This is a genomic window from Paenibacillus dendrobii (assembly GCF_009807035.1).
GTDB lineage: Bacteria > Bacillota > Bacilli > Paenibacillales > Paenibacillaceae > Paenibacillus_AQ > Paenibacillus_AQ dendrobii.
In genome coordinates this window covers 1,211,100-1,268,770 of record NZ_WUBI01000001.1, presented here as the reverse complement: position 1 = coordinate 1,268,770, position 57,671 = coordinate 1,211,100, and the positions used below count along the sequence as shown (strand labels likewise).

Below are 57,671 nucleotides of genomic sequence, written 5' to 3'. Positions count from 1 at the left end.
TCATCACGTGATTTTAGATTTGGCAATCCGGTGATGAGATTCGTCCCCGTTACCGGGTCCTTTCCGCTCAATTTCAGCGGAATCGTATCCAGGATGTTGATTCTTCCTTGTTCCAATTGGATTTTATAAATGGTAGGCGTGTAATTCGGAAGTGGGAAGGTGCGTCGTGTCACTCCATTGACATCAACCTCACCATTGGGCCCCCGGTCGGCAGTTGTGTAGAAAACATTGTCCGGATCTCCAGGAATATGGGTAAGCGAGGAGCCGATACCGAATTTGATGCCATCCGCTAGATCTTTTTGATTCAATGTATAGGTGCCGGAAAGTTTAGGTTTATCAGAGAATAATGCGGTTTTGCTTACATCATCCCAGTCGACATATTTGCCGAGCAAATTTGCAACATCGCGTATCGGTAAATAAAGCCGGCCTTGCTGTTCTACAGCCGGTGTGGCCGGGGTGAAGGCCTGTCCGTTTGACGAGTATTGAACATCAGCCGCATGAGCGGAAGGAAGAAGGGCGGATCCAACCGTTAAAGCTGCAATTGCGGAAATAAACCATTTTTTCGTCATGATATGTATGGCCCCTTTCGATTGATAATGCAGTTGATAGGCTTCATGAATAATAGTATGCAGCGAATGTTAACGTGGGATCATGCGGGGATCAGCGGAAGGTAAAATTACGATTTAGTTAATGTGCAGGAAAAGAGGATCTATTTCTGATACAATATAGCTAAATGAGAAAGATTCTTAATTAGGGAGAGGAAATAACGAATGAATATATCAGAAGCTATACGTACACGCAGAAGTATCGGGAAGGTTACGCAGGATGATATTCCTGTAAAGCAGCTTGAGCAAATATTGGAGGCAGGAACATGGGCTCCGAACCACCGGATGACAGAGCCTTGGCGCTTTTTCGTACTTAGGGGCGAAGGCCGCAAAGTGTTGGGGGAAGCTTTGGCTGATGTCGCTCTAGCATCTGCCGCCGATCCTGAATCGCCGGAAGCAGCGGCAGCAGCGGAATCGGCAAGAACGAAACCCATGCGTGCGCCAGTCATCATCACGGTAGCGGTAACACCGAAAGAACACGAAAAGGTGATTGAACTTGAGGAATATGGAGCTGTTTTCGCAGCCATTCAGAATATGCTGCTTGAAGCTCACGGCTTGGGACTAGGTGCCATCTGGAGAACTGGTGAGCCGACATATCACGCGAAAATGAACGAGCACTTTGGACTCGGAAATAATGACAAAGTGCTGGGATTTATTTATGTGGGCGTTCCGGTGGAGGGACAGCAGCCTGTCGGAAAAAGGAAGTCGTTTGAAGAGCTGACCGTATGGATCGACGAAGAAGGTCCGTTGGTGAAATAACGCATCCGTGCGAACCGTATAACTTAGATCAGAGAAATCCGCGCTTATGGCGCGGTTTTTTTATTTGGACCGCCAGCGCAAATCATGTTGCCTACTGAATTTGTGTAGTTTATGTGAAGCCGCTACGCACGCATTCTACATATCTGCGGGCTATACTACGTAGGAGCTGTGCAGAAGAAGGAGGAATGTTCAGGGTGGAAACGATGAAAAGGATCAAATCGACTTTTTTTGTCGGGGGATTCGTCATGTCTTTGTTGCTTGCTGGCTGTTCAAATAACGAGCAGGCGGAAAAGCATGGTTCACATACATCTGAGACGGCTGTTGCAGGTGCAGGAATAACACGGACATCTCTTGGAACGGACAAGACGGGTCTGCTCGATGGGGAAAACGCTATGCTCGTGGCAGAGGAAAGTGTCCTGGATGTCGGCGAGGGTAAAAAACTGCCGGTTTGGACGTTCAACAATTCCGTACCCGGGCCGCAGATCAGGGTAAAGCAGGGAGAAACGGTCCAGATTACAGTGAAAAACTCGCTGAAGGTACCCGTTTCACTGCATATGCATGGATATCCGGTTCCGTTCGGCATGGATGGCATACCAGGAGTCAGCCAAAACGCTATTGCACCAGGAAAAAGCTTCACATACACATTTAAGGCAACCGTACCCGGTACCTATTGGTATCATTCGCATCAAGACAGCGTGAATCATGTCGATCGGGGACTGTACGGATCATTTGTCGTGGAAAGCAATGAGGATGTCGTGGACAAGGATTATACATTGATGCTGGATGAGTGGATGAGCAGCGGGATGCCAATGGAAGGGTTGAATGACGGCGGAAGTTCTGGCGCAAAGCAGGGAACCCTTGATTCGGAGCAGCATAGTGAAGAAATGTCGGATATGGAAATGGGGGGCATGTCCATGAACGATGGGAGCATGTCAGGAATGGACATGGGAAGCAGCGGCGAAACGGCAGGAAGCATGGGACACGATATGAGCATGTATGATTTATACACAATCAATGGCTTGACTTATCCGGCATCCCAGCCGTTAATGGTGAAAGAGGGCGATATCGTCAGGCTTCGTCTGATTAATGCCGGTTATATCAGCCATTCCCTGCATCTCCAAGGGCATCGTTACCGCATTGTAGCGACCGATGGCAACCGGGTGTCCGATCCGGAGTGGATAGAAGACAAACTTCTTGCCGTTGCACCAGGTGAGCGGTACGACATTGAGTTTGAGGCAAATCGTTCAGGGACATGGTTGCTTGATGAGCACAGTAACCAGAAAGCCGCTAAGAATATGAGAATCGGCATTCAATATGAAAATGCGACTAAATCAGATCATCGGCAATTGGTAGATGACTCCAAGCAGGAGCTGGATACGGTAGACATGACTGCATATGGCAAAGCTTCAAAGGGGAAATTTTCGATTAGCGAGCGATATCAACTGGATTACACGATGGAGCTTGGGACGGGCCACCGGAATGGGCAGATGGTGTATACCATTAATGGAAAAGTTTATCCAGACACCGATCCGGTTAAGGTGAAGACAGGTGACAAAGTAAAGGTCCATTTCGTCAATACGTCACCGAATGAAGACCATCCGATGCACTTGCATGGACATACGTTTCAGGTTCTAAGCAAAAATGGCCAGCCTCTAACAGGATCACCTGAATTCAAGGATACGCTTAATGTAAAGCCTGGTGAAGAGTACGTGGTGGCTTTTGAAGCCAATAATCCCGGGGATTGGATGTTCCATTGTCATGATCTCCATCATGCGGCAGCAGGCATGGTTACGGAGTTGAAATATACGGATTTCAACAATACGTTCAAACCGGATCCCAACGTCGGTAATATTCCGGAATAAACAACCATATGAAAATAAGCAGCCTTCCCGAACAGGAAGACTGCTTATCGTGATTATATCCCCGCGTTTAGGCAATCATGGCACGGCAAGCTTTTGCGCAGGCCGAGCAAGCCGCGGCGCAGCGCTGACAGTGATCATGATGATGCTTTTCGCATTCCGTTGCGCACAGATCACAGGTTTCCGCACAAATTTGGCAGATCTCCTTCATGTATTGGCTGCCCGTGGACATCGCTTGGGCGGCGAAGCCGCAGATGTCGGCGCATTCACGGTCTAGGCGAATACATTCCCGCATCATGTTCAGATCCTCTTCCTTCAGGCAAGCCACATAACAGTTGTTACATGCTAGCATGCAGCTCATGCATTCCTCTATGCAGCTTTGGATTTGCTCGTTCGTCATCGTCATAGCCATGTTCAAAAACTCCTCTCGTTTGAAATGATTTTGGTTTTGACTCATACCAGGTCAACATTGTATTAAACCGGATTTGTGTGGAATTTGTGAAGTATGAGCATAAATGGTGAAGAATAAGGTTAAAAGTTCAAGTACGTCATACAATTTCTACACAATTACCCGCTATAATGAGAGCGCCAATAAAAAAAGGCTGTCCCCCAAGTCGCATAGACCTTCGGAACAGCTCTTCTTCATGTCACCCATGCTGGGTGTGCTGCAGCGTTTGAACGAATATTTGTTCAATATGTGTATCGTCAAGCGAATAAAAGACTGTTTTGCCTTCCTTGCGGCGTTTAACAATCCTTAAATTCCGCAAATACCGCAGCTGGTGGGATATCGCGGACTGTCCCATGCCAAGCAGAATGGTCAAATCATGAACGCATAGCTCTCTTTGCAGTAGGGCATCAATCAGTTTGACTCGCGTCGGGTCGCTGAAAGCCTTAAACCAGTCGGCTACCTGCGTGGCGGCTTGATCGCCGATCAGTCCTTCTTTTATTTTGCTTAGTTCAGTTTCTGAACCCATGCAGGTTACATCGCATTCTTCAATCGGATTGATGGACTGTTCCATGGATTAATCACCTTTCTATTGGTTCCGTGTTCAAGCTGATTATCCCAATTATAGCAAAAGAACCTCTTAAACGGAATGATTACAGTTAAGAAAATCGAGGAAACGCGTTAGATGCAGCATTAGGGGAAAGTGTATTCGTTTGGTATGGCCACAATTGATTTAAAATATACGGTCCCGTGGTATACTTTTTTTATTGAGGGATTCATTGAGAAGGAGAGATGATGTTGGGCAAAAAGACACGTATTACAGTACTTGGAGTTATCCTTTCAAGCATGCTGCTTGCCGGCTGCGGAGCCAAGGAGGACAACACTTCCGCTAGTCATCAGGATTCCCATCAGCAGGTGGCTGCGAATGGGGATGTGCAGGAAATGACGATGGGAATGGACAAGCTTCCGGTTTTTCTGGATTCGCTGGACCCGTCTTTGAAGACGGCCTATACGACGGCAGCAAGCGTGAAGGATATCTTGGGTTCCATTCCTTGTTATTGCGGATGCGGCGAAAGTGCGGGGCATAAGAGCAACCTCAACTGTTTTATTAAAGAAGAGAATGCCGACGGAAGCGTGGTATGGGATGATCATGGCACCCGCTGCGGCGTATGCGTAGAAACCGCAATGACCGTGTCAGAACTTAGCAAACAGGGGAAATCTGTTAAAGAAATCCGTACGATTATTGATAAAACGTACTCTACGGGTGAATATGCGAATCCGACACCAACCCCCGAAGTATTGTAGTTGAATCGTTATGAACTAAGGAACGAAAACATGCCCGCAGAGGAATCTGCGGGATTTTAAGCATTCTCTGAGGTGGTGATATACGCACCAAAATACTCAATAGCGCGTAATGAACTGATAAATAAAACGACTGCTCAAGTAAAAAAAATTAGCTTTAAACCGTAAAAATAATCAACTTTTTGTCCGATGTCATTCATAATGGTTTAAAATGTATATAGCAAATATATATAAAGTATGGTGAAACTTGATGAATATGAATACTCGGGTGCCCCTGTATCAGAAAATCCAGCAATACATACTCGAACAAATTCGCACTAGCGGTCTTCAGCCCGGAGACCGGATTCCTACGGAAAAAGAACTGATGGATCAGTTTAAAGTCAGTAAAATCACGGTGGTCAAAGCGCTCTCCGGTCTTGCCGACGAGCATATCATCGACAGGGTTCCGGGCAAAGGAAGCTTTGTCGGGAACAAGAAGAATCAGGTCATTCAAGGGGCGGAATCTGTGTCCGCGCAGAACACTGTTCTTACAGCAAAGCAGTCAGCGAACCTGGTTGGACTTGTCATTCCTTCCATTTTGGATTATTTCGCCATTCGGCTCATTAATGGGGTACAAAGGACTCTGGGTAGTCATGGATATCGCGTGATTATTCTGATGTCGGAAGGGGATGTCGAGAAGGAGAAGGAAGCGCTGAAGACCCTCAAAGCAATCGGTGCAGAGGGGATATTGATTTTTCCGGTTGATGAAGAGCATTACAATGAAGAGATCCTAAGTATGAAGTTTTCCGGGTATCCTTTTGTGCTGATGGACCGTTTTTTGCCTGGAGTAGAGACCGATTATATTGCTGCAGACGGCAAATTGGGCGCTCAGTTAGCCGTGGATTATTTATGGGAGCTAGGGCACCGTCAAATTGCGATTTGCTCGGATTCCCCGATCCAAACCGTCACGGTTCAAGAACGGATCGAAGGATATATCCAGGCGCTGAAATACAAGGGAGCGATGATTAATCCGGCTCACATCATTACGGATTTCCAGATCGATAGCTTGGACGATACCGAGAATCATCCCTTATTCAGGTATATGAAGAACAAGTTGGCGACAGCTTATATTACCTTGAATGGGAGACTCGGAGTACAAATGTATCAACTCGCCATTAAGGCTGGACTCCGCATACCGGGTGATTTATCTATCATCAGCTTTGATGAACCGACTTCTGTAGTGGATGGCTTCAGTATTTTTACGCACATCAAGCAGTTTGAATATGAGATAGGATGCAAGGCGGCAACTACGATGCTGGAGATCATCCAGACCGGAACAGATGAAGGTGAAAGAAGCTACAGCAAAATCCTGTTAAAGCCCGAACTGGTGCAGGGGCAAACAACAGGCAAGCCTTCGTCAGCTGTTTGAACGTTGAGTTGGATTTCCCAAAAATCCTTTCCCTCGGGAAAGGATTTTTTTGTTTTCAGATGAGGAAGAAAATGTCCTTCAACAGTCGTTTTTTATCCGCCCGAATCCACGCCAAAATAACTATTTTCCACAGGATCGGTAAATTTTTCTTAATAACATATTGAATATATTCAATATATAATATATTATAATTCCAAAGTCTGTAAGAAAAACCACAGATGATTAGCATCTGTTGCTTTCCTTGCGGATCGTGAAATTCGGCTTCCCGGCCGAGAACTTCTGCATTTTATAGAAAATAGCGTTAAGGGGGAATGACACAACTAAGAATCAAACAAATAAACAAATTGCAAACGCTTACAATAATGGCTGGTTCATCAACCATCAAGAAGAGAGGTGAGGTTCATGAAATCATCCTTACTCTGGAGAAGAGTATGGCGCCACAAGCTGTTCTATCTGTTTTTGCTGCCGGGGATCGCTTGGTTTTTCATCTTTTCCTATGTTCCTCTATACGGACTACAGGTTGCATTCCGTGATTTTACGTTTGTTGGCGGCTTTACCGGCAGTCCGTGGGCGGGACTTAAGTATTTTCACCAGTTTTTTGATTACTACCAATCTTCAGCGATTATCAGAAACACCATTCTCATCAGTTTGATGAAACTTCTTATCGGTTTTCCCATGCCGATCATCCTGGCTATTCTCCTCAACGAAATCCGCAATGTGAAATTCAAAAAAACGATCCAAACCTTATCCTATCTTCCTTACTTCGTGTCATGGATCGTGGTCGTAACGCTGATGCAGCGCCTTCTGTCCATGTATGGGGGACCACTGAATGACTTGCTGTCCTCATTTGGCGCAGAGCCTGTCCAATTCATGTACAACACGACCTGGTTTTATCCCCTGGTTCTGGGCTCCGACATTTGGAAGAACATCGGATGGAACTCCATTATCTATATGGCAGCGATTGCCGGCATTGATCAGCAGCTGTATGAAGCCGCCAAAATCGACGGGGCAAGCCGCTTTAGGCAGATCTGGCATGTGACGCTTCCCGGTATCCGCAATATTGCGGTTATCCTATTCATTCTCGCGACGGGGAGTCTTATGAGCGCGGGCTTCGAGCAGCTGCTCCTGCTGAATGGACCGGCTACCGCCAATATCGGCAGTGTGCTGGACGTTCATGTCATTACCTCCGGAATTCAGCAAGGAAGGCTCAGTTACGCAGCAGCGGTAGGGCTGTTCCAGAGCGTGATCGCATTAATATTGATCGTCACCGTCAACTGGATCGCCCGGAAAGTCAGCGATGTATCACTGTTCTAAGGGAGGAATGGTATGAAAACCCATACGTTTTCCGTATTCAATCTTTTGAATTACATTCTGTTAACCCTGTTTGGCTTCTTAATGATTTATCCGTTCATCTACATTCTGGTTTACTCCCTCAATGATGGGAAGGATTCCATGCTGGGCGCATTGTACTTCTTTCCGCGCAAGCTGACATTGGAAAATTACGTGCAAGTCTTCGACAACAAGCAAATTTGGCAGGCATACAAAATTACCATCTTGAGAACGGTCATCGGTACTACGCTGCATGTACTGCTGTGCACGCTGATGGCTTACGCGCTCTCGAAGAAAACGCTGCCGGGCCGCACGTTTTTTACCTTTTATATTTTTTTGCCGACTATATTCAGCGCTGGATTCATCCCATACTTCATCACGCTGCAAAAGCTTCACCTGATCAACTCCTTCTGGGTGTACGTGATCCCGATGCTGTTCAACTTCATGCATATCGTCATCATCCGTACGTTTTTGCAAGGAATACCGGAGGAGATCGAGGAATCGGCCCGCATTGACGGCCTCAATGATTTTCAAATTTTCCTGCGGATTATTCTGCCTCTATCCGGTCCGGTCATTGCGACCATTTCGCTCTTCATCGGAGTCGCGCATTGGAATGACTGGTTCACAGGCACTTATTACGTCTCGAACAAAAACCTCATTCCGGTTCAAACGCTTCTGCAGCAGATGTTGACCGAAGCCGAGGCGCTGTCTTCCTCGATGCAGAGAGCGGCACAGCAGGGTGGCCAAACCGTGAATGTGAACATGGCGGGAGCAACGCCGGAATCACTTCGGATGGCTCTGCTGGTGATCACCGTTTTCCCGATTCTATGCGTATATCCGTTCCTGCAAAAATATTTCGTCAAAGGCGTCATGATTGGATCGGTCAAAGGCTAATGGATACAGGTTCCGCAAGGAACTGGATCATATCATTCAATTTTGGGGAGGGTTCATATGGCTAAGTTACGTTTGAAGGCGGCCTGCACGCTGATGGGGGTCATGATGTTGACCGGGCTGTTGTACGGCTGTGGTGGTGGAGGCGGTGGCGACGATGCTTCTGGCGGAAAGGGAAGCACGTTGACCATTCTGAACAACTGGAACGGCTCATCCGGCCCGGATAGCGACACAACACCAGTCACGCAGGCGATCGAAGAGAAGACGGGGATTAAAATCAAGATCGACTATACGAAAGGCAGCGAGGTTGAGAAGGTCAATACGATATTCGCGACACAGGATCTGCCTGACATCTACACCGGACCTGCATGGGGCGGAGAGCTGGACGGCATCATCAAGGCAGCCAAGGAAGGGCAGCTGGTGGACCTGACCGACAAAATCGATAAGTATCCGAATCTCGCCAAGGCAATTGCCAAAGAAAATGTTCCTCCTGCACTCTATGAGAAAGCCATCGGAGGTATAGACGGCAAAAAATATATGATGTATCAAAACCAGCCGGCAACTGGGGATGACGTCAATGACTGGCTCTATGGCTTCTATGTACGGAAGGATGTTGCTGAGAAAGTCGGCGTTGATCCGCAGTCGGTAAAAACCAAAGAGGATTTATATCAGTTCCTCAAAAAAATCAAAGATGCGAATCTGTCCGAAAATGGGATGCCTGTGATGCCGCTGGGCGGCTTCCATGATGGATGGGCTGTCGGTATCGGGAACACGCTTTTCTATGGTACCAGCTATGTAGATAAGGGAGACGGAAGTCTTGAGAACGTGTTCTTCACCAAAGCCTATGAGGATTATACCTTGTACTACCGGAAGCTGATTGCTGAAGGTCTGCTTGATCCGGAAGTATTCACTCAGACCGACCCGATTGCAAATGAGAAAATCAAACAGGGACGCATCGCGGTTTTGGCGGCACATTACCCTGCCATTCTCGACGCATCCAAGGATTACGTGAAAGCGCATCCGGGCTCGGATTATGTTCCGGTCGGACCGCTGGAAAGAGCAGGGGCTGAAGCGAACCGGCCAGTAGATTTGTCTATCCAGGGCAATAACGTCACGGTGATTACGAAAAAATGCAAGGATGTTGACGCTGCGCTCAAGCTGCTCGATTTCCTGGCATCGGATGAAGGATTCATGCTCGTACATTACGGAGTGGAAGGCGTACATTGGGAAAAAGTCGACGGAAAACCGGTAGCCAAAAAGGAATGGTTCGATAAATTCTACGAAGACAGCACCGGAAAGGTGAAAAGAGATCAAGGTATTGCCATCGGCCTTGAAAATATGACCGGCCAGGACCGCATTAATTCGGTTGGCGGCGGGGATATCTGGGCAGATCAGGGACGGCTCGCGGCTATGGACAATGCGCGTAAAATTTTGCGTCCGAATGGAATTAGCGTCATTTCAGCCTTCAATCCGAGCGACGTGATCACCAAAGCACCGGATTGGGAGAACCTCAAACCATCCATGGACCAAATGACGGATGTGTGGAAGCAGGCGATTTTCGCCAAATCGGATGATGCTGCATTGAAAGTGCTAAACGATTTGCGCGATCAAATCAAGAAGACGGGGTATGATGCAGCGATGAAGTACGTCAATGAGGAACTGAAGGGAAAAGAAGTCGTAAAACTCTCCATGCCGAACTAAGGGGGACTTGCATATGAAGCGTCAACCGAAAGCTGCTCCGGAGTGGACGGGATTCCAGGAAGCCAGGCCCTATGGAGCGAAATATGATCTCCGAACGGACTTTGTGATGGTCTATGGAATATCCGATGATTTGGCTGAGCGGATCGCCGGATGGAAAAAGGCGGGATACACGATCCATTTGATGACAGGGGTATCCTGGGGAGAATATCAGGACTATCTTTACGGCCGGTATGACGGCCGGAATCATTGGGATGAAGCGCAAATGGATCGAAGCGGCAGGCATTTGCTTCACGGAAAGGACGTCCCTTACATGGTCCCTTCCATTTCTTTCGCAGGATATCTCGCTACGCATATCAAAAAAGCCATTGATGCCGGCGTTGAAGCCATTCATATGGAGGAGCCCGAATTTTGGGCGGTGTCCGGCTATTCGGAAGCCTTTAAGCGGGAGTGGCTGAATTATTACGGAGAAGAGTGGAGCCCGCCGCATGCTTCCTGCGATGCGCAGTATAGGGCTTCCAAGCTGAAGGCGGCCATGTATTATCGGGCAATGGACCGGATATGCAGTGAAATGAAGGAATACGCCCTGACCACTTATGGCAGGACGATTCGTTTCTATATTCCCACGCATAGCTTGATTAACTACACCCAGTGGAGAATTATCAGTCCGGAAGCCCTGTTTGTATCCATGCCTTCCTGCGACGGGTTTATCGCCCAGATCTGGACCGGAACAAGCCGGACGCCAAATGTGTATCAGGGAGTCCGCAGGGAAAGAACGTTTGAAACCGCCTACCTGGAGTATGGAATGATGCAGGAGCTCACGAGGGGAACCGGACGCGAAATGTGGTTTCTCCATGATCCGATCGAGGATAACCCGCGGTACACCTGGACGGATTACGAACAGAACTATTTGGCTACCGTCACGGCATCGCTGCTCCATCCGGGAGTGAGCCAATACGAGGTCTGTCCTTGGCCTCATCGGGTGTTCGAGGGGACCTATCCGAAGGAAGACGGTACGGGAAAAGAACCCATCCCCGGATCATATGCTACCAAGCTTCAGATCGTTATGCACTTGCTGGGCGAAATGCATAAGCATGATGCAGATATTCGCGAACCGGATTCCGTATCCGGAATTGGTCTTTGTCTGGCCAACTCGGCCATGTTTCAAAGAGGAGATGTGGAAAGATCCGATCAGGAGTTGGATTCCGCGGGACGGTATGATGGAACGGATTCGGACGATTTGCTGGGCGAGACGGAGAGAAAGCTCCTGGATTGGTCGCCGTTCTATGGTTTGGCGTTACCCCTTCTCAAATACGGGATCCCGCTCAGGCCGCTTCAGTATGACAATATACTGCACTTCCCCGGATATCTCGATGATTACAGGGTTCTGCTTCTCAGTTATGAATTCATGAAGCCGGAGCATCCCGGCATTCACCAGGTCTTGGCGCAGTGGATTCGGGAAGGCGGCGTTCTTATCTATGTCGGGGACGGCAGCGATCCGTATCATCAGGTCAAGGAATGGTGGAACCGGGATTCCAGGCATGAAGCCTATGGGCATCCCGAAGAGCATCTGTTTGAATCCATCGGACTCGGCCGTGTACCGGAAGAAGGGACGCATGCGATTGGGAGCGGGGCATTGATTCTCCACCGGCGGCATCCGGCAACCCTGGCCGAAACGGTTGAAGGAGCCGAGCTTGTCAGGGACAGCGTCCGGCAAGCGCTCGCCATGCGAGGGGAAGAACAGGAGTTCAGTGAAAGCGAAGTGCTTGACATACGGCGAGGGCCTTACCGTATCGTTCATGTCCTGGATGAGAAGGCGGAGTCCGATTCCAATCGCCGGGTTGTGCTCGAAGGCTCCTTTATTCAGCTGTTTGACGACAAGTTATCCTTGGTTAAGAAGGTAGTGCTGAAGCCTAATGACAATACGCTGCTATATGATTTAGCCTGGCTGGATCAACGCGCGCTTCTGCCGCGCATCTTGGCTGCTTCGGCAAGAATCCGGAATGAAATACATGATGAGGATACCTTATCGTGGACTTCGGAATCCCCGGAGGGAATCATGGTGAGCACCCGGGTACGGGTCCCACGTCCTCCGATCCAGGCCGTAGTCGATGAAGCGAAGGTGGAGTTCGATTACGACGAGGAAACAGGGACCGTTTTACTGCGGTTTCCCGGAAATCCGCACGGCAGGTGCGTCAAGATCAGCTGGTGATCCATTGTAAGCCCGTTCACCGTTTTCTCCCGGTGAACGGGCTTTTTTTATGGACTTGATGCTTCAACTATTCAGCTTATGGAATATAAGGATAAAAGAGGCTGTCCCAAACGTCGCTTTGACCAGGGGGCGCCTCTTTTGTCTATTATGGGATACTCCTCGATTATTGTATAGTATCGGCCACCTTAACAAGTTCATCCGGGCTGTAGAGAGGCACGAATTGTTGGTTTTTTACCTTGTTTGAAATGAGCAGATAGGTTAAGCCGTCATGTCTCCAGCTAAGCGCACTGGAATGGGAATCGCTTTGAATATATGTTTTTTCACCGTTCTTGAGCTGTGGGCCGGTTTTTCCATTGAGCGTGGAGTCATCTTCGGGATTGCTTTCCACCAGAATCAGCTGGCGTCCCATCTCCAGGTTAGCGTAAGTAAGCTGAATCATATCAAACGGAGCTTCGATGGGGCTCGCTGCGGTACTGGTGGGAGGGAAAGGAAGCTTGATCTGTTTGACTTCGAACGGAAAATCCGCGATGGTTTCTTCGAAGGATGGGGCCGTTTTATCGATATCCCATTTGAGCCCTTTTTCCGTGATGACCATGCGCGTATCGTGAACGGGCTTTCCGTAATCGGTGTATGTAGAGTCTGTGGAGCTGCAGCCTGCCAACAGCAATTGAACGGAGATAAAGCCGATCGCGACCATGCCAGCGTATTTAGACAAAAAGGACACCTCTTTAATCAGTTTTCGATGAGTTTATTTTCAGATCCCGAATGTTTTCGTCACTTTAATAAACGTTTGTCAGATCATAGAAGTTACCCATAAAATGGGGAGATATCCACTTTATTTCCGGAACTTTAACTAAACGATATGCAGATTAAACCGGGGATGGATTATCGTTAAAAGGCGACCGTATCGTGTGGATATCAAACAAGAGTTGCCTTCTACATACTCCGCAGCTATGAAAATTGCGCGGATGCCCTGATGATATTACAAGACCTGTTCCATAAAATAACTTTGTAAGCGCTGTTGCTAAAAAATAATGGCTGTGTTATTTTAAAGGTGTAACCGGTTCCACATTGAGGAGAGAATGTTATGGCAACCATTAGAGATGTGGCGAAGCATGCAGGCGTTTCGGTAGCGACGGTATCCCGGGTCATCAATGAGACAGGCTATGTACACGAAGATACCCGCAAAAAGGTTGAAACCGCTATTAAGGAACTGCATTATACGCCCAATGAGGTCGCAAGATCGCTGTATAAACGAAAATCCAGACTCATCGGCCTGCTGCTGCCGGATATCACCAACCCCTTTTTTCCCGAGCTTGCCCGCGGGGTGGAGGATGAGATGCAGGAAAACGATTTTCGAATTATTTTTGGCAACAGTGACGAGAATATGAAAAAAGAAAAAGAATATATCCAAACATTCGTGCAAAACAACGTGGTAGGCGTCATTGCCTCCACCAACCACCCGGATACAGATACATACCGGAAGATGAACATTCCGGTGGTGTTCCTCGACCGGACAGCTGACAACAGGCCATCGGTATTTGCGGACGGACGTGAAGGCGGAAGAATTGCTGCTCATGAGATGATTGCCCGCGGAAGCAGGCAAATTACGGTGATGCAGGGACCCAAACATATTCGTCCGGCACAGGATCGTTATCAGGGTGCGGTCGATGTACTGAGCAAAGAAGGAATACCCTTTAACGTGATCATGACGTCGTCTTTTTCTTTTACGGAGGCGGGCACGTGGGCAAAAGAATTGTTCGAGCAGCATCCATATACTGACGGTGTTATTGCCAGCAACGATATCGTTGCGACTGCCGTCCTTCACGAAGCACTGCGGCTTGGCAAGAAAGTTCCGGAAGACGTACAGATTATCGGCTTTGACGATATACCGCTAAGCAGTCTGCTGACACCGTCGCTAACGACGATCAGACAGCCCGCCTATGACATGGGCAGGGCCGCAGCCCAATTGCTTATGCAGTTGATTGAGAACGAAAATATAGATCACAAAACCATTCAAATGCCCGTTACGTTTACGGAGCGGGATACGACCAGAAAGGTGGATCAGCATGGCTAAAATCATAGTGGTAGGTAGCTCTTCAATCGATCTAGTGGTCACATCATCCAAACGTCCGGGAGCCGGTGAAACGGTTCTCGGTGATAGTTTCACAACGGTACCCGGCGGCAAAGGCGCTAACCAAGCGGTTGCAGCTGCACGTCTCGGAGCCGACGTTACGATGATTGGACGCGTAGGAGATGATCATTTCGGTGAGGCGATTTTGAACAACTTTACTTTCAACCGAGTTTCTACAGACTATGTGGAACCGGTTACACATATGGAAAGCGGAACAGCCCATATTGTGCTGGCAGAAGGCGATAACAGTATCGTCGTGATCAAAGCAGCCAATAATGAGGTAACACCGGATTATATTGATCAATCCATGAATGCTTTTCAAGGAGTAGATATGGTGATGATCCAGCAAGAGATACCGGAAGAAACCGTGACTCATGTCAGTAGGGTCTGCAAGAAGCTGGGCATTCAGCTGCTTTTGAATCCAGCCCCGGCTCGTCCTTTGGAGGAAGAAGTCATCGAAAATGCCGCTTATATCACGCCGAATGAGCACGAAGCCGAGGTTCTTTTTTCAGAGCTGAGTCTTTCCGATGCCCTTCGCAAGTATCCCAATAAGTTGTTTGTAACGGAAGGCAGCAAGGGTGTCCGCTACTTTGACGGTGAGAACGAAGTTCTCGTCCCATCCTATAAGGTGGAGGCTGTGGATACGACCGGGGCGGGAGATACGTTCAATGCTGCATTCGCTGTGGCTTTGGCCGAAGGCAAAGCCATTGCCGACAGTGTCCGTTTTGCGAACCGGGCCGCATCCTTGTCCGTGACGAAGTTCGGCGCGCAGGGCGGCATGCCGACGCGAGAAGAAGTGGAGGCGCAGATGTAAGATGAAGAAGCAAGGCATCTTGAACAGTCATATATCCAAAGTTTTAGCCGATTTGGGCCATACCGATACGATCGTGATTGCCGATGTGGGACTTCCGATTCCTGAGGGTGTCGCCAAAATCGATTTGGCGCTGACGCTTGGCTCACCGAGTTTTGCAGAAACCGTCAACGCGATCGCATCCGATATGGAAATCGAGAAGGTCGTGATCGCGGAAGAAATGAAAACAGACAATTCCGAAGCACTTCATTATATAGAAGAAAAATTCGAGGGATGCGCGATAGAAGAATGCCCGCATGAAGAATTCAAGCAGTTGACCCAAAAGGCCAAAGCTGTGATCCGTACAGGTGAAGCGAAGCCTTTTGCGAACATCATTTTACAGGCGGGCGTTTATTTTGGTTAAAAACGTCTGCTTACGAAGCCGGATTTTACTGAAGAACGATCAGAGTAGATATGCTCCGCAAAAACTAGGCTTATGCTTACGAAGTAGTTTTTGCTATGAAGAACGATCAGAGTAGATAAGCTCCGCAAAAACTTTTAGGAGGTGCCTTATGCAGATTCAAATGAAAGGAATCCACAAAGCCTTCGGCAGTAATCAAGTGTTGTCCGGTGTCGACTTTGACCTGCGAGAAGGTGAGGTTCACGCCCTGATGGGCGAGAACGGCGCCGGAAAGTCTACCTTGATGAATATTCTTACAGGCATGCATGCCAGGGATGAAGGAACCATCCTTGTTGACGGGAAGGAAACGTATTTCTCGAACCCCAAGGAAGCGGAGAATCAAGGCATTGCTTTTATCCATCAGGAACTGAATGTATGGCCTGACATGACCGTGCTTGAGAATCTGTTCATCGGCAGGGAGATGTCCTCATCCTGGGGCCTGCTGAAGACGAAGGAAATGAAGGCGCTAGCAAAAGAACAGTTTAAGAGACTTTCCGTGGATATCCCGCTCAGCAGCGAGGCCGGGCAATGTTCGGTAGGCCAACAGCAGATGATCGAAATCGCCAAGGCTCTGCTGACGGATACCAAAGTGATAATAATGGATGAACCGACGTCAGCTCTGACGGAAAGGGAAATCGAGAAGCTGTTCGAAGTGATTAACTCTTTAAAAAATGAAGGCGTATCCATCGTATATATTTCACACCGGATGGAGGAGATCTTCACGATATGCGATCGGATCACCGTGATGCGCGACGGACGGACCGTGGATACCCAGGAAATTCCGCACACCAACTTCGACGAAGTCGTCAAGAAAATGGTCGGCAGAGAACTGACGGAACGTTATCCGGCCAGAAATCCGAACCCTGGTGAAGTCGTACTTGAGGCCCAGCATGTCTCCCGGAAGGGGTTGTTCGAGAACGTGAGCTTTCAGGTCCGTGCCGGTGAAATCGTTGGATTTTCCGGGCTGATGGGCTCGGGTCGTACCGAAATCATGAGAGCCTTGTTCGGGCTGGATCATTTGGACAGCGGGGAGATCCGCATGTTCGGGAAAAAAGCCGTCATTAAGAAGCCAGTGGACGCCGTCGAACTTGGAATCGGTTTCATCACGGAAGACCGGAAGGACGAAGGATTGATTCTAGACTTCTCCGTACGGGACAATATGGTACTCCCGAGTCTTAACAGTTTCACGTCCAAGGGGATCATTTCATCGCAAAAGGAAAAAGTGTTCGTTGATGCGCTGATCAAACGACTGCAAATCAAGACGCACACATCCGAAACGGCAGCCGGAAATCTGTCTGGCGGTAACCAACAGAAGGTTGTTATTGCTAAGTGGGTCGGCATCGGACCGAAACTCTTGATTCTGGATGAGCCGACCCGGGGCGTGGATGTCGGAGCCAAACGGGAAATTTACCAGCTAATGAATGAACTCACAGGCCACGGCGTTGCCATTATCATGGTTTCCTCCGAGCTGCCGGAAGTACTCGGCATGAGTGACCGCATCGTTGTTGTTCATGAAGGGCATATCACTGGGGAATTGAGTAATGAAGAAGCGACGCAGGAAAAAATAATGACGCTGGCTACAGGGGGACAGTAACATGACAACAATGAATGATGCAAAAACAGCAAAAGGTTTTCAGGTATCGCAAATCACGCAAAAGTTAGGACCGCTGCTCGGTCTGATTATCCTGATCATTATTGTCTCGGTTCTGAATCCGAGCTTTTTGGAACCGCTTAATATACTCAATTTGCTGCGCCAGGTTTCGATCAATGCTTTGATAGCGTTTGGCATGACCTTTGTCATTTTGACAGGCGGCATCGATTTGTCGGTCGGCTCCATCCTGGCGCTATCCAGCGCATTTGTTGCGAATATGATGGTGGCCGGCTTTGATCCGATTCTGGCGATTGTCATCGGCTGTCTGCTCGGCGGAGTGATGGGGATGATCAATGGACTCTTGATCACCAAAGGTAAAATGGCTCCGTTTATCGCTACGCTGGCAACGATGACGATATTCAGAGGACTGACGCTCGTATATACCGACGGCAATCCGATTACAGGCCTCGGAGACAGTATGACGTTCCAATTGTTCGGCCGCGGTTACCAATTCGGCATTCCGGTTCCGGCGATCACCATGATCATTACGTTTGCGCTGCTGTGGGTCGTTCTCCACAAAACTTCCTTCGGACGCAAAACATACGCCATCGGCGGCAACGAAAAAGCTGCCATCGTATCCGGTATTAAAGTCTCACGCGTGAAGATCATGATCTACGGCCTCGCAGGTTTGCTATCCGCTTTGGCAGGTGCCATCCTGACATCGCGGCTGAATTCGGCACAACCAACAGCCGGAACTTCCTACGAGCTGGATGCCATCGCGGCAGTCGTCTTGGGTGGCACAAGTCTTTCAGGCGGCCGGGGCCGCATCTTGGGTACTTTGATCGGTGCGCTCATTATCGGCACATTGAATAACGGCCTGAATCTGCTCGGCGTATCTTCCTTCTACCAGATGGTTGTCAAAGGGATTGTCATCCTCATCGCCGTACTCATCGACCGGAAGAAATCTGCATAAGGGGAGAGAGACTCATATGAAAAAGCTAACATTCTTATTGGCAGCGCTTCTGCTCATCTTGACCACGGGGTGTTCCCTTGAGCCGCCGAGCTGGGCAAAACCTAAAACCGGCGGGGATATCAAAAATATGAAAATAGGTCTTTCCGTTTCAACCTTGAATAACCCGTTCTTCGTTTCCTTGAAGGATGGCGTCGTGGCTGAAGCCAAGAAGCATGGTATCGAAACGATTGTGGTCGATGCCCAAAACGATTCGGCTAAACAAAGCAATGACGTGGATGACCTGATGCAAAAGGGTGTAAACGCCTTGCTGATTAATCCAACGGATTCTGCAGCCATCTCTACAGTCGTGCAATCGGCTAATAATCTGGGCATTCCGGTTATTACCCTGGACCGCTCCGCAGATAAAGGCGATGTCAAAGCGCTGGTCGCTTCCGATAACGTGAAAGGCGGTAAAATGGCAGCGGAATATATCGAGAAGCTGCTTGGCAAAAACGCGAAAGTTATTGAACTCGAAGGGGTTGCAGGAGCATCGGCAACTCGTGAACGCGGCAAAGGCTTCCATGAAGTTGCGGATAAGAATCTGAAAGTGATCGCTAAACAAACTGCGGATTTCGACCGTACGAAAGGTCTGAATGTCATGGAAAACCTGCTTCAGGCTAATCCAGACGTGCAAGCCGTCTTTGCACACAATGACGAAATGGCGCTTGGTGCCATTGAAGCCATTAAAAGCTCGGGTAAAGACATTCCGGTTATTGGCTTTGACGGCAATGAGGACGCGCTGAAATCGATCAAGGATGGCAAACTGACCGCGACGGTGGCTCAGCAGCCTGAATTGATCGGACAAATGGCGGTACAAGCCGCATACGATGTGCTGCAAGGAAAAACGGTTGAGAAATCGATTCCTGCGCCACTGAAGCTGGTGACCAAGGAATAATCGTATCAAAGATAAAAGACCTCCAACGTTGTTGGGGGTCTTTTCACATTCGGAATGATAAAAGCTACGATGCCTCGACCATGTGTTTAAGTACTGACAATACAGATCCACTATCGTCATCCTGAGATTCCTGGACTTCGCTGTCACTTCCAGGTCTTGTATCGTTTTGTTCGATGCTTAGAAGGGTATTGCCGCCATCCTCGGTCAATATGTAGCTCATGACAAAATAATTCTCGGGTTTGTCCTCTACGCCGGGCCTCGGTGCAAAGAGCGTATATTTAATCAGCTTATTCGGCACGACTTCCAAAACCTTGCCCCATTGCTCAAAGACTTGTCCTTCCCATTCATTACGGAAACGGATTTCGCTGCCGACCTGCCAATCGCTAATCAGAAGGCTTCCATATTGCCACTGCTTCACCAGCTCCGGGTTGGTAAGTGCATCCCAAACCTTGGCTGGGTTCGAATGGATCATCACGCGGGAAATACTTGTGGACATAGCATCATCTCTCCTTAAGAAACCAAATGATTGCGGGTATCGCACTTGGTTGATGTTCTCGCATTCTGCTTTCTTAATGATAGCAAACGATGTTTCTAGCGACAATATGTATCTGTGAAAAAAAGGAATATATTTCCGAAGCCGCTATGATCTAGCCCATATCAAATGTACCATGCCGTTCCAATATCTCTCGATACGTTCAATCTTCAGTTCGGAACGCTGTACGATCTGCTCGATATTTCGGTCCCAATGACATCCTGACATTTTGCGGGCAACCGGATTTAGCAATCGCTGCGCCGATTTCAACAACGGGTTTTTTCCAAGCCCATGCTCCAGGAGAAATACGCGACCGCCAGGCTTGCACCATTTGCTGATATTTCGCAGAACCATCTCTGGATCTTCATAACCGCACAGGGACAGGGTGGAGACAACACAGTCAAAGGAATGCTCCGGGAAATCCAATGCTTCGATATCGCATTCGATGAAATGGACCTGGAAGTGCATCTCTTCCGCCAACCGACGAGCACGCTGGAGCATCATGGGGCTGAAGTCTGCTGCCGTAAGACGGACTTTATCCATATCGTAGATATGAAAGTTGGCTCCGGCCCCGACCGCGATCTCCAGCACGTCACCCTGCACCCCTTGAAGGAGTCTATTACGCCATACACCCAGCATCCGTTTGCGTGTGCTTTCTTCATACTTGGCCGACTGCTTGTCGAACTTCTTGATCAGCTTTTGCTTATTCAAGATAGGACCTCCCGAGTATATTATTCGTTATCGTACGGATCGTTCTCGTTAACTCCCAATTCCTGCATCTGTTTAAATATGCCGGCAGCATACAGCGGCCCCTTCAAGGTTAGCTTGGTCAAGATCAAAGCGATGTCATAGGGAGATTCCCTGCGGCCTTGCATCAGCCATTCCTGAATGATCCCGAAATGCGCCGAGGCGATGTAGGAGATCAGATATTCCGGCGGCACCAGCGTATTTTCCTTTTTGATGAGCGGGGTAACATTCTTCTCAAACAAGTACTTCCACAACATGGATTTGAGCAGCGGATGGAAGGCCGGATCACCTTTGGGACCGAGAATCGTTTTCAAAAAATCCGCATGCTCGTTCATATATTCAAAGACATGTACGATTTGCGGAACGGGTTTGTCCATGGAGAGAAACGATTTTTGATTAAAAGGCTGAATAGTGCTAATGATCGCAATTAATCCTTCGATCAGCTCCTGTTCGCTTTGTTCCAGAAGATCATACTTATCCCGGTAGTGGAGATAGAAAGTCCCGCGATTCATTTGTGCTCTGGATGTTATATCTTTGACGGTCAGAGCCTCAAATCCTTTTTCTTCGATTAGTTCTGTCAATGCATCGCGGATTAAGGCTTTCGTACGAAGAATCCGGCGGTCGGTGGTTTGGTTCATGTTCATATCCCTCCAGGTATTTCAGTTGCTGACGGTTAATGATCACATTCGGCGATTCTGTTCATTGTAGTCATTCTATCGATTGATTATAATGAAGGCGGGAAAGATAATCAACGCGGTGTTCATTATCGAAAATGGAGGTTTTGCCTATGGAAACGACGGTTAAGGTGCAGCAGGTCAGCAAAAGTTTTGGTAAGAAAACTGTACTCTCCAACGTCAATCTGAATATGGAAAAAGGCCAGATATACGGACTGATTGGTCCGTCGGGCGCAGGCAAAACGACGCTTGTAAAAATGTTGGTCGGCATGGATATGCCGGATGAAGGTATGGTGGAGGTCCTTCACACTCCAATGCCAAGCTTGACGATGCTCCAGCACATTGGATATATGGCACAATCGGACGCGTTATATAATGAACTCACTGGAGAAGAGAATTTGAGGTTTTTCGCAGCGATGTTCACGATGGGCAAAGCGGAGCAAAAGGAACGGATTGGTTATGCAGCCGATCTTGTCAATCTGAAGGATGAATTGGGTAAAAAGGTATCTGCTTATTCCGGCGGCATGAAACGAAGATTGTCACTGGCCATCGCTCTCATTCATAACCCTTCAGTGTTGATTTTGGATGAGCCGACGGTTGGGATCGATCCGGAACTGAGGCAGTCCATTTGGAATGAGTTAACCCGGCTTAAAAACGACGAGCACAAAACCATAATCGTCACGACGCACGTAATGGATGAAGCCGACAAATGCGATATGCTCGCGATGGTAAGGGAAGGAAGAATCCTGACCCGCGGCACGCCGGAGCAGCTCAGGCAGCAGTTCCGCGCGAATAGCTTGGAAGAAGTCTTCCTGCAGGCAGGAGGTAAGCAATCATGAGGATCAGAGCGCTCATCCGTAGAATCTGCGAGCAGCTGCTGCGGGATAAGAGAACCTTGGCATTATTGTTCCTTGCTCCTTTACTCGTGCTGTCTTTGATGTATTATCTATTTAATCATACAGGAAATGCATCTGACGCCAAGATCGGCGTGGTCAAACTCAATCCCCAAATTATCGAGCTGATGAATCAGCAGGGAATGAACGTTGTTTCTTACGATAGTGCCGATAAGAACACCTTAGTAAAGGATAAGCTGGATGCCGTGATTGAAATGCAGGAAGGCGGCATTCATTTGATTCTGAAAAACAATGATCCTTCCCAGTCCAAAGCGTTGCAGATGAGAATCAGCCAGGCGACGTCTGCATTATCGGAAATGACTCAAGAGCAGGGGAATGCGGCTGCACCCAAACTTTCGCTCACAACGGAATATGTGTATGGCAGCGCGGATACCACCTTTTTTGATACATTAAGTCCAATATTGATCGGATTCTTCGTCTTCTTCTTCGTATTCCTGATTTCAGGAATCGGACTTCTTCGGGAGCGCACGACCGGAACGCTGGAACGCTTAATGTCCACTCCGGTGCGCAGGGGAGAGGTGATTGCAGGGTATCTGGCCGGGTATGGCATTTTTGCTTTTCTTCAAACGGTGATCGTCGTTCTCTATGCGACCTTGGTGCTGGATATGAACCTGGCCGGGTCCATCTGGTATGTCCTGTTAACGAATCTCCTTTTGGCGTTTGTTGCCCTTTCGCTGGGGATTTTATTATCGACCTTCGCATCTTCGGAGTTCCAAATGGTGCAGTTCATTCCGATTGTCATTATTCCGCAGGTCTTTTTCGCGGGTATATTCCCGCTGGATCACATGGCAACCTGGGTGCAGGTCATTGCGAGAATCATGCCGTTATATTACGGGGCGGACGCGCTCAAAAGCGTGATGTACAAAGGACTCGGTTTTAGCGATATCGCCCTTGATCTAGGGGTACTGTTCGCCTTTGCCGTACTTTTTATCTTGCTGAACATATTGGCGCTCAAAAAGTACCGCAAGCTATAGTCCTTAGATCAATAGAAAGATTCTCTGGTTTCCCGTAACAAAGGCCTATAGTTAACGTCTAAGCTAAAAGGTACAATCCCATCAGCGGAGAGTACCTTTTTTCTGTTATAAGGATAGAATTCCAGAAAAAATGTTGTCCCTAAGTGATAGAACTGCACACATTCATTCGAACTATAAGATGTAGCTGTTTTGAAAAGGAGAGCTTTGAATGAGAATTACGGAAGAAAATGTGGTGTCCGAACTGCGTAAGCATAATGAAAAAGCCCTTTATTATGTCATTGACCAGTATAGCGGTTTAATCAAAAGCATCATTAGAAAGCATCTCCATCAGCAGGATGTGCACGAGGAATGTATGGATGATATTTTGCTGTCTATATGGAATCATGCGGAATCGTTCTCGGCAGACAAGAATTCGTTCAAGAATTGGCTGGCAGCTATATCCAAATATAAGGCCATAGATTACGAGCGGAAATATTACAGGGAAAAGAGTAAAGCGCAGTACATAAGTAGCGAAGTAGAACAGGCGAGCCGTGGTTACGAACAAGATTCATTGGACGATCTTCGTTCAGAATTGGAGGAAATGCTCGGCAGCTTGGAAGAAAAGGATCGGGAAATTTTTATGAATCATTATATCCATGAGCAAAGCATCGGAAAAATCGCATCTGATCTAGGTGTTAAACATTCTTGGGTATATAATCGGCTGTCACGGGGACGAAAAAAGCTGAAAGCATTATACAAAGGGTTAAGAGAGCAATGATCATCCGGAGGTGTTCGTATGAAAGATATCTATGCACTATTGAATGATGCCCATGTTGAGCTGGAGCAATATGAAGACGAAGACATGAGTGAATTAGACAAGAAACGAATTAAAAAGGGAATCAGAAAAAAACTTCATCCCAAAAGGCCAATGCCGGTGAGATATGGACTGGCAGTCGTCTGCATATTTCTTATCGTCTGCATGGCATTCGCGACCAATCTGCCTGTGAAGGCGTTGTCCGAAATCCCTTTTTTTCGCATGTTAATGGCCGAGCAGATGAAAAGTGACCCTGCCGTGCTAAAAACCTATTCGACCACCGTCGGACAAAAGGTTAGCGAAGCCGGTATTGATATCCGACTGGATGATGTACTTGTGGGTGAAGGGCAGCTTCTCATTTCCTACACGATCCATTCATCTGAAGTGAATTTGCAGGGGATCTGTTCACCCTGGATGTCCGTTTATCTGAATGGATCTGAAATACCGCAAAACGGAGGCGGAAAAGAATCCCGAGTGGACTCCGGCACATATACATTTGTTGGGGCAATAGATTTACCGGATCATACGTTAACAAACAAGATGAATATTCAAATCGTTTTTAGTGAAATCCGTTTTCAGGATAGAGACAGTATTAATGGAGATTGGGGCTTTGCCATTGAAACTTCTGCGGAAAAACTCATGAGCGAAACCAAGAAAATTGATATCCATCACACCATTACACTGGATAACGGCCAAACGATTCAAGTGAGCGAGCTCGTCTTAAGTCCGATATCGACGACGGTTTATTATGTAATATCAGGCGGGAACGAATGGGATATGGTGTTCTTAGCGGAAGATCAGAGCGGGAAAAGCATTCAGCCGGTTTCGGGTCGAAGCAACACAAAAAGTAACTTTATTCGATTTCCTGCATTAAGCAGAAATGAGACGAAGCTTAGATTGACGCCTGTGATCATGCCAGGAGCAGAGAGCGAAGATCATGTGCTGAAGCGCGAAGTTCTGAAGCAGCTGAGTTTTAGTGTTGATATCGACTAAAAAAAATCGAGATACCGTTCTGCGTGGTTTATCTTAGTCGCATCACATTTCGATATATTACTAAAAGTTCTGCTTTTGTATAGAACAGAAAATATCCCTTTTAAACGCACCCAATCCCCTCTTCATACTATGGAGAGGGGATTGAGTGTCTGCTTAAAAGGGATTATCTTATTTTATGCCCTCTTAGGGAGGGGTAATCCTGCTTCAATGTCGGCAAGAGCTGCATCGATTAATTCAACAAAATCCGCATCACGGTTATTCGCACAGTAGATTTGTACCGATAATGTGGCGCCAATCACGGATCCGGCGAATATCAGTACATGAAAATCATTGCGCTCGTAATCGTACCGATCTTCAACGAGTTCGGCGATCATGGTGATTGTCGCAGTCAATTGATTGACAAACGCGGCGCGCAATTCGGGAACGGAAAAGGCTAGTTCGGTCCGCTCCCGAATGGCTTCTCGTTCTTCTTTGGAGATACTGGATAGGCCCGACTTCACAGTCTCTCGAAGCGCTTGGAGCGGGTTAAGTCCGGAAGGCAGCTCCTGAAAGGCTCGAATGAGGACAGAATCGTATTCGTCTTCTAAAATTAAAGCTTCTTTCGTCGGGAAATATCGGAAAAAGGTACTTGGAGAAACCTCGGCTGCTTCGGATATTTGCTCAATGGTGGTAGCGTTGTAACCCTGTACACGAAATAATTGCAGTGCATGATGTTGAATCGAGGCTCTTGTTTTCATTTTTTTTCTTTCGCGCAGACCTAGTTTTGGCCGATTGTCTAAAGACATGCGGCACCTCCGTCATAATCCATTTTCCTCTAGTTTACCCGTTTTATTTGCAGCGAACAACTTTAAGCAGAAGGTTCACTTGTAACTGGATGTCAGCAGTTACGCTTTCCAGATTATAAACCAGAAAAAAAAGGCGAGTGGATCTAATGAGAGTGCTGGTTCCATTCAATACATGAATCTGTCCGAAAAAATTACACCTGCAACCGATTTGTATTATAATGAAAAAACAGAACAAATATTCTATGAAATGGTGATGTACGGTTCATGGATTCATATAAAAATCCGCTTAACTTTGCGGAAATCGATATCAGTGATGAAGGGGAGCAAGGAAGCCCGACATTGCGTGGCATGAGCATTCCGGAGCGGAAAGAACGTCCGGCCGGGGAGTCCATTCCTTATGTAAAAGCGTTATCCAGGGAGCAGCAGTTTGTGCATCAGGCCAGAGCCTTGGCGGACCGGACAGATGAACAGACACCCTTTGTCCCTTTTATGAGCTATTGGCCCACCTATGAACAAATGAATGAGGCACAGCGCAGCTGGTATTTTTACTGGAGGAGCGAGGTGCGCGCAGGGCAGTATCTGTTTACGGACCTGTCCTATATTTTCGTCTATCTGTATGAGCTGATCAACGGCACAGGCTGGGAGATTCCGAAACAGGGCTACGAACTGATGATGAAGCTTTGGGAAGCTTATGGTAAAAGGTATCCCAAGCTGAACGGCTACATAGCGGATTGGGTCTGCGATTTCGTGCTCGTTCACCAGATGGATGTTTCTTTAATGGACATCGTTTCCCGTTCACAAACTACCAAAACAGGGGAGCTGTTCGATCTGGAGCTGATGAGATTATTTACGGATGATCCGGCTTCACTTACATTTGAACAGATTCTAACATTGTCGGATTACGACATGCAGCGCAGCAAGTTCTATCTGGATGGCGGGAGCGTGCTTCTGGAGGAATTTGCTCCGAAAGTGATAGCGCTTGTCGATTCCTTTTTGCGTAAAACAACCGGAAATAAGCTGGTGGACACCTTTTACAAGGGATCGGGAAAGAAAATCGAAAGATACTTGTTCCGGAGTGCCGTCTATGATGCATCCATCTACGGCAGAACAAGAGCACTACGCATCCCGCAGCTGCGGAGATGCTCACCGCTGCGATACTATATCACGCAGCTTTTGCGATGCATGGAAAATAAACTAAGGGAGCTGCACCATTTCAAAGGACGGCTCCGGGGCGTTACGTTGAAGACTGAAACGGAGATGGTGGTTCAACGTTTTCTGGACAAGGAATTCAAGCCCGAGAAGCCGGCAGTGCCGGCAATCTCCATTGATCCTAAACGGCTCGCCGAGCTGCAGAGGGATAGCGAGGACGTGCGGAGCATGCTGACGGTTGCGGAGTGGGATGAACCGGAGCAGGAAGAGCAGGAATATCGGGAATATCAGAATCAGAATGATCAGTCTTCTTCGGATGTTTCTCCTGACCCCGCGAAGAGCAGCACGGGCGTGAACGATGATGTTCCTATACATGAATTTGTTCACACGTCACGGCCTGAACCGTCTCATGAACACGAGGATTCGGCTGCAAATGATACGGTGCTCTGGGATACTTCCGATATGGATGAAGAATGGATTCTGTTTGCAGGGATGCTGGGACAAGCGCATCTCGAAATCTTATACGCGCTACATTCTCCATCCTCATCCATTAAGATTGATCGGATTGCTGACAAGTACGGAACGATGCCTGCACTCCTGCTTGACGAAATTAACGAGATTGCCATGGAAGCCATCGGAGACCTGGTGGTGGATGGTGAGAGCCTATCGGAAGATTATAAGGATTATTTTGAATCATTGAAGAGGTGAGAGCTTTGGCGGAACTGAAAATACCGAAACGCTTGACGACAGCCCTTGTCAACTCATTGACCGCAGGTGTGGTACCGCGAATCGGTCTGGAGCATATTGCCGTTGGGCGAAAGCCCGAGGTCGAAGCCATTTTGCGGGACATGGAAAATATCGCCGAAGGCGGAGCGGCAATGAAGCTGATTACAGGGCGTTATGGCAGCGGAAAAAGTTTTCTCCTGCAAACGATCCGCAACTACGCGCTGGACCGCGATTTCGTCACGGCGGATGCAGACCTGTCGCCTGAAAGAAGACTGGTGGGAACAAAAGGACAGGGACTCGCAACCTACCGCGAACTGATGACCCATCTGTCCACACGTACCCGTCCGGACGGCGGTGCGCTGGAGGCTGTTTTGCAGAAGTGGATATCCACGATTCAACAGGAAGCAATGAAGGCATGTGGTTTACGTGCAGGAGATCCGGCATTAACCCAGGAAGTTGAGCAGCGCATATTTGCGGTCACGGCCGAAATGCAGAATTTGGTACACGGATTTGACTTTGCCCGGGTGCTGGCGGCCTATTGGAATGGATACAAGCTGGGGGAAGACGAGAAGAAACAGGCAGCTTTACGCTGGCTGCGCGGCGAATTCCCGAACAAGACCGAAGCGAGAAAAGAGCTGGATGTCGGCGTTATCATCGATGATGACAACTGGTACGACTATATGAAGCTGTGGTCGGAATTTATGGCGAAGATTGGCTACAAAGGACTGCTGCTTTTTATTGACGAAGGCGTCAATCTATATAAAATATCCAACAGCGTATCCCGTACGAGTAATTATGAGAAGCTGCTGACCATGTTCAATGACACGATGCAGGGCAAGGCCGAGCATCTGGGCATCTTCCTGGGGGGGACGCCCCAGTTCGTTGAGGATGAGCGGCGCGGCTTATTCAGCTATGAGGCTTTGCGGTCGCGGCTGGTGGAGGGACGTTTTGCCGGAAACGGGTACCGGAACTACACGGGTCCGATTCTAAAGCTGGACATGCTGTCGCATGAAGAAATTCTAATTCTGCTGCAGAAACTGCTGCACATTCATGGCCTGCATTTCGGCTATACTCCGTCTTTGTCTGATGAAGATTTGATTCAATTTATGGAGACGGCAGTTGGGCGTATGGGAGCGGACGAGCTGCTTACGCCGCGCGAAGTGGTGAGGGACTTCATGGATCTGCTGCATACCCTGCATCAGAATCCGGATGCCTCTTTCAGCCAGTTGCTGGGTGAACGCATGGCTGCGCCGGCGGCTGCCGATAAGGAGCAGGATGATGTAGACGATTTTCTGGCGGAGTTTGAACTATGAGCAGCAGCGGAAATCAGATTTTTTACCGTTTGGCACCATTTATCCAGGAATTCATTTACCGGAAAAGATGGGATACGCTGCGTCCGGCCCAAGTCGAAGCGCTCAACATCTGCATGGATACGACCCATCACATGCTGATCGCCGCCGGAACGGCGTCGGGCAAAACGGAAGCAGCGTTCTTCCCGGCTTTGACCGAACTTCACGAACGTCCTTCAGCTTCCGTCGGTATTCTGTATATCGGGCCGCTGAAGGCGCTTATCAACGACCAATTCGAACGGATCAAGGAACTGCTTAGGGATGGCAACATCCCGGTATGGCATTGGCATGGCGATGTGTCGCAAACGGAGAAAAGCAAGCTGATGCGCAATCCCTCCGGGGTGCTCCAGATCACTCCGGAATCCCTGGAGGGATTGTTGATGAACCGTCCCAATGCCATTCCTGCATTATTCCATGATCTCAGGTATATCATCATCGACGAGGTGCATGCATTTATGGGCGCGGACCGGGGCATTCAAGTGCTGAGCCAGATTGCGCGGATCGAGAAAATGACGGGCTGCTCGCCAAGACGCGTTGGTTTGTCCGCAACCCTAAGCGATTACGAAGCGGCGAAAGCATGGCTTGGTGCAGGCAGTCCGCAACCTGTGGATGCCGTATCCGTGCCTGGCGGTCGCAAGCTGCGGCTGCGGGTGGAACATTTTTCGTTCCCGGATGCGCGGGACGAAGAACAGGCGGAACATTTGCAGAACGCGCGCAAGGCGTATTATGACTTTGTATACGACAGCACGCATTTGAAGAAAGCTCTCGTCTTTACCAATAGCCGCTCGGATGCAGAATTGACGACGCTTGAGCTTCGTAGGGTGGCAGCACACCGCCACCAGCCGGATGTGTTCCATGTACATCACGGAAGCATCTCGGCGATGCTGCGCGAAGAAGCGGAGGCTGCGCTGAAGAACGGTCCCGGTCCGGCTGTAGCCGCGGCTACGCTGACGCTCGAGCTTGGGATCGATCTCGGCGAACTTGAACGGGTCGTCCAGCTCGGAGCTCCGTACAGCGCATCCAGTTTCGTGCAGCGGCTCGGACGCTCTGGCAGACGAAATGATGCGCCATCCGAGATGCTCTTTGTCTGCCCGGAAGAAGAGGATGAGGATGCCATGCTGCCTGCACGCATGCCATGGACGCTGCTTCGCGCTATCGCGGTCATTGAGCTGTATGTGCGTGACCGCTGGGTGGAGCCGCTTGATATCCGTCAAATGCCGATCGGCCTGCTATACCATCAGACGATGAGCATTTTGAAAAGCAGGGGGGAAGCAACGCCTGCAGAGCTGGCAGCGGATGTGCTGTCACTGCCTTCTTTCCGTGAGATCTCTCCAGATGCGTATAAAGTGTTCCTGAATTACCTGCTGCAAACGGACCATATCCAGTGGACTGAGCAGCAAAGCCTGATTATCGGCTTGACCGGCGAGAAGATCGTAAACAACTTTCGATTTTATGCCGTGTTCAAGGATGATGAAGAGCATGCGGTATATAACGGCTCGGAAGAGATCGGTTCGATTACAACGGTCCCACCGCCCGGATATTGCTTCTCCCTTGCAGGGAAGCTATGGAAAGTGACGGAAGTGGATACGAAGCATAAAGCGGTTTACGTAAAGGCGGCTCTTGGCAAAGTCGATACACTCTGGCTCGGGGCAGGCGGAGACATCCATACTTTGGTTGTAAGAAAAATGCGCGAGGTACTTGCAGATAGCGCTATCTACTCGTATTTGTCTCCTCAAGCCGTCAACCGGCTGGAACGGGCACGCAGATTGGCACGGGAAAGCGGACTCCTGAAATCGGTAGTAATCCCGGCTGGAGGCGATTCGATGTTCATTTTGCCGTGGGTGGGCAGCAAGCAGTTCCGGACTTTGGAGCGTATGCTTAAGAATAACCTTGCACAGCGTCTGTCTCTTCGTTCGATTGTGCCGATGGAACCTTATTACTTTGTTGTTGCGGGAAAGGCTGAGAGCCAAGTATTGTTGGAGCAAATTTTGCAGGAATGTGCAGCCTGTACCGATCCCACGATGCTGCTTGGTCCCGATGAAGCGCCTTATCTTGGAAAATATGATGAGTTTGTTTCGCCCGAGCTGGTGCGGCAGGCATTTGCGGTGGATGGTCTGGACGTACAAGGACTCAAGCAGGGCTTGAGTGTGAAGCCGTAAGAGACCGTATTCTCCCAAGCCGATTCGATGAAAAAATGACGAGTTACCATTTATAACCTTCATCTCAAAGATGGAGGTTTTTTTGTTTTTCAATTAGGTATATAGAACCAAATTTAGGGACTTATAGTCAAAAGTTGTTCAGAATCCGTTCAGAATGGATCTCTATAATGAATTTTATATCGAAAAATGTTGAAAAAATTGATTTAAGGGGACACGTTATGCAGAAATGGAGAGCTATTTTACTTGCAACTATATTATTATCATCCGCTATAGGTGCAAGGAATGCCTATGCTAATCCCATTCAATATCCGGCTGCACAATTCGTGGGGCATGTTTTTTCGGATCAAAAGCTCATAGCTCAGGATAAGGAACAATCCATTCTTGAAGCCGTAAATTTAGGACTTATGAATGGATACCCGAGTGGAGAGTTCAAACCTACGGCTTTATTGACTAGAGCAGAGCTTGCAGAACTGCTGGTTAAAGCGATGAAACTGGTTCCATCTGAACAGCAATTCAGCTATATGGACGTCCAGAAAGGAAGCCGGTCTTCAAAATATATAGAGGCGGTTCGGCAATCCGGTCTTATGAGCGGCAACAGCAACACGTTCCGACCGGAGGACCCCGTTACAAGAGAGGAATTGGCGGCTATTTTGGTAAGAGCTGTTCAAGGCCAAGGAACGTCAGGAGGTCTGAGTGTGGACTATTCTGACAAGCAGAGTGTAAGCCAATGGGCAATTCATTCTGTAGAGTCAGCCATCCGATTGGGTCTGATGGATGCACCGGAAAGGGATTTTCTGCCCAAACAAAAGCTTCAGCGGCAAGACATAGCGCGTTACTTGGTGGATATTTTCCCACAGCGAGAACATACAGCCGTTATCTCTAAGATTGAAGAAGATGTTATTACCATTGATGAAACGCCATTCCTGGTAACCGGTGAATTACAGAAGTTTTTGCTTCATGTCGAAAACAGGAACGCGTTGCAAGGAGCCATACTGAAGTTCAAATCTGCTGCAAGAAATGTGCAGGAACTGTCAGAGATTGAGATCATCCAGTCAGGAACTAAGGCGAAACCTATTTACTTGGATACGTCAGGAATATCATCCGGTTGTCTGATCAAAATCTCGGGGAATCATTTGGTTTTAAGCGGACAAGCTCTCTCTCAAGTGAACATTCAAGGGAATGCCGGCGATGTTCTGATGAACACGGACATACAGAGGATGGCCATCAATACACAAAATCCGCTTTTGTTGAGCGGCTCAGGAACGGTTGAGTCCATGATCGTCCAAAAAGGCGCCAAAATTACGTTGGGTTCAGATATCAAGGTGAAGCACTTGGTTCTACCAAAAGGGACTGCATTATCGGATGTTATTCAGAACTTAGCTCAGGTTCAGAAGCAGATCCAAATCGTGACCTTGGAAGACGGTACCCCGATTCCAATGGCGACAACACCTAAGAGTTCGGAACCATCAAGCGGTTCAGCGGCCGGTAATCCTACAGACCCTGTGTCACCAGGAACTGATGAGCCTACACCTCCGTTGCCATCAGTCAATCATGCCCCGACCGAGGCGAATCCGGTCGGTAATCAGAACATCAGCGTGACGAGCGGAACGCAAACGATCAGCATTGCGAACGTGTTCACGGATGCGGACGGGGATGTCCTGACCTACGAAGCCAAATCCTCGGATACGAACATCGTCAGTGCAGTGGTCGAAGGAACGGATCTGAAATTGACGCCAACGGCGGCGGGAACGGCAACGATCACGGTCAAGGCCAACGATGGTCAAGGTGGGATTGCTGAGACCACGTTCCAGACGACGATCACGGTGCCGGCTCCGATCAATCATGCCCCGACCGAGGCGAATCCGGTCGGTAATCAGAACATCAGTGTGACGAGCGGAACACAAACGGTCAGCATCGCGAACGTGTTCACGGATGCGGACGGGGATGCTCTAACTTACGAAGCCGAGTCCTCGGATACGAACATCGTCAGTGCAGCGGTGGAAGGAACGGATCTGAAATTGATGCCAATAGCGGCGGGAACGGCAACGATTACGGTCAAGGCCAACGACGGTCAAGGCGGGATTGCTGAGACCACGTTTATGGTTGAGGTCAAAGAGTATTCAATTTTCTTTTCCGAACTATTCTGGGGTCAGGGTGATTACGAGTTATTACAGGCTATTGAAATATATAATCCTACCAATCTTGATCTGGATGCCAACAAAATAAAGATTACACTTACGAATGGAAGCGAAGATATTCAAATTAACGACGAGAACTTGAAGATTCTGGCCGGTAAGACTTTTACGATTGGCGAAGCATTCTATGAGGGAGAGGAAATCACGCCGGACTACAAGACCGTGATGTCTTTCTTTGCAGATGATAGTGCACCCGTGTATTTGACTCTCGAATATGACGGTCAAGTCGTGGATAAGGCCTTTTTTATCCCTGGCAAATCTATTGAACGTATTTCGGGGTTGCTGCATGGGAGCGAATATCAACCGAATCAATGGATTGATAAAGATACCAATGATCTTAGCGGTTTAGGCTATTACAATGCCGATTAGTAACAAATGATCAAAGCGACTGCATGTCTTTCATGCAGTTGCTTGCTTTTATGTGAATGACTCATGAAGTTCTATCATAGTGAAACTTAGGAAGTGATGATATTGCATTCAAAAGGTAAAAGCAGTGCAGTTATGATTGGAATTTTATTAGCTTCTATCGTCTCTCCGGCAAATCATGGGGCTATGGCAATGGGAGCGAAAACTGTGACCTCTTCGAAGGTTTCCGATCCAAAGACTTCAAACAAGGCGGATAGCAAGTACTTCGAAATTGCCCAAAGTCGTGGATGGATGAGCGGCGAACCGGGAACAGGAATCCATTCCAAAGCAGCTTTAACGAGAAAAGATTTGGCCGTTATACTTACTAGGGCCCTGCAATTGCCAATGAATAGCCAGGGATCGACTTTTCAAGACGTAAAATCAGACGGTTGGTATCGAGGCGCGATCGAAGCCGTTAACCAGGCTAAATTGATGCAAGGCGACCGAAATCATTTTTATCCTGACAGAGCGGTAACAAGGGAAGAAATGGCTGTCATATTGATGCGAGCCTCCCAATTCGCCGAGATTCAGAAGGTCCCGCAATTTCAATATCCGCTTGACTGGAATAGCATTGCCTCCTGGGCACAAGCATCTGTGCAATCCGCGATCCAGAAGGGATTCATGAAAACAAAGAACACCCAATTTCTACCTCGCGCTTCGGTGAATCGGGAAGAAGCAGCCGAAATGATTGTTGAAACATTTATGCCAATCAACAGACCGGCAGAAATTCAGAAGGTGCTGGGCAATCAAGTTCAAATCAACGGCATTCGCTATACCATGGGGGATAGAATTGCCCCTATTTTGCAAGATAGCAATGCAGGTATTCTTCAGGACGCCGGAATCCAATTTGTTCTGAAAGGGAAGGAAATCGAGAAGATCACCTATCTCGAGCTGCGCAGCGGAGGAGAAAATGCCAAACCATCCGAGGCAGAATTCAAGCGGAATATCATATTAGACGGGCATGGAGCTACTCTGGATGGGAAGTTGGAAGTAGCTAGTGACTTCATTAGCGTGACCGATCTTAACATCTCCGGCGATTTGAGAATCAAAAGCGAACTTCAAAATGACTTTTATGCCCATCAAATAACCGTTCAGGGGAAAACATTCATTGAGGGCGGAGATGAGAATACGGTCGTATTCGATAGTTCTGATCTGAATGACGTTCGGGTAAACAAAACCGACGTCCATGTGGTTGCATCCGGTAACACGTCAATTGAACAGATATCATTGATTTCGGATGCCTCGATCACAGCGGGTTCAGCTGCAAGCATCAATCAATTATCCGTAGATAAAGGCGCAACGAAGGTGAGTCTGGAGGGGATTTTTCCGCAAGTCGTGTTGAATAATCCCGATCCTGTTCAAATCAGTGGAGCCGCAACGATATCCAAATTAGTCGCTGATGGTGCTGGCAACGTATCCATAGATAGTACGGGAACTATTGGAGAACTTGCGGTGAACAATAAGGGTGCAAAAATAGAAGTAGGCGCTAATAGTAACGTTCAGTCGATTACGCTGGCGAACGGGGCGGCCATAACGCAAGTGTCTGGAGTAAATACGGGTTCTTCTCATGTTCAAACCGCACCGGCATCAAACGCTTCCGGGAATTCCTCCAATATAGGAAACGGCAGCAATGGCAGCGTAAATACGCCTCCGCAGCTGATTCAGCCGTTTGAAGATCCACGGCTCAGCTTGCTTGGGGATGCACCGTATACCATCGACTTATCCCAATTTATTAAAGATAACGAGCAATCAACCATTAAATTTAGCGCCATTTCGATGAGCAGTAAAGTTGCTAAGGCTACAGTTGCAGGAAATATGTTGACGATCACTCCCGTAGGGAAAGGATCAGCGAAAATTTCGATTGTTGCGGACGACCAGAACGGAAAAACGGCTAATTTTTCATTTAATGTATCCGTGAATGCCACCATCCCAGATCAAACGCTGCAGCTTGGAACCGGGGACATGATTCTTGACTTGAATTCTTTTTTTGAGAATACGGACAAGTATCCGTTGAATTATACCGTGAGCATCCATGATCCAAGCATTGCCAGTTCCGATCTATCCGGAAATACTTTGAAGCTATCTGCTTTAAAAACGGGAACAGCCGAGGTCACTATAACTTCCGAATACGCGAATCAAATACTGACGCAAACATTCAGATTGATTATAACGGAGCCGGCAAACCGTTCGCCGATAGCAAGTCCAGTACCTGTGCAGCATTTGCTTAACAATGGATCGGTACAGACAGTCGAACTTTCCGATTATGTCGTGGATCCTGACCAGGATCAGCTTGCGTTCGCGATTGATGATCTGTCTTATGACCATCAGGTGGTTCAGGCTGCGATCAATAACGGGGTTCTATCCTTGACACCGGCAAATGTCGGTCAAACGAATATTAACATCGCCGTAAAAGATATCTATGGTGCTGTAGCGAACGTTATCGTCCCTGTAAGCGTGGAGGAGATCCCGCTTACGAACCACGATCCATCGATCTCGGCGATACCGGATCAGACGCTTCAAATCGGATCAGGGGACGTTCTGCTCGATTTGAGCGGATATATGGAGGATACCGATAACGATCCGTTAACAGTGACCGCCATAACCTATGACCCCGGTGTAGTTCAAGTTTCTGTGTCAGGTGCTGTACTTACACTAACCCCTGTCAACGCAGGACAGACGAGCGTAAGTGTGTCCGTGAATGATGGGCAAGGAGGAACGGCGGCGACAGCTTTCGGAGTCCAGGTTTCCTTGGGGAATGACAAGCCGAATGAGAAACCGGTGCTGATAGGCGGCATTGGAGAACAGATCTTAACCCCTGGATACAGTTCTGAGCATGTAACTGAATTGAATCAGATCTTCCGCGATCCAGATGGAGATGCCCTGACCTTTTCACTGGGGAATACGTCCGAATACGTGAATGCCGAAATTCAATCTTCCAAGCTCATTCTAACTCCGGGAACGAAAGCCGGAAGTTCCGAAATATCGATCATTGCTTCGGATGGTAAGGGCGGAAGCACTGAATATCATTTTACGGTACGCAATGCTCCACTTGTCGCGAATGGACGGGTTGCCATCCACACCAAAACAGGAGTTCAAAACGTTTCCTATGATTTGTGGAATTTGTTTGCCAACGAAAATTCGTTCAAGCTGTATACGGGAAGCCCAACCAAGACCTTTTCAGGACCGCAAACCTTTAACGGCAGAACATGGACTATACCCACCGAGAAACAAACGTACTGGGTCGTTGGGGCTGACGGAAAGGCTGCGATATTTGAAATCGATGTGGAACAACAAACGGCGCCGACCTTGTTTTTCTCGGAGTATTTGGATGGTGGGGACGGCCGAATTGCATTCGAGTTATTCCGTAACGATGCTAAGGGGTCCATTGACCTCGGAACAGGTTATGAAATTGAAGTCCATGAATGGATGAAAAAAACGAATCAACAGAAAATCGTTTCTTTTCCAATGCAGAAAATCCTCTTTAATCCTGTCATTTTTATAGACGCTATTTTCTATGATGTCTTCGATTTAACGGATATCACCTATTACAATTATGACGATCTGTTTTTATATGACCCTAGCAATTTTAATGTTACGGCTATCGTATTGAAGAAGGATGGTAAAGTCATTGATGTATTGGGTGACCCGAATTCGAAGGAGCAGTTTTTGCCATTGGGAGGAACCATCATAAGGAAGTCCGGGGTATATAGCGGCTCTATGGCATTTTCCCAGTATGGGGAATGGGATACGTATCCGAAAGGATCCTATCAATTTTTGGGTAGTCACACACCGTAATAGAAAAAGACAAAGGAACTGCTTAGCGGCAGTTCCTTTATTGTTGTGACTCGGCATGCCAGCCAGGGCCTAACCGAATAGGTCCAGCAATTCATCAACTCAAGCGACGCTTGATATACAGAAACTCGTTTCAAGTATACACTTGACGCATCAACCTTTAAGGAGTGTGACAGGAATGTTTGATATGGTCAAAATCGGCAGAAACATTGCCAAGCTGAGGAAAGAAAAAGGCATGACGCAGATGGAAGTGGCGGATAAAATGGGGGTCAGCTATCAAGCGATCAGCAATTGGGAACGTGGGGAAACCATGCCCGATATCTCCAAACTGCCGGAAATCGCAGAAATATTTGAGGTAACCATCGACCAAATCCTGGAGAATCGTAAAGGAACCCAAATCATCCAAACGTTCGTGAACCACAATACTTCCGAGTTTTTGGAAAACAACGATGTTACGATTAAAGATTTAACCGACATCGCTCCGATCCTGAAGGTGGAACAGGCTGACGAGGTATTTGAACATATGAAAACGAAATTTGAAATCCGCGATATGATCTCGATGGCTCCTTTTGTCAGTACCGAGTTGATTGACGAGATCGCAAGAAAGGCGTTTGAAACGGAAGGCATCCGCGAAATGAAGTCTTTGGCGCCGTTCATGAGCGATGAGGTGATTGATGAATGCGCAAGAAAGGCTTTTGACAATGAGGGAATCGACTCTTTGAAGTCCTTAGCGCCGTTTATGAGTGATGAAGCAATCAATGAATGTGCCAAAAAGGCTTACGAAAAAGAAGGCATCGATGGGCTGAAGTCATTAGCCCCGTTCATGAGTGATGAAGTTCTTGAGGATTGCGCCCGTAAATCTTTTGAAGAAAAAGGAATCAGCGCTTTAAGGTCCATTGCTCCGTTTCTAGATCAAGGAGTCATTGAAAAGTGGATCAGATCCGGGTTAGAGTATACTTCATGATGGCAATTCAGCAGTGATGCTTTTCAAATAAGGAGCTTTGCAGAACGATTCATCATCGTGATATGCAGGCTCCTTATCCATGTGAAATGACACATCATTTAATTAAATTGACGTGGTAAGCAATAAAAGATATATAGTAATTTATGAAAGAGTTAATGAACTCGATTCCGATGATATCAAAATGATAAAGGTGGAAATTCATGAAGCTTGAACGGCTCATTTCAATGATTTATATGCTGCTGAATCACGAAGTTTTGTCAGCATCTGCCCTGGCCGAGAAATATAATGTCTCCCAGCGAACGATTTACAGAGATATCGATGCCATCTGCGCTGCAGGGATCCCGGTCGTTTCATATCAAGGAGTGAACGGCGGCTACGGCATTATGGAAGAATATAAAATGGATAAAAGTCTGCTGGGCTCATATGATGTGAACTCCCTTGTGACGCTGCTCCGCAGCATGTCCACCATCTTCGAAGATGAAAAGGCCGAAGAAACGATCCATAAGCTGCAAACCGTCCACAAGCCAGTACGAAGCCCTGGGATTTCGCTGGATCTCGGGAGCTGGCGACCATATAATGAAACACTGCGGTTGATTAAAGACGCTATTGCGAGCCAGTTCGTACTGGAATTTGAGTATGTAAGCATCAAGGGTGAGCGTGTAAAGCGTTCCGTTGAACCGATTCATTTGCAGTACAAATACGATACCTGGTATCTATACGCATATTGCAGGCTGCGAAGCGGGTACCGGGAATTTAAACTGCCGAGAATTCTTTCGCTTAACGTCTCTGGCGAACATTTTCAGCATCATCTGCATGAACCGGTACCACCGCAGGTTTTTGGCAGACAAACGCATTTCGGCAATGGGGACAGGGATATCATATTAAGATTTTCTGTGCAATGCATGGCAAGAGCCTTGGATTTTTTTGTTGGAGTGGAGAAGCGATTTAACGAGGATGGCTCACTGGATATTGTCCTTGAAAATCAGAATATCAGCAGTATCGAGTGGCTTTTGCCGATTGTTCTTAGTTTTGGGGATGGGATCGAAGTGATGGAGCCTTTAGAGGTCAGACGAGAACTGAAGCAGAAGCTGCAGAAGATGATCGAAAAATATCGGGAAGTATGACAGTCCGTTGTCATACTTCCTTTTTTAATATGTAGGAAAGGATTCACTTCGAGAAATTCCTCTCCAAGGATCGCCGGAATAACCACATTTACATGCGGCTTTCTTAGCTTGGAAGGAACAGAAGTGAACGAGAAAAAAAAGGAGTGGATCTGTAAATGAAACAGCAACAGCAAAGCCGACTATCCCTGGTCATTGGAGCCCTGCTATTGGGTATTCTGATGGCATCGATGGATAATTCCATCGTGGCGACAGCCATGGGGAATATCGTCGGTGAAATAGGAGGGATGGACAAATTCGTCTGGGTCACCTCGGCTTACATGGTGGCTGAAATGGCGGGGATGCCCATTTTCGGAAAGTTATCCGATATGTATGGCAGAAAAAGATTTTTTATCTTTGGGATCATTATGTTTATGATGGGTTCGGCATTATGCGGAACCGCGCAATCCATCACGCAGCTGGCTTTATACCGTGCGGTTCAAGGCATTGGCGGGGGTGCACTGGTACCAATCGCATTTACGATCATGTTCGATGCCGTGCCGCTGGAGAAGAGAGGCAAACTTGGAGGATTATTTGGCGCCGTCTTTGGAATCTCCAGCATATTCGGTCCGCTGCTCGGGGCATACATTACAGATTACATCGCATGGCAGTGGGTATTCTACATTAATTTACCGCTCGGATTCGTGGCACTCTTCATGATTGCAGCCTACTACAAAGAGTCGCACGAGCGCTCGAAGCAGCCGATCGACTGGGCGGGAGCGATTACGTTGCTGGGAGCGGTCGTATGCTTGATGTTTGCGCTTGAGTTGGGCGGCAAGCAGCTGGCTTGGAGCTCGACTCCAATTCTCAGCTTGTTCGGTGGTTTTGTGCTGTTGACTGCGGCATTCTTGTATCGTGAGACGAAAGCCAAAGAACCGATCATTACGTTCGGTTTGTTCAAAAACAGAGTTTACGCATCCAGCGTTGTCATCGGCTTGTTCAGCGGGGCAGCTTTTATCGCAGCTTCCGTGTACATCCCGATATTTATTCAAGGTGTCCTGGGCGGATCGGCAACAAACTCCGGTATGGTGCTTCTCCCCATGATGCTCGGTTCCGTCGTAACGGCAACCCTCAGCGGGAACCTGATGAATCGTTTGTCGTACCGATCGATTATGATCTCGACACTACTATTATTCATGGCAGGGATCATACTTCTGAGCACGCTGAGCCCGGATTCAACCCGTCTTGAGGTTACGATCTATATGATCCTTGTAGGCCTTGGCATTGGGGCTTCCTTCTCGGTACTTGGGAATGCATGCATCCACGGTTTGTCGTATCGGCAGAGGGGAACGGCGAGTTCAACATTTAACTTCCTGCGCTCTCTCGGCATGACACTTGGCATTACCGTGTTCGGCATGATCCAGAATCACGCCTTCTCCAGCAGGATGAGTGATTTATTCAGCAGCGGAGGACCCGCACCGGAAGCTCTGCAAATGAACGATCCCCATGTGCTGTTATCCGAGCAGGCTCGTTCATCGATTCCTACTGAACTTCTGCATCATATTTCCGAATACTTATCAGGCTCCATTACTCAAACTTTTGCGTGGGCACTACTACCGGTGATCGCCGCGTGTATAGCGACCCTTTTCATGGGCAACAGTAAGCTTGATTCCACGGCTGAACAGACGGAAATAGCTGAAGAGGATGAAGGAACCGGAGAAAAGCGGAGTCTTGTGGAATACTCAACCGTACAATAAACAGTATGTCAACATCCGTTCACGAGGTGAAGAGCAATTCCGGCACTCCACCCTATATAAACAAAAACCACTTACTATTCAGAATGATGTTCTGAGCAGTAAGTGGTTTTTAAGTTTTGCTACTCCTTGATTACCTTATTCGTTCAAATGATCCGATAAGTATTTCACGATACCATCATCGGAGTCCTGAGAGTATTCCCACACCATGGCACCAGCAAGATGTTTATCTTTGATATAATTGATCTTTGCACTCAATGCCTCTTGATCTTCGTAGGTTACAAAGGTGTTTCCATCATACAGATAGGCTGTTTTTGCCGTATCGTCGTAGTAACGCTTAAATCCATCTTGGTTTAGGTACTTTTCTTTTAGCGTCTTGTAGCTCAAATCTATTGTGTTGATATCGATCGGCTTACCCTTGGAAAAGGCACCCTGTTGACCCGGATCACTCTTCACATTCTCCCATCCATAGGAGTAGGCGGGAACGCCTAAGAGGAGCTTCTTGGGATCAATGTTATGATCCAGATACAAGCTGATGATACGATCTACGCTGGTTTTACTCTTATCATTCTTATCTGTATATAAATTTGAATTATACCCTGTTGTATCCGACCAAGCCCCCGTTAAGTCATAACTCATCACATTGATGAAATCCACATACTTTTCGACCTTTTTAACCTCTACATTTTTGAAGTACCAATCTTCATTTCCAGCAGCAAAGCTCAAATAGTAATTCTTATTTTTACGCGGGAGCCTATCCAGTTTTTCTTTGAGCTCCTTCATTAAATGGGTGAAGTTCTTGGTGTCCTCAGGTCTGGCTTTGGTTGTATTCCATGAATCAAACGCTGGATATTCCCAGTCGATATCGATTCCATCTAAATCTAACTCTTTGACGAGCTCAACCATATTTTCTGTAAAGGAGTAGCGTTTCCCATCCATCGATGCATCCGAGAATCCATCTGCTTTATAGCCGCCAACGCCAAGGATGAAGCTCGTATTTTTGTTTTTCGCAGCTAGCTGCTTGATATTTTGTTTGATGACTTCGTTCTTGGCAGGGTCTTGATCAAAATATATATTCGTTTTATCAATTTTGGCAAAGGCCAGAATAGCAATATCCACATTCTTTCCTTCGAGAGAAAGGTCTTTGAAATCTTTCCAAACGGGTATATAGACAGAGGTGATTTTATGGTCTGAATTGTTGATATGATAAAAATACATCCCCATCCCGATCGTTAACGCGGCCAAGAAGGCCTTCGTATAAAGACTGATTTTGATCATATTAACTTTTTCCTCCAAATAAGACTTGGGTGACATATTTATTGAGATTCAAGAGTTTGACCGTGACATAGCTGATGGAGAATATGATCGCAACATTATAAATAAGGTTAGCCGTGGTTTGGAGAAGATTGGCATCGACTTCAGATCTTCTGGAAACCAATAGTTCAACTAATACATGAATCAAATAAATGCTAAAGCTGGCTTTGGAAATGGAGCTTATTAATTTTTGGACCTTGTAATTCATTCTCTCATGCAATGTTTCTTCTTTTTCCTTGAAATAAATAAAGGTTCCGATCGCCATAAAGAAAGTTGTAATCGAATAGTTGCCGTAGAATACCTCATCCAGCGTACCGTTGTAAACAGAAGCAAAATAAGTAGCCACCGGTGTTGAAAATAGGGATATCACGCCCAAATTGCAAAATAGGTTCTTCGCCTTGAGCGGTATCGAAAAGTTATAGAGATAGTATCCTAATATAAAATACCCGAGGTAACCCATGAATAATGGGATGTTGGTAATCGGTATATTGATATATTCAGAGGTTAGCCTGAAGACCATATCGGAGATGAATTTATAGAAGATACTGATCAGGAACCAGAAGAATAGATAGTATCTTAAATCTTTTTCGCTGCATGCTTTGACGAGCTTACTTATGAGTGGAACGGTTATGTAGATGGCGATAATGGCATAGAGAAACCATAAATGGATATAATTTCGATCAAAAGCTAAGCCGTAGGCAAAATGGGCAAAGAACTGAAACACGTTCATGCTGCTTTTTAGAACAAAGTATTGATTGTACACCGCATAAATGAATGACCAGCTTACCAAAGAAATGATGAGCGGCAGTACTTTTTTCACATAAAATTGTTTGTACGATTTAATTTCCGTTCTTAGAATCATCGAGCCACTAATCATAAAAAATACAGGAACGGCAAAGCGGGATATGGAATTGAAAAAGTTGCTGATCCACCAGGGGATCGTATTGAAATCATTGGTCCTCGTGAGCAGATCTGCTGAGTAATGCAAAATGATAACGGCCAGGATGGACAGTATTCTGAGAATATCAATAAAAATAACGCGTTTATCTTTTAGGATATCAGACATAAATAAAACCTCCTCTAAGTTTAGTTTTCATATTGTTTTTCTTGGTTTTAACTGATGCTAGATACGCCTTTTCGCTCAACAAATCCCCAGCCCTCATCATTATCAAAGTACTTAAACGTGCCTACGATATTCAAATAAAAGTGCAGATTGCGATAGGTTAGTAATTCAACTTGGCTAAAGACAAACATTTTAACATAATCGATGAATGAATAATTACTGCCGTATTTCTTGCATAAGTACAGGGCAATACCAACTTGCAGCATATTAAAGATCACAACGGCTAACATTAGGATCAGGGCATGTAATAGATTGGTTCCCGTGAAAATAGCTTGTATTAGAAAAATGATCGTTGTAAATGCGGATAGAGTTCCTAGCACAAAACCATCTATTGCGAAAAAGATACTTACGCCAAAACTGAATTTTTTCGATAATTTAGACCAATAGATGAGGATGCAATCGATAAAAGCCTTTTGCCAACGTATCCGTTGTTTATAATAGTTGGTTAGATTCTCAGGGCATTCCGTATAGCAGACGGCTTCAGGTGCGTATACCAGTTTTTTCTTCAGGTTATTGGCTTTGATGAATTCATGAATTTTGAGGGTGATATCAATATCTTCGCCAACGGTGCTTCTAAACCCATTGACATCGACCAATATATTTTTGTAGAATGCACCGAATGCACCCGAGATGACAACAATGGAATTAAATGCGGATTGTGTTAGTTTTCGAACGTAGAAGCCGTGAACGTAACTGATGACTTGGCTCTTGATAATCCCTTTACCCTTGAACCTTTCTTGGATGATGCCGTTCTTCTTCTCAGCACCCTGAACGATCTTCACGGTACCTCCCAGAGCGATGACGTCATCATCGTAGAAATATTGATTCACATATGCTAGGGAATTAACTTCTAACATGCTATCCGCATCCAGCGTAATCACGATGTCAGAATTTGCGCAATCGATTCCTGCGTTCAGAGAGTCGGCTTTTCCGCCATTGAATTTATCGATGACGAAGATATGCTTGTACTTTCGAGATTGATAGATTCCTTTAATAGGTGCATAACTTAGCTTATAATCTGCCTCTCGATCACTGACTTCTAAATCAAGTAACTCATCTAAAGTTTGAAAAGTCTGATCCTTGGAACCATCATTAATAATAATAACTTCATAATTACGGTAATTTAAGCCTTCCGTTGCATCAATGCAATTCTTGATGGTCAGTTCCTCGTTATAAGCAGGGACTAACACCGAGATCGATTTTTCAGGAAGTTCGGGATCAAGCTTCTTCACTTTACTGAAAAATAAGGGGATTACCGTGTAAAGAAGTTGAAATCCAAGAAAAATGACGGTCGACATGTAAAAAAAGTATTGCATGGGCTCACTCCTTTTTTTCTATTTTTATCTAGTATTCTCACGAATTAGACTGCTCTCCAAACAGCATAATCCGGCACTTAAGCCGGCAGACAGATTTACCGACTGTTCCTGATCCTCTCGTGCAAGAGGGAGGTTTACCCCTGCATATTACGTAATCCAGAGCGAAATTAACTGTATTAAATAACATGAGGTGTAATTTATAATAAATAATAGTAAATTAATCCAAAAATAGCAATCAATCGAAAACGTTATAGGTGGTATTTTATGAAAATAAAATGACATATTTTCTGATTTGTACATAAATACGCTTTCATTTTACATAGAGTTTTCAAAATTCATTTGCTGAACCAAAAAAGACCGAATTCTCCTCTGAATCAGGAAAAATCGGTCTTTGAGTTACTAATTAATTATTGCGTACTCCATCAAGGTAGCAGATCTACAAAATCCAAGCCCCGATCATACCGCTAATACATCCCGCGAGAGCGACAGCTCCAACAACGAACACCAGCACTTTTTTGGGGAAAGACCTGCCGACGATGAGCACGGATGGCAGGCTCACTGCCGGAAGGGTAATCAGCAGTGCCGCAGCCGGTCCAGCCCCGATACCAAGTGTCAAAAAAGACTGGATAATCGGAATTTCAGCAGCAGTTGGAATCACGAACAGAGTGCCCACAATGGCAAATGCGATAATGGCTGCAATGCCGCCGCTTACCCACACTGGAAACAGGGTGGACTGGAATGCCCCTAATAAGAGAACCGCAATCAGATACGCAGGTACGACGCTGACGATCATCATGCCGAGGCTTTTTAACCAACGGGACCAGAAGGACTCTTCAGCTGCGGATTCTTCAGGAATTACGGCCAAGGGTTCGGGAACTTCAGTTGTACCTGCAAAGCGATTGGCAAAATAACTCACGCCTAGCGTAAGAACAATTCCAAAAACAATCCGCATCAGCGTGAATTTCCATGAGAGCACGAACGCCATAAAGATTAACGTAGCCGGATTGAGCAGTGGATTGCCAAGCCAAAAGGCGAGTGCCGCGCCGATGGAAACATTGCGCTTGCGAAGCCCGCTTGCGATGGGGGCTGCGCAGCAGGTGCACATCATGCCGGGCAAAGAGGATATGCCGCCGATCAGCGTGCTTTTGAATCCTGCTTTGCCGAGCTTTTGATACAGCCAATTCACCGGGAGCAGGACCTGTACAAGCGAGCCTAGCAAAATACCAAGAATGGCAGCTTTCCATACAGATTTAAAATAGGCAATGGCATATTGAAGGGCGGAATGCCAGGATGGACCATCCTGCTCCATGCCCAGTATCGAGGAACCGATCGAGTGCTTGGATGCGGCTGTAAAAGCCTTGTGGTAATATGGCCACCATTTTACGTACAGCAGGCCGATAATCGCAATCAGTATGAACAGCATTGCCAACCATACCGCTTTTTTAGTCGGAGGATGGTTGGTATTCGAGCCGATGGGTGACATTCTTTTTCCTCCTTAAACAATGAACAAGTTTATATTTTATTACTCTCTCTGAATAAACTCAAGAAAAAATGCGAGTTTTTCATGAAAGTTACAATTCACTTTCAATATTTTCCCTTTCGCAAAACAAATTCACATCCATGCACATCATGGAGTGATAGGACAGCGGGGTGCCCCCATATAATGGCTAGTAACGTTACAAGAAAGGAGGTACTCACACTCTGCGTACTCGTCATCGCCCATTCGCAGCAATGCTTCTCATTATGCTATTGGGCTGGATCATCCCCGCGCATGTGCATGCGGACTCACAAAGTGCGGGCAGCGATCTCGTTATCGTCAACAAAAAAACGAATAAATTGGCTTTTTTCCAAAATGGTTCCCTAGTCAGGGAATTTCCCGTAGCCACCGGCAAAACGCCATCACTCACGCCGGAAGGCAGTTTCGAAATCGTTAATAAAATTAAAAACCGTCCGTATTACAAAGAAAAAATTCCGGGAGGCGACCCAAGAAATCCGCTCGGCGACCGCTGGATCGGGCTGGATGTGAACGGAACGAATGGAACGACATACGCGATCCATGGAAACAGCAACAAAAATTCCATTGGCAAGTATGTCAGCGCCGGATGTATCCGCATGTATAACGATGATATTCATTGGCTTTTCACCAACGTTCAGCTTCATACCACTGCCATTATTACATCGTCAAAGCTTTCATTTGAGGAGATCGCTCAAAAATCTGGTTATCGTGTAGGCGAACAGAAATTTGAGGGGAGGCTGTTGATCGACAACAGGGAAGCGGCATTGCGTAACGATATCGTCCTGTACGATTCCCGGATTTATATTCCTTTACGAGCATGCGTCGAATTGTTGGGTGGGGAGGTGCTGTGGAACAACCAATCGAAAATAGCTACCTTGAAGATTGGAAACCGAACCATTGTCCATAGAGCATTGTCGGATCAGGCAGTTGTTAACGGAAAGACCATAAAGATTACAGCTTCAAGGTATCGCGAAAATTCCTTGATGCTGCCGCTGAGGAACTTCTCGGAGCTTTCAGGTTATACCGTGTTATGGGACGACGCTTCCCATACGGTATCCATTACAACGACCCAATAACATAACAGGCCTTATATTATTCATCCGCGGCTAACGCGGATTTTTTTTGTCATATCTGGGTCTTTCGGTGTTGACTAACCTCACATAAACCCTATAAAATATGAGGGTTGCGTCATTAAAATTAGAGAGATCAACCGTGGGGTAGGACATCGTATGAACAGAAAAACAATGACTGATATTTTCTTTTTGATTGTGGGTTCTTTTATTTTCGCGCTGGACATCAACCTGTTTGTAATTCCGCATGATTTGGCGGAGGGTGGGGTAACCGGCGTTACCATTATTCTTTATTATCTTTTTAAATGGTCACCAGGCCTGGTAAATTTGGTCCTTAACGCAATTCTGCTGCTTGTGGGTTATAAATTCCTGGACAAGCAGACGACTTTTTACACGGTCATCGCTATTGTGTTTAATTCCTTGTTCCTGCACTTGACGGAAGGGTGGAAGCTCGCTTCAAACGAGCTGCTGCTAAATGCAATATTCGGCGGCGTTTTTGCCGGTGTCGGCATAGGGTTAATCGTCCGTGCTGGCGGGACTACGGCGGGAAGCGTCATTTTGGCACGGATTGCCCATAAGTATTGGGACTGGAATATCAGCTATGCTCTGCTCTTCTTTGATCTGATCGTGGCATTTTCATCGTTCTTTATTATCGGAGCCCAAAGTCTGATGTTGACCATCATTATGCTGTTCATCGGTACGAAAGTAATGGAATTTATTATAGAAGGTCTGAATCCGCGCAAAGCGGTTACGATTATTTCCCGGGAATACGACCATATCGCCAAGGAAATCAATCATGTGATGGAACGCGGCGTAACGGTGTTTCCTGGCTACGGCTACTACACGAAATCACCAAAAGAAGTGCTGTATGTCGTCATTAACAAGCAGGAAGTGCCGATGTTGAAGAAAATCGTCAAATCCGTCGACAAGGATGCGTTTATAACGATCCATGATGTGAGAGATGTATTCGGTGAAGGGTTTATCGATTTGGCGAAATAAAATAATGACCCCCAGAAGGCTGCCGTTGGCAGTCTTTTTTTGCTGTTGGGCTAGAATCTCGAAGAAACGCGTGAAAAGATTGCCAACAACCGCGAAACGAATCTAAAATAGAACATAGAAGATAACCAATGAAGCGAGGATCTGCCATGAAGCAGCTTATCATGAAACCATTAGGCGATTCGGCTCTGCTGATACAATTCGGTGAACGCATTGGGGAGGACGTCAATGCCAAGGTCCAAGCTGCAGCATCTTATCTGGATCAGCATCCTTTCACGGGATATGTGGAATGTATCCCTTCTTTTACGACGTTAACGGTATATTATGATCTCTTAAAGTTAGGTCGGCCACCTGGAAGCGGAACGGCTTCCGAATATGTTTGCTCTATCGTGACAGGGCTTCTTCAGGATATGGAATCCATATCGTTTTCTGCACGGAAAATTGTCGAAATTCCGGTGTGTTACGGCGGCGAGTACGGACCAGACTTGGCGTATGTTGCTGAGATAAACGGACGTAGCGAGCAGGATGTCGTTAAGATCCATACCGGACAGGAGTTTTTAATCTACGCGCTTGGGTTTGCTCCCGGTTTCCCTTATCTCGGCGGCGTGCCGGAAAGTATAGCCGCGCCGCGAAAGAAAACTCCGAGACTCAGCATCCCTGCGGGTTCTGTGGGCATTGCCGGTACCCAGACGGGGATCTATCCACTGCAAACACCGGGGGGTTGGCAAATTATCGGGCGAACCCCGCTTGCTATATTTCAGCCTGAGCATCATCCACCTGTGCTGCTGGAAAGCGGGCAGATGATTCGCTTCAAATCCATCAGTTCTGATGAATATGACCGATTGGCAGGTGAACGAAAATGAGTCTTGAGGTCATGAAAAAAGGACTGCTCGCAACCGTTCAGGATACGGGAAGAAAGGGATACGGCAAATTTGGTATCAGCTGCTCTGGCGTCATGGACACGTATGCTTATCGTTTAGCCAATTGGCTCGTTGGGAACAAGGGCGATGAGGCGGTGTTGGAAATTACATGGTCCGGATTTGCGGTAAGGTTCCTTCAAGATGCTTGGGTATCCATCACCGGGGCGGATTTAGCTCCCGAGTGCGAAGGCATATCCGTTCCCATGTGGCGGCCGATATTTTTCCTGGAAGGTAGCGAGCTGGTTTTTAAATATCCACGGTCAGGGTGCCGTTCTTATCTGTCTATCTTGGGCGGAATAGATGTTCCTGAAGTCATGGGCAGCCGCAGCACCTATTTGCGGGCCGGAATAGGCGGATTTAACGGGAGAGCTCTGCAAACGGGGGACACGATCCCTATCGTCAAAAAGGCTCCTTACGACTTTCCAAAGAGAAGAAGTGATGATAGACCATTTCGAGCCGTGCTTTGGTCGGCAGCTCCAGCTTCTACTTATGGTAGAGCGGATACGTTGCTTCGCGTAACGCGGGGACGCCAATATGAAGATTTTCGTAACGAAGCAATAGAGCGTTTTTTTGATGATGAATATATGGTTAAAGCGGAATCGGATCGGATGGGGTACCGATTGTCGGGGCCGCCTCTAACGCTTGAGAGTCCGAAAGAGTATATATCCGAAGGTGTAACGGCAGGAACCATTCAAGTACCTGCTGACGGACAGCCTATTATTCTGATGGCTGACAGACAAACGCTAGGTGGCTATCCGAAAATCGCGCAGGTGGCGTCGGTCGATATTCCATGGGTTGCCCAGCTGCCTCCGGGCAGCCGCATACGTTTTCAGGAAATCTCTCCGTACGAGTCAGAAAGACTCTTTCTGGAGCAGGAGCGCAAGATGAAGCTGTTAAAGCGCATGATTGATTATAGAATAAAGGAGGAATTCAATGCTGCGGATCGACCTGAATTGTGATATGGGCGAAAGTTTTGGTCATTATAGCCTAGGCACCGATAAAGCAATGATGAATGAAATTACTTCAGCCAATATCGCTTGCGGTTTTCACGCCGGAGATCCTGCGGTCATGAGGAAGACTGTACGCTTGGCCATTAGCAAAGGTGTTGCGATCGGGGCACATCCCGGACTGCCTGATCTGGCCGGATTTGGCAGACGCCGCATGGAAGTGTCTCCGGAAGAGGTATTTGACATGGTGACCTATCAGATCGGAGCGTTGAATGCCTTTGTCAAGCAGGAGGGGGGAATATTGAGGCATGTCAAAGCCCATGGGGCCCTTTACAACATGGCGGCTACGAATAAGCCGCTGGCAGACGCTATTGCCGATGCGGTTTACGGGTTCGATTCCTCGCTCGTCTTATTTGGGCTCGCAGGCAGCGAGATGATTCGTTCGGGCATAGAAAAGGGTCTTCGAACCGCCTCGGAGGTTTTTGCCGATAGGACTTATCAGGAAGATGGAACACTGACGCCTAGAAGTATGCCGGGTGCTCTGATCAAGAATCCGGAGCGGGCGGCAGAGCAGGTGGTGCAAATGGTGAAAGATCGCACGGTGACTGCGGTTAACGGAAGCAAGATCGGCATTGAGGCAGATACGGTGTGCATCCATGGGGATGGTGAGCATGCTCTGTCGTTTGCCCGAGTGCTGAGAAACGTACTTGGACGGGAACATGTGAATATACAAGCGTTCTAATAGCATTGAAGGGGGAATTCCATTTGAAAATACTGATTACAGCATTTGAACCTTTTGGAGGAGATACGGTCAACCCGACGCAGAGACTGATCGAGGACATCGGAAAAACACCGCTTGAAGGAGCGGAAATCCATACGCTGCTGCTTCCGGTCGTCTTCGATGAATGCTCGGACAAGCTGATAAAGGCCGTCGAAGCGCTTCAACCGCAAGCCGTCATATGCTGTGGGCTGGCTTCCGGAAGGACATCCATTACTCCGGAACAGATAGCCGTTAACTTGAAGGAAGTTCCACAAGAGTCGACCATCTCGGACAATGCAGGAAATCGGCCTTATAACGAGCCGGTCAACGCTGAGGGACCTGATGGATTATTTAGCCTTTTGCCCGTCCGCGAGATGGTTGAGGAGATGAAACTGCAGGGCATCCCAGCTTCCTTATCCTACTCGGCCGGAACTTTCATATGCAATAATACGATGTATGCGCTTCTGGATTACATTCGTGTCCATCAGCTGCCCATAGCGGGTGGTTTTGTCCATTTTCCGGCATCGGAAGAGATGGCAGTCTTCAAGCCAAGTCTTCCATCGCTTTCGAATGATACCATGTTGAAGGGACTAAGGACGATCATACAAGTGTTAATGAAATGAGGTTATGTTTAAAAGTCTATGCGAAAGCATGGACCTTTTTTTGTTCTTGAGCGAGTTCGCTATGATTTGCGTCATACAACATATGTTCTGTTAACATAAATTGGTTGACAATTAGGCATTACAATCCGTTATAATATGTAGACCGATCACTATAATTAGGAGGTGAACGTTCATGGCAGGCAAGCCCAATTCACGTGAATCCATTGTGGATACAGCGTCCAATCTGTTCTTCAAACAGGGCTATCATGGAACGGGGTTGAACCAGATTATCAAAGAAAGCTGCTGTCCCAAGGGCTCTCTCTATTATTATTTTCCTGATGGCAAGGAAGAGCTGGCGCTCGAATGCATACACCAGACCAAATTAATGGTGGCGGATAAATGGAATGATGTATTTCAGAAGATTCCCGATCCGGTTCAAGCCGTTCATAGATTCATAGAGAACATGGCGGAGGAAGCGGAGAAGTCAAATTTTGAAGGATTTATTCCATTCAGCTTCTGGATGGCGGTCGAAACCTCTGCCATCAGCAATTCATTGAGAGAAGCTTGCCAGACCGTACTGACCGACTGGCACAATATCATTTCGAACAGACTTTTGCAAGAGGGACTGGAGGACAGGCTGGCGAATGAAACCGCCGAAGTTCTTCTTTCCATGCTGGAAGGGTCGCTGATATCGGCTCAAACCTACAAAGATACGAGCCATATCCTACTGATGTCCAAGTATGCCGGTTTATTGCTGAACCAGGTGCTTGGGCGAAGACAAACTTAGACAGACATTTGGAGGATGAGATTTTGGAAGCAACCATACATCATAAGATAGAACAAAACAATGAACAAAAGAAATTTAAAGTCATACCTATCATGATCGCGCTGCTAATCAGCGGATTTATCGGTATGTTCAGCGAAACGGCGTTAAACGTAGCGCTTAGCGATTTAATGACGGTACTTCATATTGAACCTGCCACGGTACAATGGCTAACGACGGGTTATCTGCTGACACTGGGTATTCTCGTACCGGTATCGGGTCTTATCTTGCAGTGGTTTACGACGAGGCAGCTTTTCGTAACCGCGCTTTGTTTTTCCATTCTGGGTACATTGATTGCCGCTCTGGCACCGAATTTTGAGATGCTGCTTCTGGCACGCGTGGTTCAAGCCATCGGTACAGGTATTATGCTTCCCTTGATGTTCAATACCATTCTGGTGATCTTCCCTCCCGAAAAAAGGGGAGCCGCCATGGGGATCATTGGCCTGGTGATCATGTTCGCTCCAGCCATTGGGCCAACGATTGCCGGACTTTTGATTGAGCATCTAAGCTGGCACTGGATCTTCTGGCTGTCACTGCCTTTCCTGGTCTTGTCGCTGATTTGCGGTATTTTATTTATGCAAAATGTCTCAACCATTACGAAACCCAAAATTGATATATTCTCGATTATCCTGTCATCCTTAGGCTTTGGCGGCATTGTATTTGGCTTCAGCAGTGCGGGTGAAGGAAGCGGGGGTTGGAGCAGCGTCAAGGTGATCGTCTCTCTCGCAGTAGGCGTGATCGCACTTCTTCTGTTCGCTCTGCGTCAATTGCGGATGAAGCAGCCGATGATCAATTTGCGGGCATTTAAATATCCTATGTTCACGCTCGGTACGCTGATGGTGTTCATCAGCATGATGATTATTCTCTCGTCCATGCTGGTGCTGCCGATGTTCCTGCAAATGGGATTTGGCAAAAGTGCATTTTATGCGGGTCTGATCATGCTTCCGGGCGGGATCATCAACGGGATCATGTCGCCGATCATGGGCCGTCTATTTGATAAATACGGGCCACGCTGGCTGGTGTTTCCAGGCTTCCTGATCGCTGCAGCGATGCTGTGGTTCTTCTCGGAGATTACACCGACTTCGGTGATATTCCTGGTCATCGTGCTGCACACCTTTCTGATGATCGGAATTTCCATGATCATGATGCCTGCACAAACCAACGGTTTGAATCAGCTGCCGAAGCAGTATTATCCGGATGGAACGGCGATTATGAACACATTGCAGCAGGTCGCCGGAGCGATTGGTACGGCGCTTGCGGTCAGCATCATGACAGCAGGACAGACGCGGTACATGAACAATACAGCTAATCCCAATATGTTGGATGCATTGACTGCCGGGGTGCAGGGTGCTTTTATATTCGGCATGATTGTAGCTCTCATTGGTTTCGTCACGGCTCTGTTTATCAAACGGGTAAAAATATAATACATTTGTTAAGCTTTAAGATGCTGCTCCTGCGAGCAGCGTCTTTTTTTTGTGTGGAAATATTGGAGAAATGGGGAACCATGATCCGAACGATCCATTAAAAACCGCCGAATATCAGCAAATGGTTGATGCCATGGATTCCATTCAAAGATCTTGTGTTTAAAAAACATAAAATAAGGAAACTTAAAACGGAATGTAGGGTTTGGGTGATGTAAAAGGACGATTTTACGAAGAGAGGAACTTTGGCATGATGAACAAGTTCAAACGTCTCCTGATCGGCCGTCCCATGAAAAGCGCAGAAATCGAGGGTGAAAAGTTAACGAAGCTGAAAGCTCTTGCCGTGCTTTCTTCCGATGCACTTTCGTCTGTGGCATATGGTACGGAGCAAATCCTGATCGTGCTGATGGCCGCCGGATTTGCGGCAGTCTGGTATTCCATTCCGATCTCCATCGCGGTACTGGGCTTGTTATTGATTTTAATTTTATCTTACCGCCAGACGATATTCGCGTACCCTACAGGCGGAGGAGCGTATATTGTCGCCAAAACAAATTTAGGTGAACCGGTGGGCCTTCTGGCCGGAGGCTCGCTGCTTGTCGATTACATTCTGACGGTTGCGGTAAGCTCTTCGGCAGGGACGGATGCCATCACTTCGGCTATTCCATCACTCCATGATCACCGGGTTCTGATTGCACTCATCATGATCGTTTTTCTCACCGTCATGAATCTCCGAGGCGTTACCGAATCGGCTTCAGTGCTAGCGATACCGGTATATTTGTTCGTTATAGCGATATTCGTCCTGATTCTTTCGGGCATCATCAAATTTGCAACCGGAGGGGTTCATGCAGCAGCGCCGGCGCTTGGAACAACGGTATCCAACGTCAGCTTGTTTCTGCTTCTCAAGGCTTTCAGCTCAGGCTGTTCGGCCCTAACCGGGGTTGAAGCCGTATCCAACGCCATACCGAACTTTAAGCAGCCTTCGGAGCGAAATGCGGCCACGACATTAATCATGATGGGCACCATCCTTGGAGCGATGTTTATCGGGATCAGCCTGCTGGCCTATTGGTACGGTATTGCTCCGAACCCGAAAGAAACGGTTGTTTCCCAAATCGCCAATGCCACGTTCGGCAGGGGCACCATTTATTACATCATCCAGGGCATCACGGCACTTATTTTGTTCTTGGCCGCCAATACAGCCTACTCGGCGTTTCCCCTGCTGGCGTTCATGCTCGCCAAAGACAAATTTATGCCACGGATGTTTATGGTTCGAGGCGACCGGCTCGGTTTTTCAAACGGGATTATCAATCTAGGCGTTTTGTCGGCGCTGCTTGTGATTTTGTTCCAAGGCAATACGGAGAACCTGATCCCGATGTACGCCCTTGGGGTATTTATACCGTTTACGCTGTCTCAGCTCGGAATGATGGTCCGGTGGGTAAAGCTGAAGCCTCCCGGTTGGAGAGTCAAATTTATCATTAATACCATTGGAATGCTGACCACCTTGACGATAGCGCTGATCTTTGTCTTCACGAAATTTACGCATATCTGGATGGTATTTATATTCCTCCCGATTGTGATCTATATTTTCTACCAGACCCAGCGTCATTACCATAACACCGCAGAACAGCTGCGAATTGACGTGATTCGGGATAAACCGATCATCAAGGGCAATACCATTGTTGTCCCGATTGCCGGTATTACGCAGGTAGTCAAACAATCCATTGGATACGCCAAATCGGTAACCGATAATGTGGTAGCGGTCTATGTCGGTTTTAATGATGAAGAAATCGAACGCATGGAAAAGAAATGGGAGGAGTGGGATCCGGGCGTGCGGCTGATCGTGCTCCGGTCCAGCTATCGCAGTGTTCTCCGTCCACTCATGAAATTCATCAATACGGTGGAATGGAAAACGTCTGCGACGGACCACATCACGGTCCTGATCCCGCAGTTCATTACGAAGCATTGGTGGCAGCATATTCTCCATAACCAGACTAGTCTCGTGCTGCGTGCGTATTTGTTCAATCAGAAGAACGTGGTCATTTCAACGTTTCCGTTTCATCTGAACAAATAGCGAAGAAAAGCCTGATACATTCGTATCAGGCTTTTCCTTTTTTGCGGAACTGGTGGGGAGATATGTTCTTGTACTGTCTGAATTGCTGGATGAAGTAGCTGGAGCTTGAGAATCCAACCTCAAGAGCAATTTGGGTCATACTCATATCCGTTGTCAGAAGCAGTTTTTCCGCTTCCGTGATCCGGATGTAACTCAAGTAGTTAGTGAATGTTTTACCCATTATTGATTTGAAACGTCTTGAAAAATAACTGTAGCTCATATTGCATAAGCGGGCGGCCGTTTGAGCATTGATATCGTTCATGTAGTTGTAGTCAATGTATTCAAATACTTTTTGGAGCATCTGATAATCGCTGTCATTCAGCGAATGGGAGACTTCCCAGCCCCATTGCTGGTGATGCGTTTTACGGAGAAACCATAAGAATACCCGGCAGATCAGCGTTCGAACAGCCAGTTCGAAACCGAAGCCTTTGGAGCTGAACTCATCATAGATCTCCCGAATCAGAGAAGGGATGGGAGTGTCTTGAATTTCCGGCTCCGTGAAGACTCTCTGGCCTCTGGAATCCGCGAGCGTAAACGGAAGTATATATTTGGATTCAAGAAACGTACGTGACGTGGAATATAGAATCTCGGGATCGAACTTTACGACAATATAGGAGACCTCGTCATCCACGGAATAAATGGAATGCGTCTCATGCGAATGGATCAGGATCAAATCGCCCTTGCCTAGGGTATGGCATTCGGCTCCCAGATAAACCTTGGCCTTGCCGGATAGTAAATACAGCATTTCGATATAAAGATGCCAATGCGGACCCACGATGCAGCGTGCCTTTTTGCTGGAATGGATCATGCTCTCATAAGGGAAATGGATCGATCCGGCTGCAGACCGGTTGGATTCGAAATAAGGCTCAAGCATCAATTCAGCACCTCGTTTTCACCATGACAAATATTTAATATTTTAGAATAGGTTCATTGTATAACTAATCCTGCGAATTTGGTATCCTTACCTTACTTGTTACACGGGAGGTGGCATAAATATGAAGAATATAGCACTGCAGCTGTATTCTATTAAAGAGTTAACCAGCACGGATTTTTTAGGGACACTGAAAAAAGTAGGCGACATCGGATACGATGGCGTGGAGTTCGCCGGTTATTTCGGGACTTCGGCCTCTGAACTTCGGAATGCGCTCGATTCATACGGTTTGCGGGCAGCAGGAAGCCATATCGGCATTTCTGACCTGATGCTTCAGCTTGATCAGACGATTGAGTATTCGCTTGCGATTGGCAGTCCTTATATTATTTGTCCCGGGCTTCCTGAAGAAATGCGTGAAAGCGCTGACAGCTACAAGAGGACCGCGGAACGGCTGGACCGGATCGGAGAGCGCTGCAAGGAGCAGGGGCTT

The 57,671-nt window shown here is 47.2% G+C and carries 49 protein-coding genes (2 of these 49 cut by a window edge); 36 read left to right on the top strand and 13 right to left on the bottom strand.

Going from position 1 to position 57,671, the window contains the following annotated elements; genetic code table 11:
- A protein-coding gene (locus tag GRF59_RS05365; RefSeq protein WP_160496600.1) for an esterase-like activity of phytase family protein crosses the window boundary here: on the bottom strand, window positions 1-569 show its beginning. Its footprint begins 868 nt before the window's first position; the window shows 569 of its 1,437 coding nt (coding positions 1-569); its start codon is at window positions 567-569; its stop codon lies off the left edge, out of view.
- A gap of 201 nt (window positions 570-770) precedes the next feature.
- Here GRF59_RS05365 and GRF59_RS05360 point away from each other — a divergent pair, with 201 nt between their 5' ends.
- Both GRF59_RS05360 and GRF59_RS05355 read left to right on the top strand, forming a co-directional pair.
- Complete coding sequence (locus GRF59_RS05360) at window positions 771-1,364, top strand: nitroreductase family protein (protein ID WP_160496599.1); 594 nt, start codon at window positions 771-773, stop codon at window positions 1,362-1,364.
- 203 nt (window positions 1,365-1,567) lie between these two features.
- Complete coding sequence (locus GRF59_RS05355; protein ID WP_160498131.1) at window positions 1,568-3,226, top strand: multicopper oxidase family protein; 1,659 nt, start codon at window positions 1,568-1,570, stop codon at window positions 3,224-3,226.
- A gap of 67 nt (window positions 3,227-3,293) precedes the next feature.
- Here GRF59_RS05355 and GRF59_RS05350 read toward each other — a convergent pair whose 3' ends face one another.
- Entirely contained in the window at window positions 3,294-3,623 is a 330-nt protein-coding gene (locus GRF59_RS05350) for a four-helix bundle copper-binding protein (RefSeq protein ID WP_160498130.1), read from the bottom strand.
- Window positions 3,624-3,870: 247 nt separating this feature from the next.
- A complete protein-coding gene (locus GRF59_RS05345; RefSeq protein WP_160496598.1) occupies window positions 3,871-4,242 on the bottom strand; it encodes an ArsR/SmtB family transcription factor in 372 nt (123 codons plus the stop codon).
- Between the two features lie 218 nt (window positions 4,243-4,460).
- On the opposite strand from GRF59_RS05345, the gene GRF59_RS05340 reads away from it, so the two are divergent.
- The 6 genes from GRF59_RS05340 to GRF59_RS05315 all read left to right on the top strand — a co-directional run bounded on the left by GRF59_RS05340 (window position 4,461) and on the right by GRF59_RS05315 (window position 12,508).
- Window positions 4,461-4,973, top strand: coding sequence for a PCYCGC motif-containing (lipo)protein (locus tag GRF59_RS05340; protein ID WP_160496597.1), 513 nt, complete (start codon window positions 4,461-4,463; stop codon window positions 4,971-4,973).
- Window positions 4,974-5,220: 247 nt separating this feature from the next.
- On the top strand, window positions 5,221-6,378 hold the full coding sequence (locus GRF59_RS05335; protein ID WP_160496596.1) for a GntR family transcriptional regulator: 1,158 nt from the start codon (window positions 5,221-5,223) through the stop codon (window positions 6,376-6,378).
- Between the two features lie 402 nt (window positions 6,379-6,780).
- The gene (locus GRF59_RS05330) at window positions 6,781-7,692 is read left to right on the top strand and encodes an ABC transporter permease (RefSeq protein WP_160496595.1); all 912 of its coding nucleotides are present in this window, start codon (window positions 6,781-6,783) and stop codon (window positions 7,690-7,692) included.
- Between the two features lie 12 nt (window positions 7,693-7,704).
- Window positions 7,705-8,601 (top strand): carbohydrate ABC transporter permease, encoded by an 897-nt coding sequence (locus GRF59_RS05325; protein WP_160496594.1) that lies wholly within the window; start codon window positions 7,705-7,707, stop codon window positions 8,599-8,601.
- Between the two features lie 57 nt (window positions 8,602-8,658).
- A complete protein-coding gene (locus GRF59_RS05320; protein ID WP_160496593.1) occupies window positions 8,659-10,299 on the top strand; it encodes an extracellular solute-binding protein in 1,641 nt (546 codons plus the stop codon).
- A gap of 13 nt (window positions 10,300-10,312) precedes the next feature.
- Window positions 10,313-12,508, top strand: coding sequence for a hypothetical protein (locus GRF59_RS05315; RefSeq protein ID WP_160496592.1), 2,196 nt, complete (start codon window positions 10,313-10,315; stop codon window positions 12,506-12,508).
- A 163-nt stretch (window positions 12,509-12,671) separates the two neighbouring features.
- Here the strand turns inward: GRF59_RS05315 and GRF59_RS05310 are convergent, their stop codons facing one another.
- Window positions 12,672-13,223 carry a hypothetical protein gene (locus GRF59_RS05310; protein ID WP_160496591.1) on the bottom strand — a complete coding sequence of 184 codons (552 nt, stop codon included), beginning with the start codon at window positions 13,221-13,223 and terminating at the stop codon, window positions 12,672-12,674.
- 372 nt (window positions 13,224-13,595) lie between these two features.
- Here GRF59_RS05310 and GRF59_RS05305 point away from each other — a divergent pair, with 372 nt between their 5' ends.
- The 6 genes from GRF59_RS05305 (at window position 13,596) to rbsB (ending at window position 19,390) form a co-directional block, all read left to right on the top strand.
- Entirely contained in the window at window positions 13,596-14,585 is a 990-nt protein-coding gene (locus GRF59_RS05305) for a LacI family DNA-binding transcriptional regulator (protein WP_160496590.1), read from the top strand.
- Complete coding sequence (rbsK, locus tag GRF59_RS05300) at window positions 14,578-15,456, top strand: ribokinase (RefSeq protein WP_160496589.1); 879 nt, start codon at window positions 14,578-14,580, stop codon at window positions 15,454-15,456. Before GRF59_RS05305 ends, rbsK begins: the two co-directional genes overlap by 8 nt.
- Before the next feature lies 1 nt (window position 15,457).
- The gene (rbsD, locus tag GRF59_RS05295) at window positions 15,458-15,856 is read left to right on the top strand and encodes a D-ribose pyranase (protein WP_160496588.1); all 399 of its coding nucleotides are present in this window, start codon (window positions 15,458-15,460) and stop codon (window positions 15,854-15,856) included.
- A gap of 148 nt (window positions 15,857-16,004) precedes the next feature.
- Entirely contained in the window at window positions 16,005-17,486 is a 1,482-nt protein-coding gene (locus tag GRF59_RS05290) for a sugar ABC transporter ATP-binding protein (RefSeq protein ID WP_160496587.1), read from the top strand.
- A gap of 1 nt (window position 17,487) precedes the next feature.
- Window positions 17,488-18,456, top strand: a complete 969-nt coding sequence (gene rbsC, locus GRF59_RS05285; protein WP_160496586.1) for a ribose ABC transporter permease RbsC — start codon at window positions 17,488-17,490, stop codon at window positions 18,454-18,456.
- Window positions 18,457-18,472: 16 nt separating this feature from the next.
- On the top strand, window positions 18,473-19,390 hold the full coding sequence (gene rbsB / locus GRF59_RS05280; protein ID WP_160496585.1) for a ribose ABC transporter substrate-binding protein RbsB: 918 nt from the start codon (window positions 18,473-18,475) through the stop codon (window positions 19,388-19,390).
- A gap of 64 nt (window positions 19,391-19,454) precedes the next feature.
- Here the strand turns inward: rbsB and GRF59_RS05275 are convergent, their stop codons facing one another.
- The 3 genes from GRF59_RS05275 to GRF59_RS05265 all read right to left on the bottom strand — a co-directional run bounded on the left by GRF59_RS05275 (window position 19,455) and on the right by GRF59_RS05265 (window position 21,307).
- Window positions 19,455-19,886 (bottom strand): SRPBCC family protein, encoded by a 432-nt coding sequence (locus tag GRF59_RS05275; protein ID WP_160496584.1) that lies wholly within the window; start codon window positions 19,884-19,886, stop codon window positions 19,455-19,457.
- 144 nt (window positions 19,887-20,030) lie between these two features.
- On the bottom strand, window positions 20,031-20,633 hold the full coding sequence (locus GRF59_RS05270) for a class I SAM-dependent methyltransferase (protein ID WP_160496583.1): 603 nt from the start codon (window positions 20,631-20,633) through the stop codon (window positions 20,031-20,033).
- A gap of 20 nt (window positions 20,634-20,653) precedes the next feature.
- A complete protein-coding gene (locus GRF59_RS05265) occupies window positions 20,654-21,307 on the bottom strand; it encodes a TetR/AcrR family transcriptional regulator (RefSeq protein WP_160496582.1) in 654 nt (217 codons plus the stop codon).
- 149 nt (window positions 21,308-21,456) lie between these two features.
- Between GRF59_RS05265 and GRF59_RS05260 the strand changes: the two genes are divergently transcribed.
- The 4 genes from GRF59_RS05260 (at window position 21,457) to GRF59_RS05245 (ending at window position 25,017) form a co-directional block, all read left to right on the top strand.
- The gene (locus tag GRF59_RS05260) at window positions 21,457-22,182 is read left to right on the top strand and encodes an ABC transporter ATP-binding protein (RefSeq protein ID WP_160496581.1); all 726 of its coding nucleotides are present in this window, start codon (window positions 21,457-21,459) and stop codon (window positions 22,180-22,182) included.
- Complete coding sequence (locus GRF59_RS05255; RefSeq protein ID WP_160496580.1) at window positions 22,179-23,231, top strand: ABC transporter permease; 1,053 nt, start codon at window positions 22,179-22,181, stop codon at window positions 23,229-23,231. Before GRF59_RS05260 ends, GRF59_RS05255 begins: the two co-directional genes overlap by 4 nt.
- Window positions 23,232-23,439: 208 nt before the next feature.
- The gene (locus GRF59_RS05250) at window positions 23,440-23,988 is read left to right on the top strand and encodes a sigma-70 family RNA polymerase sigma factor (RefSeq protein ID WP_160496579.1); all 549 of its coding nucleotides are present in this window, start codon (window positions 23,440-23,442) and stop codon (window positions 23,986-23,988) included.
- An 18-nt stretch (window positions 23,989-24,006) separates the two neighbouring features.
- The gene (locus GRF59_RS05245; RefSeq protein WP_160496578.1) at window positions 24,007-25,017 is read left to right on the top strand and encodes a DUF4179 domain-containing protein; all 1,011 of its coding nucleotides are present in this window, start codon (window positions 24,007-24,009) and stop codon (window positions 25,015-25,017) included.
- Window positions 25,018-25,190: 173 nt separating this feature from the next.
- Here the strand turns inward: GRF59_RS05245 and GRF59_RS05240 are convergent, their stop codons facing one another.
- Entirely contained in the window at window positions 25,191-25,802 is a 612-nt protein-coding gene (locus GRF59_RS05240; RefSeq protein ID WP_160496577.1) for an acyl-CoA-like ligand-binding transcription factor, read from the bottom strand.
- Window positions 25,803-26,066: 264 nt separating this feature from the next.
- Between GRF59_RS05240 and GRF59_RS05235 the strand changes: the two genes are divergently transcribed.
- The 8 genes from GRF59_RS05235 to GRF59_RS05200 all read left to right on the top strand — a co-directional run bounded on the left by GRF59_RS05235 (window position 26,067) and on the right by GRF59_RS05200 (window position 41,398).
- Window positions 26,067-27,659, top strand: coding sequence for a TerB N-terminal domain-containing protein (locus GRF59_RS05235; protein WP_160496576.1), 1,593 nt, complete (start codon window positions 26,067-26,069; stop codon window positions 27,657-27,659).
- Between the two features lie 5 nt (window positions 27,660-27,664).
- Window positions 27,665-28,990, top strand: a complete 1,326-nt coding sequence (locus GRF59_RS05230) for an ATP-binding protein (protein ID WP_160496575.1) — start codon at window positions 27,665-27,667, stop codon at window positions 28,988-28,990.
- Window positions 28,987-31,185 (top strand): DEAD/DEAH box helicase, encoded by a 2,199-nt coding sequence (locus GRF59_RS05225; protein WP_160496574.1) that lies wholly within the window; start codon window positions 28,987-28,989, stop codon window positions 31,183-31,185. The genes GRF59_RS05230 and GRF59_RS05225 overlap by 4 nt, the downstream gene beginning before the upstream one ends.
- A 218-nt stretch (window positions 31,186-31,403) precedes the next feature.
- Window positions 31,404-33,749: an S-layer homology domain-containing protein gene (locus GRF59_RS05220; protein WP_160496573.1), complete on the top strand. Its 2,346-nt coding sequence runs from the start codon at window positions 31,404-31,406 to the stop codon at window positions 33,747-33,749.
- A gap of 189 nt (window positions 33,750-33,938) precedes the next feature.
- On the top strand, window positions 33,939-37,580 hold the full coding sequence (locus tag GRF59_RS05215; RefSeq protein WP_160496572.1) for an S-layer homology domain-containing protein: 3,642 nt from the start codon (window positions 33,939-33,941) through the stop codon (window positions 37,578-37,580).
- Window positions 37,581-37,755: 175 nt separating this feature from the next.
- Window positions 37,756-38,541 carry a helix-turn-helix domain-containing protein gene (locus tag GRF59_RS05210; RefSeq protein ID WP_202128498.1) on the top strand — a complete coding sequence of 262 codons (786 nt, stop codon included), beginning with the start codon at window positions 37,756-37,758 and terminating at the stop codon, window positions 38,539-38,541.
- Window positions 38,542-38,741: 200 nt separating this feature from the next.
- Window positions 38,742-39,665 (top strand): helix-turn-helix transcriptional regulator, encoded by a 924-nt coding sequence (locus GRF59_RS05205; RefSeq protein ID WP_160496571.1) that lies wholly within the window; start codon window positions 38,742-38,744, stop codon window positions 39,663-39,665.
- A gap of 155 nt (window positions 39,666-39,820) precedes the next feature.
- The gene (locus tag GRF59_RS05200) at window positions 39,821-41,398 is read left to right on the top strand and encodes an MDR family MFS transporter (RefSeq protein WP_160496570.1); all 1,578 of its coding nucleotides are present in this window, start codon (window positions 39,821-39,823) and stop codon (window positions 41,396-41,398) included.
- A gap of 135 nt (window positions 41,399-41,533) precedes the next feature.
- Here the strand turns inward: GRF59_RS05200 and GRF59_RS05195 are convergent, their stop codons facing one another.
- From GRF59_RS05195 to GRF59_RS05180, 4 genes are all read right to left on the bottom strand, one after another.
- Window positions 41,534-42,670: a glycosyl hydrolase family 18 protein gene (locus GRF59_RS05195; protein WP_160498128.1), complete on the bottom strand. Its 1,137-nt coding sequence runs from the start codon at window positions 42,668-42,670 to the stop codon at window positions 41,534-41,536.
- Between the two features lie 4 nt (window positions 42,671-42,674).
- Window positions 42,675-43,775 (bottom strand): acyltransferase, encoded by a 1,101-nt coding sequence (locus GRF59_RS05190; RefSeq protein ID WP_202128496.1) that lies wholly within the window; start codon window positions 43,773-43,775, stop codon window positions 42,675-42,677.
- 47 nt (window positions 43,776-43,822) lie between these two features.
- Complete coding sequence (locus GRF59_RS05185; RefSeq protein ID WP_160496569.1) at window positions 43,823-45,148, bottom strand: glycosyltransferase family 2 protein; 1,326 nt, start codon at window positions 45,146-45,148, stop codon at window positions 43,823-43,825.
- Between the two features lie 436 nt (window positions 45,149-45,584).
- The gene (locus GRF59_RS05180) at window positions 45,585-46,631 is read right to left on the bottom strand and encodes a permease (RefSeq protein ID WP_160496568.1); all 1,047 of its coding nucleotides are present in this window, start codon (window positions 46,629-46,631) and stop codon (window positions 45,585-45,587) included.
- 260 nt (window positions 46,632-46,891) lie between these two features.
- Here GRF59_RS05180 and GRF59_RS05175 point away from each other — a divergent pair, with 260 nt between their 5' ends.
- From GRF59_RS05175 to GRF59_RS05135, 9 genes are all read left to right on the top strand, one after another.
- On the top strand, window positions 46,892-47,740 hold the full coding sequence (locus GRF59_RS05175) for a L,D-transpeptidase family protein (RefSeq protein WP_237391632.1): 849 nt from the start codon (window positions 46,892-46,894) through the stop codon (window positions 47,738-47,740).
- A 153-nt stretch (window positions 47,741-47,893) separates the two neighbouring features.
- Window positions 47,894-48,733 carry a YitT family protein gene (locus GRF59_RS05170; protein WP_160496566.1) on the top strand — a complete coding sequence of 280 codons (840 nt, stop codon included), beginning with the start codon at window positions 47,894-47,896 and terminating at the stop codon, window positions 48,731-48,733.
- A 128-nt stretch (window positions 48,734-48,861) separates the two neighbouring features.
- Window positions 48,862-49,593: a 5-oxoprolinase subunit PxpB gene (gene pxpB / locus GRF59_RS05165; RefSeq protein ID WP_160496565.1), complete on the top strand. Its 732-nt coding sequence runs from the start codon at window positions 48,862-48,864 to the stop codon at window positions 49,591-49,593.
- 11 nt (window positions 49,594-49,604) lie between these two features.
- Window positions 49,605-50,609, top strand: coding sequence for a 5-oxoprolinase subunit C family protein (locus GRF59_RS05160; RefSeq protein WP_237391631.1), 1,005 nt, complete (start codon window positions 49,605-49,607; stop codon window positions 50,607-50,609).
- Window positions 50,584-51,339: a LamB/YcsF family protein gene (locus GRF59_RS05155; RefSeq protein ID WP_160496563.1), complete on the top strand. Its 756-nt coding sequence runs from the start codon at window positions 50,584-50,586 to the stop codon at window positions 51,337-51,339. Before GRF59_RS05160 ends, GRF59_RS05155 begins: the two co-directional genes overlap by 26 nt.
- A 23-nt stretch (window positions 51,340-51,362) precedes the next feature.
- Window positions 51,363-51,980: a pyroglutamyl-peptidase I gene (locus tag GRF59_RS05150; RefSeq protein ID WP_160496562.1), complete on the top strand. Its 618-nt coding sequence runs from the start codon at window positions 51,363-51,365 to the stop codon at window positions 51,978-51,980.
- 172 nt (window positions 51,981-52,152) lie between these two features.
- The gene (locus GRF59_RS05145; RefSeq protein WP_160496561.1) at window positions 52,153-52,746 is read left to right on the top strand and encodes a TetR/AcrR family transcriptional regulator; all 594 of its coding nucleotides are present in this window, start codon (window positions 52,153-52,155) and stop codon (window positions 52,744-52,746) included.
- A 92-nt stretch (window positions 52,747-52,838) separates the two neighbouring features.
- The gene (locus GRF59_RS05140; RefSeq protein WP_160498126.1) at window positions 52,839-54,206 is read left to right on the top strand and encodes a DHA2 family efflux MFS transporter permease subunit; all 1,368 of its coding nucleotides are present in this window, start codon (window positions 52,839-52,841) and stop codon (window positions 54,204-54,206) included.
- 247 nt (window positions 54,207-54,453) lie between these two features.
- On the top strand, window positions 54,454-56,271 hold the full coding sequence (locus GRF59_RS05135; protein WP_160496560.1) for an APC family permease: 1,818 nt from the start codon (window positions 54,454-54,456) through the stop codon (window positions 56,269-56,271).
- 25 nt (window positions 56,272-56,296) lie between these two features.
- On the opposite strand, the gene GRF59_RS05130 is transcribed toward GRF59_RS05135, so the two are convergent.
- Complete coding sequence (locus GRF59_RS05130) at window positions 56,297-57,184, bottom strand: helix-turn-helix transcriptional regulator (RefSeq protein ID WP_160496559.1); 888 nt, start codon at window positions 57,182-57,184, stop codon at window positions 56,297-56,299.
- Window positions 57,185-57,305: 121 nt separating this feature from the next.
- Here GRF59_RS05130 and GRF59_RS05125 point away from each other — a divergent pair, with 121 nt between their 5' ends.
- Window positions 57,306-57,671, top strand: the 5' end (the start) of a protein-coding gene (locus GRF59_RS05125) for a sugar phosphate isomerase/epimerase family protein (protein ID WP_160496558.1). 381 nt of this gene lie beyond the right edge of the window; 366 of the gene's 747 nt are visible here — the first part of the coding sequence; its start codon is at window positions 57,306-57,308; its stop codon lies beyond the right edge, outside the window.

Bases quoted from the DNA above. Each gene is read 5' to 3' on its own strand.
- GRF59_RS05360 (WP_160496599.1), top strand. From the start codon at position 771: ATGAATATATCAGAAGCTATACGTACACGCAGAAGTATCGGGAAGGTT.
- GRF59_RS05355 (WP_160498131.1), top strand. From the start codon at position 1,568: ATGAAAAGGATCAAATCGACTTTTTTTGTCGGGGGATTCGTCATGTCT.
- GRF59_RS05350 (WP_160498130.1), bottom strand. From the start codon at position 3,623: ATGACGAACGAGCAAATCCAAAGCTGCATAGAGGAATGCATGAGCTGC.
- GRF59_RS05345 (WP_160496598.1), bottom strand. From the start codon at position 4,242: ATGGAACAGTCCATCAATCCGATTGAAGAATGCGATGTAACCTGCATG.
- GRF59_RS05340 (WP_160496597.1), top strand. From the start codon at position 4,461: ATGATGTTGGGCAAAAAGACACGTATTACAGTACTTGGAGTTATCCTT.
- GRF59_RS05335 (WP_160496596.1), top strand. From the start codon at position 5,221: ATGAATATGAATACTCGGGTGCCCCTGTATCAGAAAATCCAGCAATAC.
- GRF59_RS05330 (WP_160496595.1), top strand. From the start codon at position 6,781: ATGAAATCATCCTTACTCTGGAGAAGAGTATGGCGCCACAAGCTGTTC.
- GRF59_RS05325 (WP_160496594.1), top strand. From the start codon at position 7,705: ATGAAAACCCATACGTTTTCCGTATTCAATCTTTTGAATTACATTCTG.
- GRF59_RS05320 (WP_160496593.1), top strand. From the start codon at position 8,659: ATGGCTAAGTTACGTTTGAAGGCGGCCTGCACGCTGATGGGGGTCATG.
- GRF59_RS05315 (WP_160496592.1), top strand. From the start codon at position 10,313: ATGAAGCGTCAACCGAAAGCTGCTCCGGAGTGGACGGGATTCCAGGAA.
- GRF59_RS05305 (WP_160496590.1), top strand. From the start codon at position 13,596: ATGGCAACCATTAGAGATGTGGCGAAGCATGCAGGCGTTTCGGTAGCG.
- rbsK (WP_160496589.1), top strand. From the start codon at position 14,578: ATGGCTAAAATCATAGTGGTAGGTAGCTCTTCAATCGATCTAGTGGTC.
- rbsD (WP_160496588.1), top strand. From the start codon at position 15,458: ATGAAGAAGCAAGGCATCTTGAACAGTCATATATCCAAAGTTTTAGCC.
- GRF59_RS05290 (WP_160496587.1), top strand. From the start codon at position 16,005: ATGCAGATTCAAATGAAAGGAATCCACAAAGCCTTCGGCAGTAATCAA.
- rbsC (WP_160496586.1), top strand. From the start codon at position 17,488: ATGACAACAATGAATGATGCAAAAACAGCAAAAGGTTTTCAGGTATCG.
- rbsB (WP_160496585.1), top strand. From the start codon at position 18,473: ATGAAAAAGCTAACATTCTTATTGGCAGCGCTTCTGCTCATCTTGACC.
- GRF59_RS05275 (WP_160496584.1), bottom strand. From the start codon at position 19,886: ATGTCCACAAGTATTTCCCGCGTGATGATCCATTCGAACCCAGCCAAG.
- GRF59_RS05265 (WP_160496582.1), bottom strand. From the start codon at position 21,307: ATGAACCAAACCACCGACCGCCGGATTCTTCGTACGAAAGCCTTAATC.
- GRF59_RS05260 (WP_160496581.1), top strand. From the start codon at position 21,457: ATGGAAACGACGGTTAAGGTGCAGCAGGTCAGCAAAAGTTTTGGTAAG.
- GRF59_RS05255 (WP_160496580.1), top strand. From the start codon at position 22,179: ATGAGGATCAGAGCGCTCATCCGTAGAATCTGCGAGCAGCTGCTGCGG.
- GRF59_RS05250 (WP_160496579.1), top strand. From the start codon at position 23,440: ATGAGAATTACGGAAGAAAATGTGGTGTCCGAACTGCGTAAGCATAAT.
- GRF59_RS05245 (WP_160496578.1), top strand. From the start codon at position 24,007: ATGAAAGATATCTATGCACTATTGAATGATGCCCATGTTGAGCTGGAG.
- GRF59_RS05240 (WP_160496577.1), bottom strand. From the start codon at position 25,802: ATGTCTTTAGACAATCGGCCAAAACTAGGTCTGCGCGAAAGAAAAAAA.
- GRF59_RS05235 (WP_160496576.1), top strand. From the start codon at position 26,067: ATGGATTCATATAAAAATCCGCTTAACTTTGCGGAAATCGATATCAGT.
- GRF59_RS05225 (WP_160496574.1), top strand. From the start codon at position 28,987: ATGAGCAGCAGCGGAAATCAGATTTTTTACCGTTTGGCACCATTTATC.
- GRF59_RS05220 (WP_160496573.1), top strand. From the start codon at position 31,404: ATGCAGAAATGGAGAGCTATTTTACTTGCAACTATATTATTATCATCC.
- GRF59_RS05215 (WP_160496572.1), top strand. From the start codon at position 33,939: ATGGGAGCGAAAACTGTGACCTCTTCGAAGGTTTCCGATCCAAAGACT.
- GRF59_RS05210 (WP_202128498.1), top strand. From the start codon at position 37,756: ATGTTTGATATGGTCAAAATCGGCAGAAACATTGCCAAGCTGAGGAAA.
- GRF59_RS05205 (WP_160496571.1), top strand. From the start codon at position 38,742: ATGAAGCTTGAACGGCTCATTTCAATGATTTATATGCTGCTGAATCAC.
- GRF59_RS05200 (WP_160496570.1), top strand. From the start codon at position 39,821: ATGAAACAGCAACAGCAAAGCCGACTATCCCTGGTCATTGGAGCCCTG.
- GRF59_RS05190 (WP_202128496.1), bottom strand. From the start codon at position 43,775: ATGTCTGATATCCTAAAAGATAAACGCGTTATTTTTATTGATATTCTC.
- GRF59_RS05185 (WP_160496569.1), bottom strand. From the start codon at position 45,148: ATGCAATACTTTTTTTACATGTCGACCGTCATTTTTCTTGGATTTCAA.
- GRF59_RS05180 (WP_160496568.1), bottom strand. From the start codon at position 46,631: ATGTCACCCATCGGCTCGAATACCAACCATCCTCCGACTAAAAAAGCG.
- GRF59_RS05175 (WP_237391632.1), top strand. From the start codon at position 46,892: ATGCTATTGGGCTGGATCATCCCCGCGCATGTGCATGCGGACTCACAA.
- GRF59_RS05170 (WP_160496566.1), top strand. From the start codon at position 47,894: ATGAACAGAAAAACAATGACTGATATTTTCTTTTTGATTGTGGGTTCT.
- pxpB (WP_160496565.1), top strand. From the start codon at position 48,862: ATGAAGCGAGGATCTGCCATGAAGCAGCTTATCATGAAACCATTAGGC.
- GRF59_RS05160 (WP_237391631.1), top strand. From the start codon at position 49,605: ATGAAAAAAGGACTGCTCGCAACCGTTCAGGATACGGGAAGAAAGGGA.
- GRF59_RS05155 (WP_160496563.1), top strand. From the start codon at position 50,584: ATGCTGCGGATCGACCTGAATTGTGATATGGGCGAAAGTTTTGGTCAT.
- GRF59_RS05145 (WP_160496561.1), top strand. From the start codon at position 52,153: ATGGCAGGCAAGCCCAATTCACGTGAATCCATTGTGGATACAGCGTCC.
- GRF59_RS05140 (WP_160498126.1), top strand. From the start codon at position 52,839: ATGATCGCGCTGCTAATCAGCGGATTTATCGGTATGTTCAGCGAAACG.
- GRF59_RS05135 (WP_160496560.1), top strand. From the start codon at position 54,454: ATGATGAACAAGTTCAAACGTCTCCTGATCGGCCGTCCCATGAAAAGC.
- GRF59_RS05130 (WP_160496559.1), bottom strand. From the start codon at position 57,184: ATGCTTGAGCCTTATTTCGAATCCAACCGGTCTGCAGCCGGATCGATC.